58 protein-coding genes (1 of these 58 cut by a window edge) are annotated in these 55,537 nt (G+C 64.8%); 29 read left to right on the top strand and 29 right to left on the bottom strand.

Going from position 1 to position 55,537, the window contains the following annotated elements:
- The coding region (locus F813_RS0107320; protein ID WP_017926061.1) for a transposase at nt 1–333 on the top strand (333 nt) is incomplete at its 5' end.
- 186 nt (nt 334–519) lie between these two features.
- On the top strand, nt 520–1,194 hold the full coding sequence (locus F813_RS0107325; protein WP_017926062.1) for a nuclease-related domain-containing protein: 675 nt from the start codon (nt 520–522) through the stop codon (nt 1,192–1,194).
- Nucleotides 1,195–1,379: 185 nt separating this feature from the next.
- Here the strand turns inward: F813_RS0107325 and F813_RS0107330 are convergent, their stop codons facing one another.
- Complete coding sequence (locus F813_RS0107330) at nt 1,380–2,498, bottom strand: alpha/beta hydrolase (protein WP_017926063.1); 1,119 nt, start codon at nt 2,496–2,498, stop codon at nt 1,380–1,382.
- A complete protein-coding gene (locus F813_RS0107335; RefSeq protein ID WP_026148185.1) occupies nt 2,498–4,186 on the bottom strand; it encodes a diguanylate cyclase in 1,689 nt (562 codons plus the stop codon). The genes F813_RS0107330 and F813_RS0107335 overlap by 1 nt, the downstream gene beginning before the upstream one ends.
- A gap of 399 nt (nt 4,187–4,585) precedes the next feature.
- Here F813_RS0107335 and F813_RS0107340 point away from each other — a divergent pair, with 399 nt between their 5' ends.
- The 8 genes from F813_RS0107340 (at nt 4,586) to F813_RS0107375 (ending at nt 10,351) form a co-directional block, all read left to right on the top strand.
- The gene (locus F813_RS0107340) at nt 4,586–4,831 is read left to right on the top strand and encodes a DUF4160 domain-containing protein (protein ID WP_012982826.1); all 246 of its coding nucleotides are present in this window, start codon (nt 4,586–4,588) and stop codon (nt 4,829–4,831) included.
- Nucleotides 4,803–5,060 (top strand): DUF2442 domain-containing protein, encoded by a 258-nt coding sequence (locus F813_RS0107345; protein WP_012982825.1) that lies wholly within the window; start codon nt 4,803–4,805, stop codon nt 5,058–5,060. The genes F813_RS0107340 and F813_RS0107345 overlap by 29 nt, the downstream gene beginning before the upstream one ends.
- Before the next feature lie 177 nt (nt 5,061–5,237).
- The gene (locus F813_RS0107350) at nt 5,238–5,867 is read left to right on the top strand and encodes a hypothetical protein (RefSeq protein WP_017926066.1); all 630 of its coding nucleotides are present in this window, start codon (nt 5,238–5,240) and stop codon (nt 5,865–5,867) included.
- 441 nt (nt 5,868–6,308) lie between these two features.
- A complete protein-coding gene (locus F813_RS14435) occupies nt 6,309–7,592 on the top strand; it encodes a hypothetical protein (protein ID WP_231289542.1) in 1,284 nt (427 codons plus the stop codon).
- 161 nt (nt 7,593–7,753) lie between these two features.
- Nucleotides 7,754–8,074: a hypothetical protein gene (locus F813_RS0107360; protein ID WP_017926068.1), complete on the top strand. Its 321-nt coding sequence runs from the start codon at nt 7,754–7,756 to the stop codon at nt 8,072–8,074.
- A 58-nt stretch (nt 8,075–8,132) separates the two neighbouring features.
- Nucleotides 8,133–8,465, top strand: a complete 333-nt coding sequence (locus F813_RS0107365; protein ID WP_017926069.1) for an antibiotic biosynthesis monooxygenase — start codon at nt 8,133–8,135, stop codon at nt 8,463–8,465.
- 103 nt (nt 8,466–8,568) lie between these two features.
- Entirely contained in the window at nt 8,569–9,450 is an 882-nt protein-coding gene (locus F813_RS0107370; RefSeq protein WP_017926070.1) for a phosphatase PAP2 family protein, read from the top strand.
- Nucleotides 9,451–9,571: 121 nt separating this feature from the next.
- Nucleotides 9,572–10,351 carry a type II CAAX prenyl endopeptidase Rce1 family protein gene (locus tag F813_RS0107375; protein WP_017926071.1) on the top strand — a complete coding sequence of 260 codons (780 nt, stop codon included), beginning with the start codon at nt 9,572–9,574 and terminating at the stop codon, nt 10,349–10,351.
- A 127-nt stretch (nt 10,352–10,478) separates the two neighbouring features.
- Here the strand turns inward: F813_RS0107375 and F813_RS0107380 are convergent, their stop codons facing one another.
- The 4 genes from F813_RS0107380 to F813_RS0107395 form a co-directional block, all read right to left on the bottom strand.
- Entirely contained in the window at nt 10,479–11,771 is a 1,293-nt protein-coding gene (locus F813_RS0107380; RefSeq protein WP_017926072.1) for an MFS transporter, read from the bottom strand.
- A 157-nt stretch (nt 11,772–11,928) separates the two neighbouring features.
- Complete coding sequence (locus F813_RS0107385; RefSeq protein WP_012982817.1) at nt 11,929–13,086, bottom strand: GGDEF domain-containing protein; 1,158 nt, start codon at nt 13,084–13,086, stop codon at nt 11,929–11,931.
- 140 nt (nt 13,087–13,226) lie between these two features.
- Nucleotides 13,227–14,678 (bottom strand): diguanylate cyclase, encoded by a 1,452-nt coding sequence (locus F813_RS0107390; protein WP_017926073.1) that lies wholly within the window; start codon nt 14,676–14,678, stop codon nt 13,227–13,229.
- 565 nt (nt 14,679–15,243) lie between these two features.
- Entirely contained in the window at nt 15,244–16,527 is a 1,284-nt protein-coding gene (locus F813_RS0107395; RefSeq protein ID WP_017926074.1) for a hypothetical protein, read from the bottom strand.
- A 191-nt stretch (nt 16,528–16,718) separates the two neighbouring features.
- Between F813_RS0107395 and F813_RS0107400 the strand changes: the two genes are divergently transcribed.
- Nucleotides 16,719–17,489: a hypothetical protein gene (locus F813_RS0107400; RefSeq protein WP_026148189.1), complete on the top strand. Its 771-nt coding sequence runs from the start codon at nt 16,719–16,721 to the stop codon at nt 17,487–17,489.
- Nucleotides 17,490–17,525: 36 nt separating this feature from the next.
- Here F813_RS0107400 and F813_RS0107405 read toward each other — a convergent pair whose 3' ends face one another.
- From F813_RS0107405 to F813_RS0107415, 3 genes are all read right to left on the bottom strand, one after another.
- On the bottom strand, nt 17,526–18,194 hold the full coding sequence (locus F813_RS0107405) for a c-type cytochrome (RefSeq protein WP_012982813.1): 669 nt from the start codon (nt 18,192–18,194) through the stop codon (nt 17,526–17,528).
- Nucleotides 18,195–18,359: 165 nt separating this feature from the next.
- Nucleotides 18,360–19,358: a lyase gene (locus tag F813_RS0107410; protein WP_012982812.1), complete on the bottom strand. Its 999-nt coding sequence runs from the start codon at nt 19,356–19,358 to the stop codon at nt 18,360–18,362.
- A 205-nt stretch (nt 19,359–19,563) separates the two neighbouring features.
- A complete protein-coding gene (locus tag F813_RS0107415; RefSeq protein WP_012982811.1) occupies nt 19,564–20,103 on the bottom strand; it encodes an HIT family protein in 540 nt (179 codons plus the stop codon).
- A gap of 452 nt (nt 20,104–20,555) precedes the next feature.
- Here F813_RS0107415 and F813_RS0107420 point away from each other — a divergent pair, with 452 nt between their 5' ends.
- From F813_RS0107420 to F813_RS0107440, 5 genes are all read left to right on the top strand, one after another.
- Nucleotides 20,556–22,613: a sodium-translocating pyrophosphatase gene (locus F813_RS0107420; protein ID WP_017926076.1), complete on the top strand. Its 2,058-nt coding sequence runs from the start codon at nt 20,556–20,558 to the stop codon at nt 22,611–22,613.
- Between the two features lie 49 nt (nt 22,614–22,662).
- Nucleotides 22,663–22,851 carry a hypothetical protein gene (locus F813_RS0107425; protein WP_026148190.1) on the top strand — a complete coding sequence of 63 codons (189 nt, stop codon included), beginning with the start codon at nt 22,663–22,665 and terminating at the stop codon, nt 22,849–22,851.
- An 89-nt stretch (nt 22,852–22,940) separates the two neighbouring features.
- Nucleotides 22,941–23,318 (top strand): VOC family protein, encoded by a 378-nt coding sequence (locus F813_RS0107430; RefSeq protein ID WP_012982808.1) that lies wholly within the window; start codon nt 22,941–22,943, stop codon nt 23,316–23,318.
- Between the two features lie 40 nt (nt 23,319–23,358).
- Nucleotides 23,359–23,838, top strand: a complete 480-nt coding sequence (locus F813_RS0107435) for a VOC family protein (RefSeq protein ID WP_017926078.1) — start codon at nt 23,359–23,361, stop codon at nt 23,836–23,838.
- 1 nt (nt 23,839) lies between these two features.
- The gene (locus F813_RS0107440; RefSeq protein WP_017926079.1) at nt 23,840–24,292 is read left to right on the top strand and encodes an SRPBCC family protein; all 453 of its coding nucleotides are present in this window, start codon (nt 23,840–23,842) and stop codon (nt 24,290–24,292) included.
- On the opposite strand, the gene F813_RS0107445 is transcribed toward F813_RS0107440, so the two are convergent.
- From F813_RS0107445 to F813_RS14440, 4 genes are all read right to left on the bottom strand, one after another.
- Complete coding sequence (locus F813_RS0107445) at nt 24,267–24,914, bottom strand: dienelactone hydrolase family protein (protein WP_017926080.1); 648 nt, start codon at nt 24,912–24,914, stop codon at nt 24,267–24,269. The genes F813_RS0107440 and F813_RS0107445 overlap by 26 nt on opposite strands.
- Complete coding sequence (locus F813_RS0107450; RefSeq protein WP_017926081.1) at nt 24,901–25,554, bottom strand: phosphoribosyltransferase; 654 nt, start codon at nt 25,552–25,554, stop codon at nt 24,901–24,903. Before F813_RS0107450 ends, F813_RS0107445 begins: the two co-directional genes overlap by 14 nt.
- Before the next feature lie 119 nt (nt 25,555–25,673).
- Nucleotides 25,674–26,294, bottom strand: coding sequence for a phosphoribosyltransferase (locus F813_RS0107455; protein ID WP_017926082.1), 621 nt, complete (start codon nt 26,292–26,294; stop codon nt 25,674–25,676).
- Nucleotides 26,295–26,329: 35 nt separating this feature from the next.
- Nucleotides 26,330–26,473, bottom strand: coding sequence for a hypothetical protein (locus F813_RS14440; protein WP_012982802.1), 144 nt, complete (start codon nt 26,471–26,473; stop codon nt 26,330–26,332).
- A 102-nt stretch (nt 26,474–26,575) separates the two neighbouring features.
- On the opposite strand from F813_RS14440, the gene F813_RS0107465 reads away from it, so the two are divergent.
- Complete coding sequence (locus F813_RS0107465; RefSeq protein WP_012982801.1) at nt 26,576–27,124, top strand: cyclin-dependent kinase inhibitor 3 family protein; 549 nt, start codon at nt 26,576–26,578, stop codon at nt 27,122–27,124.
- Here the strand turns inward: F813_RS0107465 and F813_RS0107470 are convergent.
- Nucleotides 27,121–27,582, bottom strand: coding sequence for an SRPBCC family protein (locus F813_RS0107470; protein ID WP_012982800.1), 462 nt, complete (start codon nt 27,580–27,582; stop codon nt 27,121–27,123). The genes F813_RS0107465 and F813_RS0107470 overlap by 4 nt on opposite strands.
- 114 nt (nt 27,583–27,696) lie before the next feature.
- Between F813_RS0107470 and F813_RS0107475 the strand changes: the two genes are divergently transcribed.
- Both F813_RS0107475 and F813_RS0107480 read left to right on the top strand, forming a co-directional pair.
- The gene (locus F813_RS0107475; protein WP_017926083.1) at nt 27,697–29,220 is read left to right on the top strand and encodes an NAD(P)H-dependent oxidoreductase; all 1,524 of its coding nucleotides are present in this window, start codon (nt 27,697–27,699) and stop codon (nt 29,218–29,220) included.
- A gap of 103 nt (nt 29,221–29,323) precedes the next feature.
- Nucleotides 29,324–30,022 (top strand): ABC transporter substrate-binding protein, encoded by a 699-nt coding sequence (locus tag F813_RS0107480; RefSeq protein WP_026148191.1) that lies wholly within the window; start codon nt 29,324–29,326, stop codon nt 30,020–30,022.
- 19 nt (nt 30,023–30,041) lie between these two features.
- Here F813_RS0107480 and F813_RS0107485 read toward each other — a convergent pair whose 3' ends face one another.
- On the bottom strand, nt 30,042–31,130 hold the full coding sequence (locus F813_RS0107485; protein ID WP_017926085.1) for a lecithin--cholesterol acyltransferase: 1,089 nt from the start codon (nt 31,128–31,130) through the stop codon (nt 30,042–30,044).
- Between the two features lie 130 nt (nt 31,131–31,260).
- On the opposite strand from F813_RS0107485, the gene F813_RS0107490 reads away from it, so the two are divergent.
- Together F813_RS0107490 and F813_RS0107495 are read left to right on the top strand one after the other, a co-directional pair.
- Nucleotides 31,261–31,965 carry a DUF4197 domain-containing protein gene (locus tag F813_RS0107490; protein ID WP_017926086.1) on the top strand — a complete coding sequence of 235 codons (705 nt, stop codon included), beginning with the start codon at nt 31,261–31,263 and terminating at the stop codon, nt 31,963–31,965.
- 323 nt (nt 31,966–32,288) lie between these two features.
- Entirely contained in the window at nt 32,289–32,684 is a 396-nt protein-coding gene (locus F813_RS0107495) for a DUF4168 domain-containing protein (protein ID WP_012982795.1), read from the top strand.
- A gap of 67 nt (nt 32,685–32,751) precedes the next feature.
- Here the strand turns inward: F813_RS0107495 and F813_RS0107500 are convergent, their stop codons facing one another.
- Both F813_RS0107500 and F813_RS0107505 read right to left on the bottom strand, forming a co-directional pair.
- The gene (locus tag F813_RS0107500; protein WP_026148192.1) at nt 32,752–33,990 is read right to left on the bottom strand and encodes a bifunctional diguanylate cyclase/phosphodiesterase; all 1,239 of its coding nucleotides are present in this window, start codon (nt 33,988–33,990) and stop codon (nt 32,752–32,754) included.
- Between the two features lie 492 nt (nt 33,991–34,482).
- Nucleotides 34,483–35,790, bottom strand: coding sequence for a PAS domain-containing methyl-accepting chemotaxis protein (locus F813_RS0107505; protein ID WP_017926087.1), 1,308 nt, complete (start codon nt 35,788–35,790; stop codon nt 34,483–34,485).
- A gap of 241 nt (nt 35,791–36,031) precedes the next feature.
- Here F813_RS0107505 and F813_RS0107510 point away from each other — a divergent pair, with 241 nt between their 5' ends.
- Nucleotides 36,032–36,790, top strand: a complete 759-nt coding sequence (locus F813_RS0107510) for a hypothetical protein (protein ID WP_026148193.1) — start codon at nt 36,032–36,034, stop codon at nt 36,788–36,790.
- 17 nt (nt 36,791–36,807) lie between these two features.
- Here F813_RS0107510 and F813_RS0107515 read toward each other — a convergent pair whose 3' ends face one another.
- The gene (locus F813_RS0107515; protein WP_017926089.1) at nt 36,808–37,935 is read right to left on the bottom strand and encodes a flagellin; all 1,128 of its coding nucleotides are present in this window, start codon (nt 37,933–37,935) and stop codon (nt 36,808–36,810) included.
- 207 nt (nt 37,936–38,142) lie between these two features.
- Here F813_RS0107515 and F813_RS0107520 point away from each other — a divergent pair, with 207 nt between their 5' ends.
- Nucleotides 38,143–38,820: a hypothetical protein gene (locus F813_RS0107520; RefSeq protein WP_017926090.1), complete on the top strand. Its 678-nt coding sequence runs from the start codon at nt 38,143–38,145 to the stop codon at nt 38,818–38,820.
- Here F813_RS0107520 and F813_RS14035 read toward each other — a convergent pair.
- Nucleotides 38,762–39,139 carry an MliC family protein gene (locus F813_RS14035; protein WP_041444234.1) on the bottom strand — a complete coding sequence of 126 codons (378 nt, stop codon included), beginning with the start codon at nt 39,137–39,139 and terminating at the stop codon, nt 38,762–38,764. The two genes, F813_RS0107520 and F813_RS14035, sit on opposite strands and share 59 nt — an antisense overlap.
- A gap of 130 nt (nt 39,140–39,269) precedes the next feature.
- On the opposite strand from F813_RS14035, the gene F813_RS0107525 reads away from it, so the two are divergent.
- Nucleotides 39,270–39,893, top strand: a complete 624-nt coding sequence (locus F813_RS0107525) for a hypothetical protein (RefSeq protein ID WP_017926091.1) — start codon at nt 39,270–39,272, stop codon at nt 39,891–39,893.
- 72 nt (nt 39,894–39,965) lie between these two features.
- Nucleotides 39,966–41,501 (top strand): L-lactate permease, encoded by a 1,536-nt coding sequence (locus tag F813_RS0107530; RefSeq protein WP_012982787.1) that lies wholly within the window; start codon nt 39,966–39,968, stop codon nt 41,499–41,501.
- 21 nt (nt 41,502–41,522) lie between these two features.
- On the opposite strand, the gene F813_RS0107535 is transcribed toward F813_RS0107530, so the two are convergent.
- The gene (locus F813_RS0107535; RefSeq protein WP_017926093.1) at nt 41,523–42,074 is read right to left on the bottom strand and encodes a hypothetical protein; all 552 of its coding nucleotides are present in this window, start codon (nt 42,072–42,074) and stop codon (nt 41,523–41,525) included.
- Nucleotides 42,075–42,759: 685 nt separating this feature from the next.
- Between F813_RS0107535 and F813_RS0107540 the strand changes: the two genes are divergently transcribed.
- Nucleotides 42,760–42,972: a CsbD family protein gene (locus F813_RS0107540; protein WP_012982783.1), complete on the top strand. Its 213-nt coding sequence runs from the start codon at nt 42,760–42,762 to the stop codon at nt 42,970–42,972.
- Nucleotides 42,973–43,002: 30 nt separating this feature from the next.
- Here F813_RS0107540 and F813_RS0107545 read toward each other — a convergent pair whose 3' ends face one another.
- Complete coding sequence (locus F813_RS0107545; RefSeq protein WP_026148194.1) at nt 43,003–43,740, bottom strand: Crp/Fnr family transcriptional regulator; 738 nt, start codon at nt 43,738–43,740, stop codon at nt 43,003–43,005.
- Between the two features lie 246 nt (nt 43,741–43,986).
- On the bottom strand, nt 43,987–44,433 hold the full coding sequence (locus F813_RS0107550; protein ID WP_012982781.1) for a PRC-barrel domain-containing protein: 447 nt from the start codon (nt 44,431–44,433) through the stop codon (nt 43,987–43,989).
- A gap of 553 nt (nt 44,434–44,986) precedes the next feature.
- Between F813_RS0107550 and F813_RS0107555 the strand changes: the two genes are divergently transcribed.
- Nucleotides 44,987–45,745 (top strand): GGDEF domain-containing protein, encoded by a 759-nt coding sequence (locus F813_RS0107555; RefSeq protein ID WP_017926094.1) that lies wholly within the window; start codon nt 44,987–44,989, stop codon nt 45,743–45,745.
- 1 nt (nt 45,746) lies between these two features.
- Here F813_RS0107555 and F813_RS0107560 read toward each other — a convergent pair whose 3' ends face one another.
- The 5 genes from F813_RS0107560 to F813_RS0107580 form a co-directional block, all read right to left on the bottom strand.
- Complete coding sequence (locus F813_RS0107560) at nt 45,747–46,463, bottom strand: OmpA family protein (RefSeq protein WP_012982779.1); 717 nt, start codon at nt 46,461–46,463, stop codon at nt 45,747–45,749.
- Nucleotides 46,460–48,028, bottom strand: a complete 1,569-nt coding sequence (locus tag F813_RS0107565) for an EAL domain-containing protein (RefSeq protein WP_012982778.1) — start codon at nt 48,026–48,028, stop codon at nt 46,460–46,462. Before F813_RS0107565 ends, F813_RS0107560 begins: the two co-directional genes overlap by 4 nt.
- A gap of 312 nt (nt 48,029–48,340) precedes the next feature.
- Entirely contained in the window at nt 48,341–48,754 is a 414-nt protein-coding gene (locus F813_RS0107570) for a hypothetical protein (protein ID WP_017926095.1), read from the bottom strand.
- 202 nt (nt 48,755–48,956) lie between these two features.
- Nucleotides 48,957–49,940 (bottom strand): pentapeptide repeat-containing protein, encoded by a 984-nt coding sequence (locus tag F813_RS0107575; protein ID WP_012982776.1) that lies wholly within the window; start codon nt 49,938–49,940, stop codon nt 48,957–48,959.
- On the bottom strand, nt 49,937–50,929 hold the full coding sequence (locus F813_RS0107580) for a patatin-like phospholipase family protein (protein ID WP_012982775.1): 993 nt from the start codon (nt 50,927–50,929) through the stop codon (nt 49,937–49,939). Before F813_RS0107580 ends, F813_RS0107575 begins: the two co-directional genes overlap by 4 nt.
- Nucleotides 50,930–51,026: 97 nt before the next feature.
- Here F813_RS0107580 and F813_RS0107585 point away from each other — a divergent pair, with 97 nt between their 5' ends.
- Both F813_RS0107585 and thiI read left to right on the top strand, forming a co-directional pair.
- Nucleotides 51,027–51,965, top strand: coding sequence for a DUF523 and DUF1722 domain-containing protein (locus F813_RS0107585; protein ID WP_012982774.1), 939 nt, complete (start codon nt 51,027–51,029; stop codon nt 51,963–51,965).
- Nucleotides 51,958–53,439 (top strand): tRNA uracil 4-sulfurtransferase ThiI, encoded by a 1,482-nt coding sequence (thiI, locus tag F813_RS0107590; protein ID WP_017926096.1) that lies wholly within the window; start codon nt 51,958–51,960, stop codon nt 53,437–53,439. Before F813_RS0107585 ends, thiI begins: the two co-directional genes overlap by 8 nt.
- Nucleotides 53,440–53,448: 9 nt before the next feature.
- Here thiI and F813_RS0107595 read toward each other — a convergent pair whose 3' ends face one another.
- Both F813_RS0107595 and F813_RS0107600 read right to left on the bottom strand, forming a co-directional pair.
- Entirely contained in the window at nt 53,449–54,456 is a 1,008-nt protein-coding gene (locus F813_RS0107595; RefSeq protein ID WP_012982772.1) for an MDR family oxidoreductase, read from the bottom strand.
- 38 nt (nt 54,457–54,494) lie between these two features.
- Nucleotides 54,495–55,537, bottom strand: the 3' portion of a protein-coding gene (locus tag F813_RS0107600; protein WP_017926097.1) for a GspE/PulE family protein. 217 nt of this gene lie beyond the right edge of the window; the window shows 1,043 of its 1,260 coding nt (coding positions 218–1,260); the start codon falls outside the window, past its right edge; the stop codon is at nt 54,495–54,497.

Below are 55,537 nucleotides of genomic sequence, written 5' to 3' on the forward strand. Positions count from 1 at the left end.
AGCACGGTTCACTCCGATGGCCTGGCGTGCTTCCGCGCCGTCGCAAGGGCCGACTGCCGGCACCAGCCGACGGTCGTGGCCGGGCGCAAACCCCAGGATCTTCCCGAATTCCAATGGATCAACACCGTGCTCGGCAACCTCAAAACCAGCCTGAGCGGGAGCTACCATGCATTTGCGTTCGCCAAGTACGCAGCCCGTTACCTCGCGGCATTCGCCTACCGCTTCAACCGACGCTTTGATCTGGCGACGTTGCCGGCGCGACTGCTGGTCGCCGCCGTGCACTGCCGGCCCGTGCCCGAGCGGGTTCTGCGACTGGCTGACTCTCGTTGCTAATCAGGTGATTTCTTGTGAAACCATTCAGGTAGCGAGGTCCGAACCCGGGCTCGCAGCGCCTACAGTGAGATGACGCAGGGAGCGACCAACGTGTCGAAGAAACGATCGCCGCTAAGGGCGAAGCCACTCCGGAATCCGGGCGAGTCGCTAGAGAGGGAAATCGATCGCCTAATCAACGACCGTGCAATGGCCTACGTGGCAGTGGCCATGGTCATGGTGAGCATTGCGCTACTGGAATGGATACGTTGGTGGACGGGATTCAAATTTGCCCTGGGGACGTGGACCGTGGTCACTACTCTTGTGGTAGTGGGCGTTGCAATTCTTGTGTGGCGAACACGTGTTCGGGTGCGGAGCTTGAGGCAGGGGCTGGATGGCGAGAAGGCCGTCGGGCAATACCTCGAACGTTTGCGCGACCGAGGTGCACATGTGCTCCATGATCTGCCTGGTGACGGATTTAATGTGGATCACGTTGTGATTCATCCGAGCGGGGTGTATGCGGTTGAAACGAAGACATATTCCAAGCCAGTGAAAGGTGGTGCGCAGATAGTGTTCGATGGAGAGAAGGTAAGGGTGGCGGGATATGAGCCGGAGCGTGACCCGGTCCGCCAGGCACGGGCGTGCGCGGCATGGGTTCGGGAACAAGTTGCCGAGACGACTGGGAAGACGGTTACGGTACGGCCGGTGGTGGTGTTTCCGGGATGGTTTATCCAGCCCACAGCGGAATCAAGGGGCAGTGATGTGTGGGTGCTGAATCCGAAGGCCCTGCCGGCATTCATTGATCACAGTGACCGAGTGATGCCGGATACGGATGTACATCTGCTCGCGAGCTCGCTGAGCCGACACGTTCGCAGCGCGTCATAGAGGGAAACAGCGGGGTCAGACTACGTTAACTCGCGGAAAGAACAAAAAAGATCGGCCTCAAAAGAGCGAAGAAGAGGACAGCCGTGATTTCGTCTCGATATTAGCTTGCGAGGCCAATAACGGGGCGTCGTCACGAACGAAGAGGACACCCATGATATTCCCCCAGAAGATGCCTCTGTCGCAGGTCAGTTGTCCCGCCAAGCCAACAGGTTGGTTACGGCACGGATGAGCTGCCACTGGCCCACCAGGCCCACGCCTCGCGCATCGATGTGGGAGAAGCCATCGATCAGATGCAGGTCGGTCTCGCCGACTGCATGGGCGAGGCGCTCGCTTTCGGTGTGGGGAATCATGTTGTCGTCGCGGCCGTGGATCAGGAGCGCCCCGCTGGAAAGGTGCGAGAGGTCCCGGTGGGCCAGGGATAGCATCTCGATGGCCTCCTGCGCGCTTGCAGGTAGCTCTTCGAGGAGCCCCGGCACGCGTTCCTGGTCATCGTTCCGGATTAACGCCAATAGGCTTTGCCCCTCTTCGCCCAGACCGGCGGCCAGCTCGTCGATGGGGGCCTCGGGATCGTCCATGCGCCGCCAGGCAATTTCGTCGAGGATCTCGCGGTCTGCGGGGATATCGAGCATGTGCAGATTGCCGCGCAGGAATAGCCACTTCGCCAGTGGATCGGGAGTCCTGGTCATCCAGCGGTCTGACCCGGGCTCCTGGAAGGCCCCGGTAGTGGCGAAGGTGATGACGTTCTTCGTGTCGTAGTAGCCGCCGATCCCGACGAGGAAGTCGATGCTCGCTTCTCCGTGTGGCGTTAGCGTCGCGAGCGCGGCCAGGCCCACGGCGTAAGAGATTGCCGCGACCCCGACGTCCTGGTCATCCGGGCTGCGCTCTGCCTCCAGGCGGGACAACAGGGCAGCGGCATCGGCGATGGCGGCGGCATCCTGGGTGCGGATCCTCAGGGCTTTCGTGCCCTCCAGATCGGGGACCAGCACCAGGAAGCGTGCCCGGGCCAGTGTATTGGCGAGTTGTACCAGGCGAGGGTCGTCCTTGCCCTCTGGCGTAAAGCCCGGCACAAGGACAGTACGGGCGCCGACATCCTGCCGGGGATGGTAGAGGTCGGCTTCGATGTCCCCTTCGCTCGTCGTGACCGTAAGCGTTTCGCGCGCGGGTTCCGGGGTGCGGTCCTTCAGCGCGCTCGGTCCGTCACCGGCCTCGATGTCCTGGAGCACCCGCATGGCCTCCCAGTTTTGCACTCCGATGTAGCTGGCAAGCATCACAAGGCCCAGCAACACGGCAGCGATGCGAAGCACTAGTCCTGACCTTCTGGGGGTTCTGGTTCACTCATTTGGAAGACGACTCGGTTCCGCCCGGCGTTTTTGGCTTGATACAAAGCGGCATCGGCTTGACGGATGAGGGCGTCCGGATCAAACCGGCGACCGACTGAAGGGGCCATGCCGATGCCGGCTGTCAGAGTGTGCTCGATGTGGTTGCCCTCGTAATCCGTGGGCGTGTCGGAAAATTCTTTGCGGATCCGCTCGGCCATCAGGCGAACCTGTTCCGGGCCGGGTGCCTCAAGCAGGATGACGAATTCCTCGCCACCGTAGCGGATGCAGATGTCCTGAGGCCGGGATAACTGCAGCAGGAGGTTGCCGAGTCGGGTGAGGATGCGGTCGCCGGCATCATGGCCATAGTGGTCATTGATTGCCTTGAAGTTGTCCAGGTCGATCATGATCAGGAATACCGACCGTTCGCTGGATCGGGGGATTGCGTTTACGCGATCAAATGCCTCGTTGAGTGCGCGGCGGTTGCCCAGCCCGGTGAGCGGGTCCTGGTTGGCGATCTTCAGCGCCTGCAGGCGGTCCCGGTCCCAGTCGATCAACCTTTCTCCCAAAGCTACCAGCAGGAACACGGCTTCGAGCGCGCTAAAGGCCTGGGCGTACGCCAGTGGTGCCATGCCCCATGCAAACAATGAAGTGCCGGCGCTGAACACACTGATCAGCAGGCCCAGACCGTAGAGGCTCCAGGCCACTGTGTACCAGCGGGAATACCGCATGCCGTTCCGGTAGGCGATCGCGCCCAGGATGGGTAGCAATGCGAGTAGGGCCAGGGAGGCGAAGGAGAGGTACAGGACTGGCGTGTAGAAGCCTGCGAACCGCAAGACGATTCCGGCAACCATGATGCCCTGGGCCGCAAGGATGACCTTGTCGATGCGGGGACAGCAGTATCGAGTCTGGAGAAACAGGCGCGAGAACTGCAGGGCGGTGATGGCGACCGCCAGGAATATGATGTGAAAGCCCTCGTTATGCCAGAACACGGAATTGGGCCAGAGATACTGGAAGGCAAAACCGTTCAGCAGCGCCCACATCAGAATGCTGGCCAGCAGGAATGCGGCGTACCACAGGTAAACACCCTGGCGCATGATCAGCGAGAACGTCCCGGCGATGATGATCAGAGCCGCCAACAGGCCGTAGTAACCACCGTAGATGAGGTACTCGCCCCGTGACTGGCTGTGGAAGTGATCTGCACGGCTCAGGAAGACGTTCAGCGACATGGCGTCGGGCTTCGTGTACTGCAGCCGGAGAAGCAGGTCGGTGTAACCATCCGCCGGGGTGGTATGGGGAAACGCGAGTGTCCGGTAGTTGAGCAGGCGCTCCGCGAAGGGCTGCCGGTCACTGAGCAGCACTTTTTCCAGTGGGGCGCCGTTATCGGAGAAATAGACGGCCATTTCATCCAGGTAGCTGGTCTCGTGGTGCAGAACCCAGTGTTGCGCCTGTTCCGCGTCTGCATTGGACAGCCGGACCCGGACCCAGTGGGCATCTTGTGTGATGCCGCGGTTGATTTGATCACTGGTCAGAGGGCGGAACTGATTGAGCGGCAGTTCAGATGGCTCGTACGCGCGGTTGGTGACCCAGAAGGTCGCCGGTTCGCGCAGCGTCATGCTGCCGAGCTCGCCGAGCTCGCCGATCTCGATCGTCTGTTCGGTGGATGTGGAGGCCAAGACCGCCGGGGGAAAGAGAATCCACAGGAACAGGGAGACCAAGAGGGCCAGCCCAAGCCATTGGAAGGGGCTTGCACGTTGAGGCTCGAAACCGGTGGACAGCAGGGGAGGAGGGCGCTTCATTCTCACCGTGTTATGTCGAAGAGCATTGCAACGGACCCGAATCAGGCTTGGCTTACATGCAGTCTGCCATTAAAGGAACACCGAATGTCCCGTGAGACGCATGGGGTCAGACCTTGCCTTTTGCCCCTACGGCACATCGAGACGGGCAAAAGGCAAGGTCTGACCCCAAGGGCCTTGTGTGGCCGTCGCAGCATCAAGGGTGTGGGCATGTCGGCCCGGATCTTTCTGGCTCCAGCCGACTGTCGTTGAACCAGCGCGGTTTCAGGGGAGGCGCGGATGCCGACGGTGTTCAGGGGTGGGCCCTACCGCTTCTACTGGTTCAGCCATGAGCCGGACGAGCCGCCGCATGTGCATGTAGACCGTGGAAAGTGCTCGGCGAAGTTCTGGTTGCGCCGGGTGGCATTGGCGCGGAATATGGGGTTTCCGGCGCACGCGTTGCGGCGGATTCGGGACGTTGTCGAGGGTCGGCAGCCGGAGCGGTTGGAGGCTTGGCATGAGTTCTTTGGCCACGAACCCGGATGAGCGTGTTGCGTCGGTGGGTTTCACCGAGCATGACCTGGTGGTCGGCCTGATGGATGGCCGTCGAATCTCGGTTCCGCTGGAGTGGTACCCACGCCTCGCACACGCAACGCCCGCGCAACTGCGTATCTGGGAGATCTCCGCGGGAGGCTACGGGATTCACTGGCCAGAGCTCGACGAGAACCTGAGCACCGAAGGACTGCTGCGAGGCGCACCTGCTCCCGCTCGTTAAAGGTTTTTAAACCTGAGGACGACTTTCACGGCTTTTCGTCACTACGCGAGGACGCGCCCCCGGATCGATCACGGGCTGGTTGAGAGAAGGAATTGTGGGCTCGGGTTTTGTCCCTGGATTAGTAGGCCTGATCTGACTCGGGCCAAGAGTAGTGATAAGCGACGCATGGAGGCGCGCATGGTTTTACTGATTCTGTATATCCCCGCAGTGCTGGTCGCACTGGGAATCCTGTTTCTCGCCAGGCGGGCCGCACTGGGGCCTCGGGTGCGGTACGCCCTCGCAACGCTGATTCTCCCCGTTGTGGTGCTGTTTGCAGGCTGGGCTATCGCCGGTGGTGATCCGTCGATGGGGGTGGCGCTGACAATCTTGTTTCTGGCGTTTGTGGTCGTTCCCGCCGGTCTTGGTCGGATGTTCATGCGGCGATACCTGTCCGTATCGCCAACGCAGGAGATGAATGTGACTCCGGATCGCGACCCTCTCGTGACCGACGTTGCGGAGCGGGAGTCCGATTCGCGGCATGGAAACGATTTGACCCCGGGACAGGATGGCCGTTCGCGGACGATGCGGCTTGCTGTCCTGGTGCATACGCCCGGAGCGATGTTGGTGGGACTCGGTCTGGCGGAACGACTTGGAAATTCGGATCCGCTGCTGCCCTGGTTCGAGAACGGCTGGGTGGTCGATGGCATGCTGCTACTGGGAGTGGTGCTGATCGCGATCTCCACGCGGATGATTCTTGCCACGTTGTTCGGCCCGTCCTCCAAGGCACGTGATTCGGGGAGCCTGGGCCGGCGGAATCCACGCCTCTGATTCGCTGCGAAAGCACAAAGACGATCCCGGTCCGATTCAGGGTGTACCTCCTTGGAGATCCCAGACCGTAGGAATGTTGCGAAGAGTGATCACGCCGGCACGGTGAACGTGGAGAGTGGCAGGGAAGAGCGCATCCAGAATTACTAGGAACGTGTCTGACCGAAGGCAAGGCCCGTCAATGGTTCCGATGGCATATTCACACGGACTGGCCTAGGCTCGTTTGGCACGGGCGACGGGCCAGGGAGTGGCAGGATGATCAGGGGGCTGAGACGGGTAGCGGTTGCTACGGTTGGGCTATGGATGACTTGGGGTCTGTCGGGATGTGCCGGGCCCCAGCATGGGCCTACCCAGTATGTGCTGACGTCGGATCCGCCAGGAGCCGAGATCTATCGAGGGGATCGTCCGGATCGCCTTTTTCACTATACGACGACCCCATTCCGGTTGACGACCTCGCGGTCCGAGGGGTGGTCCGGGATGTACTTCCTGGCGCGAAAGGAGGGGTATCACGACTCGGAGCTTCATCAGCAGCCCACGTCGGCTATGGGGGGCGAGCCCATCGCGATCCATCTGGAGCTGGAACCCCGTGGCGATGAGGAAGATTTCGAGCCGTATCGTGAGCGGGACACGCTGGAGGCGTATCGGGAATTCCTCGAGGCCTATCCCGCCACGCCACTGCGGGAGGTGGTGTTCGAGCGAATGGTGGCGCGCATTGAAGACTCGGACGACCCGGAGGCGCGCTACGAGGAGCTGTTGGAGGCGTATCCGGAGGCCGAGGCGCCGGAGTTGGAGTCAAAATCAGAGCCGGAGGCGGATGGCGGGGAACAGCGGGTTGCGGACAACGGTCCGGAGGACGGCAATGAGGACCCCGCCGTCGCTCGGAACGATGCGGGGCTGGAAGGTGACGGCGAGCGGGTGCGGGTGGCCCTGGAGCAGCAGGATGAGGAGCTGGATCGCCGGCGCGCGCATTACGAAGCGCTGACGACTCAGCAGGAGGATCTCCGGGATGAACTGGAAAGGCGGTGGCAGGTGCACCCGGCCTTCGGTGCCCCGGATATGGACGACTCGATTGCCCGGGCGGCGATCCCGTATTGTTTTGAACAGTATGGGCGTCGCGCATGGGAGAACGATCAGGCGCGCATGGAGGATCGGTGCGAATCGGAACTGAACCGGGACGCGCGACCGACCCTGGAGGCCTACTGGCGTCTTGATGAAGAGGTCCAGCGCTCGGTGGAGCAGTACAGTGAACTGCACGAGGAACGCAGTCAGCTGGCCGAGGCCGCCGAGCAATGGCGGGAGACCGGCGAGACGACGGACGCGCTACTGGCCGCAGTCCTGGACGACGAGTATGACCCGACCCTGACGGGGGTAACGCCGGAGTCGGTGGCCGAGGGCGTCGCGGGCGCGCCCGGCGGGGGCGAGCAATGCGCCATCAAGCATCGGCAGTACGATGAGTTCACGCGGCAATTGATCCAGGTAGCGCGGGGTACGGAAGACGTTTGTGATCACCACAAGGTGAATTACCTCGGTCAGGCCTGGGCCTATGATCTGGCGCGAATCTGCCTGGAGGAGGGCGATCCGGAGATCCCTCCGGACGAAGTGGAAAAGCTGCGTCAGGCCATGCCGGAGCTGACACGCCATTTCGAGCAGGTGGACCGCCGGATCGGCTGCCAATTCGATCCGACACTGACGCGGTTGCGCCGGGAGTGGGGCCCCGTCCCCTACTGACTCGAGGACAACAGCGAAGAAGAGGCCAGCCGTGATTTCGTCTCGATATGAGCTTGCGAGGTCCGATAAAGGGGTGTCGTTGCTTGAGCATTGTCGGCAAGCGGTCTAGCGTCACAGGGAAGGCCGAAAGACTGCCCGGGATACCGGGAAGGAGTGACCTCATGGCCAGCGATAACATCCCGACCGTGGACTGGCAGGACGGACGGAACGCGGGACGAGTGAAATTCCAGGTGATGCACGAGGAGCCGGTGGTTTTGATGATGCCATCGGGTATGGACTGGTCGGTGGATGGCAGCGAATTTGGATGCAAGACGGACCCGGACAGCGGAATGCAGCGCGGCTGCGAGGGTGCAGGCCTGGTGCGGAAGCTGGCCGAGCTTAATGACATGCCCAAGCTGAACGACATTGCGGACGCCTGCGAGTACGCAAGTTGTCGCGTGGATATCGACCCCGTCGGCGCACGCATCATCTTCCACGACTGACCCGTCCGCTAACGCATCGCTGCGACCGCATGGCCTTGCTGACTGCGGAGAGGGGCGGATGATTTTTGTGTTCGAGATCCGTCTCCGGCCGGGCTGTTCAGCCGAGCAGTATGCGGATGCCTGGGTGCGGGCCAGCCGGATCATCCAGCAGGCCCCGGGTGCCCGTGGCACTCGCTTGCACCGGAAGATTGGCGACCCGCACGTACTGCTGGCCATCGCCTACTGGGAGTCGAAGGACCAGCGCGATGCGATGGAGGCGGACCAGCCGGAGAACGTGCGCCGTATCATTGCCGAGCAGGCGGCGTGTGTGGATGTGCGGGTGATTGGCGAGTTCGCGGACCCCGAATGGCGCGTCGATCCACCCGGAACGGACGACACGACTCATCGCTGACGCTTCGGTTGTAGGGATGCCTCAGGCTTGGGGCCCACGTAGATCGGCGGGGATACCCATGTTTTTTGGATGAAACGAGGCCGCACACCGCAGGGGAAGGTTGATGCTCTGGGACGGGTTGCTTCTGTTGGGTCTGCTGGCCGGGGTGCTGGGTGTGCGGTGGCTGGCCTTGTGGGTGGCCCGGCTTGGCTGGGGCTTGGGTATCCGGCTGTACGAGCAGGTGGGGCAGGCGGCGAAGGACGAACGCATCCGGTCGGTCGTGTCGGCCGCGCGGTCGCGGTTTCCGCGTTTGATGTACTGGACGGAGGCCCGGCTGACGCCGCGCCGGTTTGCCGGTCTGCCGTTGACGCTGATCGTGATCTCGGCGGTGTATCTGCTGGGACTGTTCGCGGGTCTGATCGAGGAGCTGGTCGAGGCCGATGAGCTGGTGCGGCTGGATACGGCCGTGAATGCGATGCTGGCGCCATTTCGTACGGACACTACCGTGGCGGCGTTGGCCTGGTTTACAGGGCTGGGTGGATCGGTCGCGCTTACGGCCGTTGTAGTGGTGACGACGGCACTCGTCTGGGGTCTTCGGCACGCCTATATGATCCCGGGGTTGTGGGCGACGCTGATCGGATCCCAGATCACCATTTATGTGACGAAACGAGTGCTGGACCGCGAACGCCCCGAGTTTCTGTTCGATATCGCCGCGACGTCACCGTCTTTTCCCAGCGGGCATGCGGCCGGGGCGATGGCGGTGTACGGATTTGTGGCGTATATCGTCGCGCGCCATCTTGTGACGGCTCGTCGGCGTTTCGAGCTGGTCTACTGGACGGCGGTACTGGTGGCAATGATCGGGTTCAGCCGCATGCTGCTGACGCTCCATTACCTCAGTGATGTCGTTGCGGGGTTTGTGGTGGGTGCATTCTGGTTGCTGGTCGGTTTTGTCATGGCCGAGCAGTTGCGCCTGCGGCAGCATACGGGCCACGGGCGTGCACATTGATCGGTGTTTACTGGACGAGCGAGGCGGCAAGGAGTGAGATGCCGCAAGCACGTGCTGTCGCCGCCTCAAGGGGTTCCGGGGACTTGAGGGTGCGCTGAGCTTTCCGACGCGGGACGGACCCATGAAAACGAGTGCACCCAGGCCCGATCCCAGGCTGTGGCTTGGGCTGCTGCTATTCATCACGGGGATGGTTGGCGTGGTGGCTCTCGTGGTCACGGTGCTGCCGCAGCTGGTCGACGGGAGTGCGGGCGTTCCCGCCTTGTGGGTCGTGTCCCTGGCCAGTCTTGTGCAGGGCGCGCTCGTGGTTGCGCTGGCGGTGTGGTGCGGCGTATTGCTCGGTCCGAAGGTGGGCCTTCGTGCTCCGGGGTTCGAGGCGGTGGCATTCAGTCGGCCGGTTCTGGCGGCTCTGGGGCCCCAGATCCTGCCCGGGCTCCTGGCCGGTGGGGTGGCGGGTATCGGACTCTTTGCGATCGGCGGTTATGCCTCGCCGGCAGCCGTTGCCGGGGTCGAGCCTCAGTTCACTGTGCCACTGTTCGCGCGCGTGCTCTACGGGGGCATTACGGAAGAGTTGCTCTTGCGATGGGGGGTCATGACCCTGCTGGTCTGGCTGGCGTGGCGATTACTGCAACGGCGGCAGGGTGTACCTCGCGCGGGGTATGTCTGGCTCGCCATCGTTGCGAGCGCAGTGCTGTTCGGCGCAGGGCATCTCCCCGCCGTTGCGGTGCATCTGGAGACCTGGACGCCTGAGGTCGTGCTGTTTGTGATAGGCGCCAACGGGGTGTTTGGCGTTCTGTTCGGTTATCTGTTCTGGCGCTACGGTCTGGAAGCGGCAATGATGGCGCACGCCCTTGCCCACGTGGTGGCCTGGTTCGCGGATCGGATCGTGACATCGCTGCAATGAGCGGGCGCCGGGAGCGCGCGGGTCTTTCGCCTTTGAGGCTGCGCAGGGCCAACGGCCGGCTCTGGCCACGGGTGTACGCAAGAACCGGAACAGGTCAATACACCTCGACATCACTTTGTGTTGAAGGTTAGTCGCCTTGTGGGCCCTTCGATGGTGGGTCGTTTGTGTCTTGCGGGGGCGTTCCCTCCTCGGCGGCGGCCTGGGGCAGTGCCCGCGGGTCGAGATGGTGGATCACCGCGGTGGTGCGGGTGAGGGTGCGGAAGGGCTCGCGAGCCTCGGCCGTGTCGCGCCTGAGCAGCCATGCGGTCAGTGCGACCAGGGCGCCGATGGTGGCCATGTAGGCCAGCAGCCCGACCCCGCCCAGCCAGGCGATGGCCCACCCGCCGACGATTGGGCCCGCGACGGCCCCCAGTCCCCAGAGGAAGAGCAGGGCCGCGGTCACCGCCACGAAGTCGTCGGGCTGGAGGACGTCGTTGGCGTGGGAGACGCTCAGCGGGTAAAGGGTGAACGCGAGCCCGCCGAACACCGCTGCGAGTGTGAGGATGGCCCAGAGCGGGGCAGGGCCGATGGCGGCGACGAGCGCGAGCGAGACCAGGGCCACGCCACCACCGACCACGATCATTAACGGCCGGCGGCCGTAGCGATCCGAGAAATAGCCGATCGGCCACTGGAGCGCCATGCCGCCTAGAATCAGGCTGGTCATGACCAGCGATACCCCGGCGATGTCGAGTCCCATGCGCAGGGCGAAGACTGGCGTCAACGTGAAGGCGGCGCCACTGACCAGTCCGGCGGCGACGCAGACGATTGCCGCCAGGGGCGAGACGGTCACGACTTGGCGCAGCTGCATGCGTTTGTGCGCAGGGGTGTCCGGGGGCATCCCGGTGCGTGTCAGAGCCACCGGCACCAGGCAGAGGGCAAACAGTACCGCGACGACCATGAAGAGTTCGGTGCTGACGGGTTCGTAAAGGTTGAGCAGAGGTTGGCCGGCCGCCAGCCCGAGGTAGGCGAGGAACTGGTAGATGGAGAACACCCGGCCGCGTGTTCGGTTCTCCGTTCGGGCGTTGAGCCAGCTCTCGACCACCAGGTAGGCGCCCGCGAGACAGAACCCGATCACCACGCGCAGGGCAAACCAGGCCCAGACGGCAACATGGAGTCCCAGAAGAAGCACTGCGACGGTGGCGATCGCCGCGAAGATTGCGAAGGCGCGGATATGGCCGGTGCGCCGCACGACCCAGTCGCCCTGCTGGGCTCCGATGACCAGCCCGATGTAGTAGGCGGACATGATAAGCCCCTTGAACTGGGGATCGATGGCCTCGAGGCTCAGGCGTGTGCTGACCAGCGTCCCCATCAGACCGCTGCCCATCACCAGGACGGTGATGGAGGCGAGAATGGCGGCGATGGGGATGAGCAGGCGAGCCAATGCGTCGGGTCTCGGTGGACGGGCGATACCGGCAGTTTGTGCCAGCCCCGGGCCGGCCGACAAGCCGAGTCAAGCCGGGGAACCGCCCAGGGTAGAGGGCAACTGGAACGTCTTGATGTTCCAAGCCGGGCGGGGGATGGTTGCACTCAATGGGCGGTCAGGATTGTTGAGACGATGCCAGGACGACCTTGTTGCGGCCCTGACGCTTGGCGGTGCTCATGGCGTCGTCGGCTCGGGTCAGCAGCGTGTCCAGCGCTTCCGGGCTCTCGGGGATGTGGCTCGCGATGCCGATCGAGACGGTCAGGGGGATAGGGGGATGCCCCGAGCCGCCCTCGGCGAGGGGCTCGCGATCGATGCGTGCGCGCAGCTGTTCGGCTACCTGTTCTGCATCACGGGGACCGGTGCCCTGCAGCCAGACGAGAAACTCCTCGCCGCCGTGCCGGGTGACGAGATCGCTCTCGCGGAAGGTTGCCTGCAGCAGCCGTGCGACATGGCACAGGGCGCGGTCGCCCATCGCATGGCCGTGGGTGTCATTCACCTGCTTGAAGTGGTCGATGTCGACGAAGAGGACGCTCACGGGCTGACCGGTACGGTTCGCTATCGCCAACTGGCGGGGGGCCACCCGGAAGAAATGGCGACGGTTGGGCAGGCCGGTGAGCGGGTCACGCTCGGCCTGTTGCGTCAGCTCGATGCGTGTCTCATACAGGCGCCAGTAGAGAAACTCGACCAGCGTGAGGATCAGGGCAAAGGGCAGGAAGGCCACCCAGACATAGGAGTGGTAGACGGCCAGGTTCAGGTGCTGCACGAATCCGGCGGCGTGCAGGAGGGTGGGGGTGATGGCGATGACCGCCAGGGCGAACAGGTTGAACCCAAGCCCCAGGGGCCGGCCCATGAACGGCATGAAGATGAAGAAGTAGAGGATGCCGCCGATGCCGTAGGCCGCGCCGCCTTCCAGGCGTGCGAGGATTTCGAGGAACGTGATCAGCACGAACATCGGGACCACGATGAACACGATCCGTGCCGCGAGAGACCCCGGCCAGGTCCAGAAGACCCACGCCAGCAGCATGACCGAAGCGGACTGAGCCAGGCGCAGCCCGATCGCGTCGGTGAAGTGGACCGGGTCGATCGCGTAGTCCATCAGGATCGTGAGCAACACGAATACGGCCGTGATCGCCGAGGCCACCGCGCCGAAGAGGGCATTGTCGCGGACGCGTGCCGCCTTGTATTCCGGGGCGCGCAGGGCGCGGAGGAACAGGCGGACGTAAACGGCTAGCGAGGCGAGTGATAAAGGCGGTTGGTGCGAATCGTTGGGCATCGCAGGTCCGGGTGTGAATCGAGGTGTTGCTCGTGATCCGGAACGTCGAGTCGCAGCATACCGCAGCTGGCGGGTCTTATGAGGCAGCGTTTCGTTGTCAGGGGGAGGAAGGGGCCGGGACGTAGACCGGCATACCCGGGCTACCAGGAGGCCTCGGGCAGCGTCAGTGCCTCGACCCGGTTGCGGCCGGCGCGTTTCGCGCGGTAGAGCGCTTCGTCTGCCTGGCGCAGCAGAGCCTTGGGCTCCACGGGCCACCGGGTGTGGACGCTGCACACGCCAATACTGATGGTGACGCGCCCTTCGTCGGTGTCGGGCTGTTTCAGGTCGAGCCCGTACACCGCCTCGCGGATGCGTTCGGCGACCCGCAGCCCTCCCTCGGGGTTGGTATCGGCCAGTACGCAGGCGAATTCCTCGCCACCGTAGCGGGCGCCGACATCGGCGGGGCGGTTCAGTATCGAGCGGATCACGTCGGCCACCGCCCGCAGGCAGTCATCCCCGGCCTGGTGGCCGAAGGCGTCGTTGTATGGCTTGAAGTGGTCGATATCGATCATCAGCAGCGAGAGGGAGCGCTCGCGCCGGGCGGCGCATTCCCGCTCGAGCTGGTGGTCGAACTCGCGTCGGTTGGCGAGGCCGGTCAGTCCGTCCACGCGCGCCTGGCGTGCCAGTTCCTGCTCCACCTGCTTGCGCGCCAGGGTGCCGGCGATCATGTCGGCGACCAGCCGCAGCGCGGTGATCTGATCGTCGGTCCAGCGATGCGGCGCCTCCACGGCATCGAATCCAAGCATGCCGAACGCATTCTGGTCGCTGACGAGGGGGATCAGCAGCAGGGACCGGATCTGTTCGCGACGGAATTCCTCCTGTTCCACCGCCGCTTCTGCCGGAAGTTCGTGGACGTCTGGCACGTGCACGACCTTCCTCGCGAGGATCTGTGAGGTGACCCAGTTGTGTTCGTGCAGTGGAATCGCCTGGAGGTGGTCGCGGTAAGCTTGTACGCCGCGCGCGCACCATTCATTCACCAGACTCATCTGCCCGGCGGGGAGATCGAAACGAAATACGTAGGCGCGCCCGAGGCCGAAGAAGTTTCCCAGCCGGGACAGGCTCTCTTCAACGACCCGGTCGATGTCTTCGGCCGTGATGTTGATCAGTGCGGCGGAGATCTCGGCGATCATGCCCTGCAGGCGATATTGCCGATCGTGGGCGGTCTCCAGACGGCGACGGTCGCTGATGTCGATGGCGACGGCGCTTGCCCCAAGCAATTGCCCGTCTGCTGCGAACAGTTGCTCGGAGTGCCACTCCAGCGTTCGGTCGTCGCCGGCGCGGGTGCGGATTGTGCTCTCGAAGCCCTGCAGGCCCTTGCCCAGCTGCATGATCTGGCGGGCGCGGGCAAAGACCGCCTCGCGGTAGTTGGGCTCGGGATACAGCCATTCCCAGACGCGGTCGTGCCCGAGCACCTCCTCGCGGGAGTAGCCGCTAATCTGCTCGGCCGCACGGTTCCAGAAGGTGATGCGGCCGTCTACATCCAGTGAATTGATCCAGACCGCTGCGTTCTCGACGATCAGCGCGTTGAACTGGTCCTGATCTTTAAACGCCATCCACGTCCCCTGACCAAACCATTGGTCACGCCTCTACCGTCAGAATGCCAGAATGCCGGGTCGGGGTAAGCATTGGAGGGGAGGCGCCCACAGGCAAAAGGAATGACAAAGGAACGGGGTATCCACGGTCAATGCGATCAGTAGGGAGAGTCAGCAGGAAGGGGCGCCCATGATGGTCTGCCGTTGATCGAGACCATCCTTGGGCGGCTCAGCGCGTGAAGCCGGGGTTTCGCTTTGGCGCCCGGGTCGAGCCGCAAGGGAAGCACCGATCAATGTACACACTCGCGTTGGCACCCCAGGTTTTCCGAGGCAAGGCGCGTCGCGCAGCGGGTGGTGGTCCTACCCACAAGCGGCGCAACGCAGGATCGGGGACCCTGGGGTGACAACCCCACAAGTTAATGAACGAAGGGGCTCGGCCGCTCGTTGTGGATCAAAAACGGGGGCGCGAACGGCGTTGCGGTTCCCTTGTGCAGAATGATTGCACGGCAGTGACCGCGCATTAAACGCACGCAAAAGCTTTGAGGCAGCGAGCGTGTACATTAATCAGTGTTTCCCAAGGCGTGAATTATTGCAGTGAGTGGACCTCGCTAATGTCCTTGAGTGCGATCGGCATGACTATGTAGCCGCTCCCGATGCGGCGGCGTACGCGGATATGCCCCTCATGGATTTCGAGCAGCTCGCCGTTGCGGGCGCGACCGTCCGCGAGGGTGATCTGCAGGTTGCGGCCAATGTGTTCGCCCAGTGTATTCAACGCGATCACCGAGTCCCGCGCCGTTTGCGGGGGGCGGGCGGAATCGGATGGCAGGGCCGGTGTGGCGTTCCATCCCGTGTTCGGGGTCGCGGCGAGCCTCCCGGGGCGCGGCGTGATCGGGCGCAGGTCGATGCGACCAAAGGGCCGGCCGGCCACGTTAAGGCTGGTTTCGACCTGCCGTAGCCATTGTGTCGGGGAGTCGAGGCCGGGCCAGAGCAGGGCGGGGTTGTCGATCGGGCCGATGCGGACGGAGTAGCCCCGAGGCTCCTGGATGAAGTGGCCATAGGCCTCGACCATCAGCGGCCCCGGCTGCAGACCGAGCGGTTCCCAGGCTTCGACCCAGGCCGCCTGATGGTGCTTGAGGTAATCCCGGTGCTCCATGTCCATCTCGGCCGCACAGAGCTCCATCAGGGCGGCATAGTACCCGCGGTCCTCGTAATCCACGGTCATGGACTGCAACGAGGTGGTCATCAGGGCGGGTGCGAGATCGCGAGCGCGATTCGAGGCGGCCTGGATGTTGAAATGCGCTGTGGATGTGCCCAGGCCCAAGGGGCCCATGCCAAAGGTGCTGTGCACGGTCAGACGGTTCTGGTCCTCCTCGAGACGGTAGCGAATGCTCATGTCCAGCGGGATGTCGCGATAGCCGAGGGCGGCCAGGAGGTCGTCCGCAGGGGCCGCCTGGTAGGCGCCGCAGCCGGCGGTGTCGAGCCACAGGGCCGGAATGCCGTCCTGTGCGCCGGTGGCCAGGCCGGGCGGCAGGGTCAGACCGTTGACCGCAAAGCCCAGTTGCCGGGGCAGGCGGCGGGCATCCAGCGTGTGGCGCAGCCGGAGGAGCTGCCACAGGTTCCCGGTTTCCAGCGTGATGCGTTCGGCCCGTGTGCGGCCGATAGCCGTACTGCGCGGTTCGAACAGGAGCCTGTCGACGTGGAGCTCGCCGCTCAGGCCGATCTTTACCGCTCCATAGTGCAGTGTACCGAGCGGCTCCAGCATCTGTGCCATATCGTCGAGCTTCTGCTCGACCTGGCGAATCTCGTAGTGGTAATAGCCGATACCCGCGGCGACCACGGCAAGGCCGCCCACGATCCATTTCCCTGGCATGTTTTCCCCCTGCGGTTGCTCGTTCGGGCCCGTGACAGTCGACCCGACAGCGGGACTACCCTGTCCCGCGATACGAAGATAGCCGCTGTCGGGACATTTCGCACCTGCGAGCAGGGCGTGCGGGCCTGTCGGGCATGCGAGCCAACGTGCTTCGGCATTGGGCATTGGCAGGAACGGGCGGTTTGACTCGCATGCGGGTCCGCGTCGATGGTGGCGTGATGCGAGGTCCGACGAACAGTCGAGAAGGAGTGGATGTGCTGGCGGAGCGATCGGCTGCGGGCGCATTGCGGCCTGGATATGGCCGCTCGGTTCGATCCCCCGCAGCCTTGCTCGCCCTGGGCGTCGTAATGGCGCTGATCGTGACCGGTGGTTGCATGCCGTCCGGCGAGGAGGAGCGATCCTCCGACGATGACGAGGCGTCGATGCTGGCGCCGCTCGACATGAGTGAGGAATCAATTCGCACAGTAGAGGGCACCACGCTGCTCCACATTGATGATCTGCCCGGCGACATTCAAGTGGACGAGCAGAACGCCTTCGGTGCGGCGACGCGATTCCGCGAGGCCAAGGCATCCCCGGACGATACCTGGGTAGCGGTGGTCACCAGCGGTGCCGCCCACAGCGCCGGCTGGCTGGTACGGGCGGACAGTGGCGAGGCGTTCCCGGCGGCGTTTCAGTACGGGGGCAGCGTCACGATTGGCCCCTGGAGCGGCGATGGGCACCACGTGGTGTTCGCGCAGGAAGGACCTGCAGGAAACCGTACGCTGACGGTCGTGGATCGCGAATCGCTGGGCGACTCGGTGGAAGCGAATGCGATCCCGGTGCGCGTCGATCAACACGGGGACCTTGATCCGGAGGACCAACACTACGAGGCGCTGGGCTGGGAAGAGGGAAGTCTTCGGTTCCGCCTCGGCGACGAACCATGGGTGTTTGATCCGGCCACGGGGGCGGTGGAAGCGGAGTAGTGCCAGACTGAATGGGCAGGTCTCCGCGAGCCCTGGTTACTCGTCGCTGGCCGGCAGGGAGGCGTAGTAGGCCGCCAGGGCGGCCATTTCTTCTTCTTCCAGTTCGCTCACGATTCCCTGCATCAGACCGGCGAGTGAGGTTTCGCGTGCGCCGTGGGCGTAGGCCTGGAGTTGGGCCATCAGGTATTGGGGGGGATGGCCAGCCAGCGGCGGCAGGCTGGGATTGCGTTCGCGTCCTTCTTCCCCATGGCAGGAGGCGCAGGACTGGATGTTGCGTTCCGAAAGCCCGTCGAGGGCGATTTCGCGCCCTTTGTCCACCAGGTCAGTCGGCACGTCGTGCGGGCCGCCCGCCGGTTCCATTTCGGCGTAATAGCGGCTGATGGCTTCGATTTCGTCGGCGTCCAGATTTTGTGCGATCTGCGCCATGGTGGCGTTCGGGCGCAGGCCTTCCCGGTAGGCTTCCATCTGCTCCACCAGGTACTGCTCGGGCAGCCCCGCCAGACGCGGGAATGGCGGCTGCGACTGACCCTGACCCTGTTCGCCATGGCATTGAATGCAGGCGGTCGCCCCGCGCTCGTTGCCATCCTGTGCGATGCGTGCCCCGAGGTCCTGGTCCGCGCTGGCGCTGGCCGCCAGAAGACCAAACAAGGCCGAGGCGAGGGCGAGCCCGGCAGCCGGGCCGAGAGGCGGGTAGACACGTGTCATACGCAAGCGAGGTCATCGGTGGAAGCGTGATGAATAATCGTAGCCCGTATACGGCCCTATTGCTGCGACTGGTGCCACGGGTTGGTGGACGCGGGCGGATGCTGCGCAGGCAGGATGGGCCGTGTGGCAAGGAAGGCCCGCCCTGCAGCGCCGCTCAGACATGGGTCAATCCAGCTGGATGCGACCAATGGTGCCCGTGTCGGCCCCGAACCAGATCGTGTTGCTGGGGCCGTGGTAGGTGATGTGGCGCACGATCCCGCCACCATCGGCGAGCTCCAGTGCCGGCAGAAAGGTCTCGGTACTGGGGTCGAACGCGATCAGCCGGTTGGGCGAGTGGGCCGTCTCCGAGAACCAGACCCGCCCCTCGCCGTCGGTGGTGATGGCGTAGGGGGCACCGGCCGCTCCGCCCGGCGTGATCCATTCCTCGATCTCGCCGCTGGCAGGGTCATAGGCGCCGAGGTAGCCATCCGCGAAATCGACATACCAGACGCGGCCGTCGTCGGTCACCGTGGGTCTGCGCGGGCGCGCGTCGTCGCGCGGCAGTTCGATCTCCTCGACGGCTTCGCCAACGCCCGCCACTGTGGCGAGCTTGTGGGTGCCGAACAAGGTGACCCAGGGCTGTTCGTTGCCATCCAGCATGAGTCCATACGGGCGGGAGCCGTCGGTGGGCACCTCGTGCAGCGTGATGTCCCCGCTGGTTACGTCGAGATATCCGATCTGGTTGCCGTGCTGGACCGTGAACCAGATGTTGCCGTCCTCGGTGAAATCCATGGTGTGCGGGTCGCGTCTTCCTTCACCTGGCAATTCGAAGCGTTCGATCTCGCCGGTTTCCGGGTCGATGCGCCCGATGTGGTCGGCGCGGTTTCCGGCATACCAGGCGCCGCTTTCGTTGGTGATGACCGTATGCGGACCCGCGCCGGATTCCAGGTCGAAGCGTTCGAATTCCCCGGTTTCGGGATCGAGGGTCGCGACGTAGTGGCCTGTTTGCCCCACGAACCAGACGCGCCCATCGGGGCCCATCCAGGGGTCGCGCGGGCGCGTATTCGGCCAGGGGACCTCCCATTCCTGAATCGAGCCAATGGGTTCGGCATCGTCCGCCGCCATCGCGGTATGGCCCATGGCCAGGGCCGGAACCGCCAGTGCTGCCGCCACGAATCTGAACATGTTTGCCACTCCTGAACGGCTCACTTGCCGAACGTTGGTTATAGCACCTGGAGGAATCGTCGTTGCCAGGAGCGAAGGGCAGGTCGGCCACGGGAGGCAGACGCCACCAAACCCGGTTACGCGGTAGACGGCCCGCGTGACGGAATGGTTCACCGGGCGATCGCCCGCCCCGTCGCAATGCCGGGGACGGGCAGGGTGGTTGGGGTCAGGCGCGGTCGGCGCGAACGCCCGGGTGGGCGTGTCGGTGGTAATTCGCTCGATCCGGGATCACGTTGCGGATGCCGCCACGGGGGTCTTCCACATCGCCTTCGTAGCGGGGCAGCACAATCACGTGCAGGTGATCGATGCTGCGCCCGGCCATGCGGCCGTCGTTGTTGCCGACGGTGTAGGCATCGGGCCGATTGCCCAGAAAGGGGAGTTCCAGCACGCCCTCGATATGGTCCTTGGGGCGCTCGCTCAGGTCCTCGCGGACCAGCATGCTGCGGTACAGGCTGGCCAGGTCGGTCGACTCGATCACCCGGCGTACGCCATGAACGGCGTCGAAGTAGTCCGACTGCTCGTCCTCGTTGAGTTCGAACAGGGAGACCACGTGCCGCCGCGGGATGACGAGGGCATGTCCGGGGTTGACCGGGTTGGTGTCGAACAGGGCGACGAACGAGCGGTTCTCGTAGATGAGGGGATCGGCCAGTCCGGCCGCGACGCGGCAGAAGTAACAATCCTTGTTGGCTGCTGTGGCACTGGTCATCGAAACGCCTGGTTGATCGGTTTGTTTTGTAAGTCAACGATCTTACTGGATTTTCACTTGTTCGTTCTCCTGCGGCCGATGAAGTTCACCTGGCGGTATGCCCCGGTCGAGGCTCTTTAAGGCGCCTTTCGCGCGCGGTTTGCATCCACCGCGCTTGACGCCCTGCAAGTCACCACGTAAGTTCCCTAGCATTGTAAGGGGTTTTTGCGGTCCTTCCTTCGAGCCCGTTTGCGGCCAGACCCATCATCCCCCGATACGTTTGTCGAGGCTGTACGCCCCGCGCCAGCGGAGGCCGCGCGCCTTGACCGTCGCGCGGATGCGCGGCGCCAGCACAAACCGGATGCCCGGATTCGCGCCGGGCGGCCGTGTCGTGTCGACAGCCTGCCTGTCGGCCGCCGCGGGTGCCCGACGTTCCGGATGTTTTGTGTCACGACGTATCGAAGGGGGAGTCCATGTCCATGCCATTTTTCGGCCTCGTGTTTGCGCTGCTGTGCGGCGTTGCCGCGCTGGCCTATGGTCTGTTTTCCATCCGCTGGGTGCTCTCGAAGTCGGAGGGGAGCCAGGAGATGCAGCGCATTGCCCGTGCCGTACAGGAAGGCGCATCGGCCTACATGAAGCGGCAGTACACGACCATTGCGGTGGTCGGGGTGGTTCTGTTCGTCGGGTTGTGGCTGGTGATCGGCGTGGGCTCCGCGATCGGGTTCCTGATCGGTGCGGTGCTTTCGGGTGCGGCGGGCTTTATTGGCATGCACGTGGCGGTGCGGGCCAACGTGCGAACCGCGGCGGCCGCGAAGTCGGGGCTGGAAGCGGCGATGGACGTGGCCTTCCGCGGGGGCGCGGTGACCGGCCTGCTGGTGGTCGGGCTCGGGCTGCTGGGAGTGGCAGGCTATTTCGCCGTGCTCTGGTGGCTTACACCCGAGGGCGGCGACGTCGGGCTCTCGCCGCTGGTGGGGCTGGCGCTGGGCGGCTCGCTGATCTCGATTTTCGCGCGTGTCGGCGGTGGCATCTTCACCAAGGGTGCGGATGTCGGCGCGGACCTGGTGGGCAAGGTCGAGGCGGGCATCCCCGAGGATGATCCCCGCAACCCGGCCGTGATCGCGGACAACGTGGGCGATAACGTCGGGGACTGCGCGGGCATGGCCGCGGATCTGTTCGAGACCTACGCGGTGACCATCATCGCGACGATGATCCTGGGGACCCTGCTGATCCCCGAGCTGGGGCTCATGGCCTCGGTGTATCCGCTGGTGCTGGGTGGCGGGGCGATCCTCGCGTCGATCGTGGGCACCTTTGCGGTCAAGGCGCGCGAGGGCTCGGAGATCATCAAGGGGCTGTACAAGGGCCTCATGGTGTCCGGCGGGCTTGCTGCGGTGGCCTTCCTGCCGATTACGCTGGTGCTGGTGCCGGACAACGCGCTGGCCACCAGCATGGGCATCGAGAGTGGCGCGGCGCTGCGACTGTATGGCGCGGCACTGGTGGGCCTGGTACTAACCGGGGTGATCATGGTCGCCACCGACTACTACACCTCCACGGTGTTCCGTCCGGTCCGCCATCTGGCCGAGGCCTCGACCACCGGGCACGCGACCAACATCATCGCCGGTCTGGCGCTGTCGATGAAGGCGACCACCGCGCCGGTGCTGGCGGTCTGCGCGGCGATTCTGGTGGCCTACGCCTTTGGCGGTCTGTACGGCATCGCCATTGCCGCGACCACCATGCTGTCGATGACCGGGATCATCGTGGCGATGGATGCGTACGGCCCGATCACCGACAACGCGGGCGGCATCGCGGAGATGGCCGATCTGCCCTCCGAGGTGCGCGAGACCACCGATGCGCTGGACGCGGTGGGTAACACGACCAAGGCGGTTACCAAGGGGTATGCGATCGGCTCGGCCGGGCTGGCGGCCCTGGTGCTGTTCGCCGACTACACCCACGAGCTGGCGCGCCACACGGGTGGTGTACACAACTTCGAGCTCAGCAATCCGAATGTCATCGTGGGCCTGTTCATTGGGGGGCTGGTCCCGTTCCTGTTCGCCGCGATGACCATGGAGTCCGTGGGCCGGGCGGCTTCGGGGATCGTGAACGAGGTGCGGCGGCAGTTCCGCGAGATCAGCGGGATCATGGAGGGCACCACCAAGCCGGACTACACCCGGGCAGTGGACATGCTGACCAGCGCCGCAATCCGCGAAATGATCCTGCCCTCGCTGCTGCCGGTGCTGGTGCCGGTACTGGTCGGCGTGTTCCTCGGTACCGAGGCGCTGGGCGGGCTGCTGATCGGGACGATCGTGACCGGTCTGTTCGTGGCCATCTCCCAGACCGCCGGGGGCGGGGCGTGGGACAACGCGAAGAAGTACATTGAGGATGGACACCACGGCGGCAAGGGCTCCGAGGCACACCATGCCGCCGTGACCGGCGACACGGTCGGCGACCCGTACAAGGACACCTCGGGCCCGGCAATCAACCCGCTGATCAAGGTCATCAACATCATGGCGCTGCTGCTCGTGCCTGTTCTGTAGGGCGTCACGAACCGGAAGGAGAACCGACATGCCGACAATCCGCGTGCAAATGGCCCCGGATCTGGAGTTCAACATGGAACTCGACGTCGAGGGCGTTGATTGCGACAGCCGCGACTGGGACGTTCAGCAGCACAAGGCCGAGATCTACGCCGAGTTCGAGCGGCGGCTCAAGGCCGCGTTCCCCGAGGGCTTCAAAATCCATACCTTCGAGTTCGGCCTGGCCTGCAAGCCGCGCTAGCGGAGGGGGAGAACACGCACATCGGCGTGTTCTCCCGAACCGCGGGGTGGACCTTGGGGCGAGCGCGCGGCGTGTTGCCCCCTGACACCATGCACAAGAGCCGACTCGGAAACCTCGTGATTGACTGCCGGACGCAGGATCTGGCCGCCCAGGCGCGTTTTTGGGCCAGTGCACTGGGCTTCCCGATGCCCGAGGACTTCGATGCGGCCAGTGGCTTCATCCAGCTCGTCACGCCGCCCGGGGAGGTGCAGGTCATCATCCAGCGCGTGGATCACGATCCGCGCGTGCACCTGGATATCGATTCCGACTCGATCGAGGCCGAAGTCGCGCGTTTGCAGAGTCTGGGCGCGACTGTTGTGTCCCGGCACGAGGCCTGGGTGGTGATGCAGGCACCCAGTGGGCATCGTTTTTGTGTGGGTAGCCCCTATCGGGGCGGCTTCGAGCAGGGAGCCAACACGTGGGAGTAAGGTCAGAGTAGTAGGGCCCGGGCCTTGCGGGAGATACGTGATGGCAACCATTCGGCAGAAACTCGTTCCGCACCTGTGGTTCGACCACCAGGCCAGAGAGGCGGCCGAGTTCTACGCCTCGGTCTTCGAGAACTCGTGGGTCGAGAGCTCGGTCACCCTGGAGGGGACCCCGTCTGGCTCGGTGGAGGTCGTCACCTTCTTCGTACTGGGGCAGGAGTTCCAGGCGATCAGCGCGGGCCCGCTGGTCCCGTTCAACGAATCGATCTCGTTCATGGTCAAGTGCGACACGCAGCAGGAGATCGACTACTACTGGGACAAGCTGACGGCCGATGGCGGGCAGGAGGTGGAATGCGGCTGGCTGAAGGACAAGTTCGGCCTGTCCTGGCAGATCGTCCCCGCAGTGATGGACGGGATGATGCAGTCTGGTGATCCGGTGGCGCTGGCGCGGATCACGCAGGCGTTCCTGAAGATGAAGAAGTTCGACATCGCGGCCCTGGTTCGAGCCTTTGAGGGCCGGTGAAATGGACGCCCGCGGGCCCAGGATGGCCGAGGTGCTGCACCTGACCGTATCCATCGCGCGCACTCCCGCGGATGTCTATGCCTTTGCCTCCGATCCGAGAAACCTCCCGTTATGGGCCGAAGGGCTCGCCCGCTCGGACGTTCGGCAGCAGGGGGATGCGTGGGTCGTGGAAGGACCCGCTGGGAGGGTGACGGTGCGGTTTGCACCGCCCAACGATCTCGGTGTGATGGACCACGATGTCGAGCTTCCCTCGGGCGTGATTGTTCACAACCCCATGCGCGTCCTGCCGAACGGCGAGGGCAGCGAGCTGGTGTTCAGCCTTTTCCGGCAGCCGGGGATGTCCGACGAACAGTTTGTTGCGGACCGGTCCGCGGTAGAGAAGGACCTGGACCAACTGAAAAGTCTCCTGGAAGAAAACCCGGCCCTTCCTAGTCGGGACGCAGCCAGCGGGTAAACCAGTCCGTTGCCAGATCGGCCGCCTGCTCCAGGGTGCCCGGTTCCTCGAACAGGTGAGTGGCGCCCGGGATGATCGCGAGCTTGCAAGGGGCGTGCATGCGGGCCTGGGCCTGGCGGTTGAGCTCGATCACCATGGTGTCGTCGCCCCCGACAATCAGCAGGGTGGGCGACGCCACCCGCGGCAGGGCCTCGCCCGCCAGATCCGGGCGCCCGCCGCGGGAGACGACGGCGCGGATGGTATCGGGGGCCGCCCCTGCCGCTTGTAATGCGGCCGCCGCCCCGGTGCTGGCGCCAAACAGGCCCATCGGGAGCCCTGCGAGTCGGGGTTGCGAAGCGGCCCATTCGCAGGCCTGTACGAGCCGTCGGGCCAGTAGCGGGATGTCGAACCGGTTCTCGTAGGTGCGATCCTCGATCTCGGTCAGGAGGTCGAACATCAGCGTGGCAAGATTGGCTGCCTGCAGCACGTGGGCCACCTGATGGTTGCGCCGGCTGAGGCGGCTGCTGCCGCTTCCATGGGCGAACACGACCAGCCCGGCGGGCGCCTCGGGCAGGCCGAGGATCCCCTGATGGGGATGCCCGTCCAGGGCGAAGGTTACATCCTGTTGCTCAGCGCGAGACATCGGGTTTGCGGGTGCGGTGGGCGGTGGCGAGGAGGTCGATCACCTCGTCGTCCGAGGTCTGTTCGAAGGATTCGTAGTAGGAGCCGACCGAGCCCCGGTAGTACACCGGGCGGTCCAGGGTCACCACGTGGTCGACCTCGGCCTCGAGCAGCTCCGCCGTATCGGCCGGGGCCACGGGGATTGCCACGACGATCTGGCTGGGGCGGCGTAGCCGGGCGTCGCGGATGGCTGCGCGCATGGTCAGGCCGGTGGCAATGCCATCATCGACGATGATCGCCAGTCTGCCGGCGACGTCCGGGGCGGGCGTGGTGCAGTACAGTTCGCGCCGTCGCCGGGCCTCGGCACGTGCGCGGGCTTCGGCGTGTTCCAGCCATTCGGGGTCGATGCGTTCCTCCTCGCGGCGGTTGCAGACGCGCTCGCCCTGTTCCGGAACCGCGCAGATCGCGTATTCGGGGTGGAACGGGTGGCCGATCTTGCGCGGGATCAGCAGATCCAGCGGCATGTCCAGGTGACGCGCGACCTCGGCCCCAAGCGGGACACCGCCGCGCGGCAGGGCATACACCACGCCGGGCTGGCCACGGAAGCGGTCCAGCGCCTGCGCGAGCCGCCGGCCGGCGTCGGTACGGTCCCGAAAACGCATGGGCCCTCCGATCAGTACGCAATTGAACTGACCTGAAGTGTAGGCCCGAGAGGGCAGGAATACGGGGAGGTCTGAGCAAAATAGGAGACCTCGGCGCGGCCCCTCTTGCGCTGTTCGGCCTAGCGGATCTCGAGATTGTGGTAGCGGATCACGCGGTCGAGTTCGGCGGGGTGCAGTTCCAGGCTGTAATTCAGGCGCAGGCGTTCGATCAGGCCCGCTCGGTGGCTGGGCGGTGGGTCCATCTGCTGGATGAACTGGCCGACGTCCTCGACGACCGCCCAGGGATAGAGCAGCCAGCGCCACTCGCGGACGGTGTGGCTGCGGAAGTCGGCCGGACAGGTGGTCGTGGTCTTTTCGTGCAGGACGGCGGTACGCACCGCCTCGGGCTTGAAGGTCTCCAGGTAGGGGCGTGCCGCGGTCAGGGTATCGCCGCTGTCGTTGACGTCGTCCACTAGCAGGACGCGTTCACCGCGGACCTCGCCACTTAGCGGCACCGTCACGGCCGCAGCCTGCTTCTTGCGGGCGCCGGAAGTGTAGTGCTCCACCTTGAGGCTCAGCAGTTTGTGGACCTGCAGGAAGTCGCACAGAAATCGCGCTGGCATGAAGCCGCCACGGGCAATGGCGACGATCGAGTCCGGCCGGAAGCCGCTGTCCAGGACCTGGCGGGCGAGGGTGTCCGAGGCGTCGACCACCGCGTCCACACTGATCAGTTCTACCGGCATCTTGCGGGCTTCAGACATCGCGGGCGCTCTCCATCGCGGCTTCAGCAAGGATGTTATCGGCCGACCAGAAAGAGCAAGCGTGCGATGAAGGCGATGGTCAGGATGATCCATCCGATGGGATAGGGCAGTACGCCGGTAAAGAATGCGGCCAGGCTGGCGACCAGCAGGAGGCCAAGGATAAGTAACGGGGTGTCCATACCGGTAGGATTGGGGGATGCGGCGTTGGTTCGCAGACGAGGCCTTCGAGGGCAAGCGAACGGAACGACGGGCCCTGGCGCCGGACGATTGAGAGAGGCTTGATGACTCAGACTAGTAACAATCCCGTCCACTCCCTGGAGATCGGCACGGTTCGCCTGCCCGGGGGCGGAACGATCGGGATGACGCTTTGTCCCGGCAAGTGCGAGCCGGGTGCGCCCGGTGGCCAGCGGGACCTGGAGGCGGATCTGGCAGCGATCCGGGACTGGGGAGCGACCGCCGTGGTCACGCTGAACCAGGGGCATGAACTGGACGCGCTGGGGGTACCCGAGCTTGGCGAGGCCGTGGATGCGGCGGGGATGGCGTGGCTGCACCTGCCGATCGGTGACATGGCGGCCCCGGATCGCCCATGGGAGTTGCGATGGGGCGAGGTCGGCCCCGAGGTGCACCGGCGGCTGGATGCGGGTGAGGGGGTGATTTTTCACTGCGGTGGCGGGTTTGGCCGCGCGGGGACGATTGCGGCCTTGACGCTGATTGAGCAGGGCCTCGCTCCCGAGGAGGCCATCGCAACCGTGCGCGGGGCGCGCCCCGGCGCGATCGAGAGCCCGGACCAGCAGCGCTATTTGTTGAGCCTGTCCGCTACCGGGGTCTAATGATCCGGGCGTGGACGCTGCCGGTCTGCGGTTTTTCGCGGTGACTTCTGCAGCTTCGCCTCCACGTTGTCGATGATTTCCCGGCTCAGGGTCTGGATCAGCGGTTTGGCCGCCTGGCGGACCGTCTCTTCGAGCAGCGGATTGTCCAGCTCGTACTCCAGACGCAAGTGAATCGTCGTCCCGTCTCTCGCGGGTGTCAGGTAATAGGTGCCGCGATTCTGCACGCCGGTCAGCGATTGCCAGGAAAAGCGCTCCGGTGGTTCCGATTCTGTGATCTCGACATCGAAATTCAGAGGGATGCCGGCGATGCGGACGACCCATCGGTAGCGGCCCTCCCCGACGCGCGCTATCGTTTCGATGGCCTCGCTGTAATGGACGAACTCCTCGACCCGCGTGATCAGGGCGAATACATCGGGTCGGTCCGCGCGGATGTGGGCCTGGTGCTCGATCGTGGGCATGGTCAGAGACGGGGTTCGGAGGAATTCGAGTATGCAGGGAGGCAACCCGGTATGCACCACGTGCCCCGTCCCGGGTGGTAGTGGTTGCGAGGCGCTTTCCGGGAGCTACTGCGCATGAAGGTGCTCGTGATCCTGGGCCACCCGCGTACCGACAGCCTGTGCGGCGCGCTGGCCGCGGCCTACCGTGATGGCGCCCGGTCCTCCGGGGCGGAAGTCCGCTCCCTGGAGCTGGCAAATCTCGAGTTCGATCCGCACGTTCACACGCCTTCGCCGAATGAGCAGGCGCTGGAAGACGACCTGGACGCAGCGCGCGAACTGGTCGCCTGGGCCGATCACCTCGTATTCGTCTTCCCCACCTGGTGGGGCACCATGCCGGCGCTGCTCAAGGGTTTCCTCGATCGGGTGATGACGCCCGAGTTCGCCTTTCGCAGTTGCGAGGGCGGTACCGGATACGAGGGACTGCTGCAGGGCCGATCCGCACAGCTGATCACCACGATGGATACCCCGGTACTGATCCATCGGTTGCTGTATCGCCAGCCGGGGATCAACGCGATGGCGCGGGCTACCCTGGGCTTTTGCGGCATCCGCCCGGTGCGCTCGCTGATGCTGGGCTCGGTGCGCGAGGCTGACGCCCGTCAGCGCGAGGTGTGGCTCGAGCGTGCACGACAGGAAGGGCTGCGCCTGCAGCACGGGCGCGAGAGCCTGCGCGAGCAGGCCGCCTTCAAGCTGGGGGGCTGGCTGCAGGCCCTGCGCCTGCAGTTCTACCCGATGACCTTTGTGGCCTACACCGCAGGGGCCCTGGCAGCGGCCCCGGACGGTGGTGTGCTGCGCAATCCGGCTTTCTGGCTGGGCTATCTGTGCCTGTTCCTGCTCGAGGTGGCGACGGTCCTGGTCAATGAACGGGTGGATTTCGGCTCCGATCGCCAGAACCGTTTCTACAGCCCGTTTACCGGCGGGTCGCGGGTGCTGGTGGAGGGGCGGCTGTCCCTGCGCGAGCTCAACGCCGGTACGGCGGTGGCGCTGGGGGGCTTCGCGGCGGCTTTTGCCGCACTGGTCGCCGTTGCGCCCGGCGATGCCGGTCCCATGCTGTGGGTGACGGGTGTGCTGGCGTTGCTCGCGATCGGGTATACGGCGCCGCCCCTGAAGCTCAGCTATCGCGGGCTGGGGGAGGTGGATGTCGCGCTGACTCACAGCCTGGGCGTGTTGCTGTGCGGGTATGTGTTTCTCGCGGGGGACTGGACGGACCCCTTGCCCTGGTGGCTGAGCCTGCCGCTGTTCCTGGCCATCATCCCGTCGATTACGCTTTCCGGTATACCCGATCGTGAGGCGGACGCCGCCGTGGCCAAACGTACCCTGGCGGTGCGACTGGGGAATGGTGGTGCCCTCGTTGTGGCGCTGGTGTTCACCGTTCTGGCGGCGGTTGCCGGAGCGGCATTCCACCTGACCGGTTGGGCTCAGGGGGCCTATGCAGGGATTGCCTATTTCGTCGTGCCGCATGCGGCGTGGCTGACGTGGCTCCTGTGGCGCGAGCGGCAGCGCGGGGCCCCCGGCGGACGTATCGACGGGCTGATGGCGGTATCGCTAGCCTATGTCCTGTGGTTTGGCCTGGTGCCGCTGGTGAATCTCGCCGCGGCTTGAGTGACTGGATGCCGGCCTCCGGCTGATTCAGAGGCCGGGCGGTGCGGTATGGAGGATGTGAGCGATGTTGGGACGGCTGTTAGCGGGCATTGCGGTTTTGGGCATGTTGTCGCTGCCGGCGGTGGCGGATCAGCGCGAGGCGTTTCATATCGCGGGTGATCAAGACGAGGCGCCGTATGGGTACATCAACCGCGACGGGCGCTTTGTCGGTCACTACGTACAGTTGATGCAGGAGGCCTTTGCCCACTTGTGGGTGCCACTGCGCCACGAGCCCTACGAATGGGAAGAGGCGCAGCGCCTGGTGAAGGAGGGCAAGGCCGACGCGATCATTACCACCATGACGCCGGAGCGCGAGGAGTATCTGATCGCGAACGAGGTCGCCCTGGCAGAGCCGGAATGGGTGGCCTTCGTGCGCGAGGATCACCCCGAGCGTGATGAATTGCTGGCCAAGGAGCGGCTGGAGGACTTTCCCGGATACCGCGTGCTGGACTACGCCGGCAACGGCTGGGGCAAGGCCAACCTGGAGGGTCTGGACGTGCAGCGCGAGGGCACGCTGTCGGAGAACCTGCGCCGCCTGGCGGCCGGCGAGGGAGACGTGCTGATCAACATGAGCGAGGTGACGGAACACACGATCCGGGAGCTGAAGCGGGCCTATCCCGACGAGGCGGATGCCCTGGATCGGATCGTAGCTTCCTCCAACGTGCTGGACGTGACCTCGATGCGCCTGCTGGTGCGCAAGGACTCGCCGCATGCGCACCTGGTGCCGCGCATCGACAAAGTCCTGCGGGAGCTGGGGATCTGACTCCTGCGCTGGAGAGACGTTAGTCTTGCGGGGTAATCGCGGGTACAGGCCGGTCTTCGCCCCGCCAGTCGAACAGGATATGCAGGACCGGTTCGACCGCGGGGGGATATTCCGTCAGGGGGCCGGGCACCAGAAGACCGCGGTGCGAGGCCTCCAGGATCTGGGGCTCGGGGTGTCCTTCCAGTGACAGGGACTCGACTGGCACGACCCCGTCACCGACACCTTCGCTGGCGTCTTGCCACCATTCGCCAATGCGCTCGGGCAGGTTCTCGATACCGAACTGCTCGCTCAGGGACTGCAGGCTGGCCTCCATCGCCGGGGTGGGCTCGGGTACCACGCCGCCGATGATGCGCACGGGAATGCCCTCTGGCCAGGGACGCTGATTCAGGTCCGCGAGAAACTCGCTGTCGGGCCGCAGATCGATCTTGGCCGCGCCCGTGCCGTCGCGCAGGCCGGCGAAAAGCGAAAAGCGCTGTTCGCGAATGTCGGTGAGCCATTCGCGCACCTCGAGCCAGACACGCAGGCGTGCCCAGTCGGAGCCCTGGTTGGGGGTAGCGACCAGGATCACGCCGGCAATTGGTGGCCCTTCGACCCCTGGGTCTTCGCCTGTCGGGTGTCGCCAGCGGGTAACAAAATCGCGGATCACGAGCCCACCCATGCTGTGCCCCACCAGGATCACGGGCTGGTCGGTCTCCAGCGTTTCCCAGTACTCGGCCAGGAGATCGGCGCTGTGATCAATCGCCTGGTCGTTCGGATAGCGAAACTCCCAGCCGTTGATCCCTGCGGTATCGAGGGCGGACGCCAGCGTGTCCCAGATATCGCCGGGCTCGTCGAGCCCGTGCAGCATCACGACTTCGGGGGGGGCGCTGTCATCGAATACCGTGGATCGCGGGACAAAGCCGCGAAGCTCGTCGGGCAGTTCCATGACCTCCGGAAACCATTCGTGCAGGCGGTCCTGGACCTCCACACGCAGCTCGCGCTCCTGTTCCGGGTGCTGTTCCGTCCAGGTCACCCAGGCGATGAACGCGAGAAGCGGCAAGCCGAGCAGGACGGCGGCGGCGTACAGCCGCTTGCGGGAGAGTCTTTTGCGGCGCGGGTCGCGGTTCATATTCCCTAACGATTGAGCATGCGGGGGTGGATCGCAAGCCTGGCGCGGTGTCGGATGTGGCGAACGGGGCACGGGGTATGCGAGGCGTGATGTGTATCATGCCCCGTACGATTGTTGTCGGAGTGTCCGCATGCGTCATTCGCCGCTTTTGTTGTTGCTGTTTCTGCCGTTCTTTCTCTCCGCCTGTGCGGGCCTGGATGTCCGCGACTTTGGCCTGAATGGGGAGGGGAGTGGTGGTGACCGGGCGGAAGACGCGATCCGCGAGGCCCTGCGAGTCGGCACCGAACGGACCGTGGAGCGTACGGGGCAGGAAGACGGCTACTGGGGCAACCAGGCCATCCGGATCGGTCTGCCACAGGAGTTGCGGCAGGCCGGGGATATGCTGCGCAGTGCCGGGCTGGGCAGCCAGGTCGACGATCTCGAGCGGCGCATGAACCGGGCCGCCGAGGCGGCCGCACGAGAGGCGGCCCCGGTGTTCGTGAGCGCGATACGGGGCATGCAGCCGTCCGACGTTCACGCGGTACTGCGCGGTGATGACGATGCCGCGACTCAGTACCTGCGCGGTGCGTCCGAGTCGGATCTGCGCGAGCGCTATGCGCCCGTGGTGCGCGAGCACATGGAGGGCGCCGGGGTGTACCGGGTGTACCAGCCGCTGCGCGACGCGGCCAGCCGTATCCCCGGCCTGGCCGATCTGGATGTGGACCTGGATCGCTATGTGACCGACCACGCACTGGACGGTCTGTTTACCATCCTGGCGGACGAGGAACGTCGCATTCGCGAGGACCCGGCCGCGCGCACGACGCAACTTCTGCGGGAGTACTTCGGCCCAAGCTAAACCTGACGCCGAGCAGAACGGTGGGCCCCGTGGCATTGCGCCTGGGGCTTTTTTGCAGGTGAAGGACCTTGTCGGTGTTGACCGAGGCGGGGAGTGGGTCGGAGCGACACGGGTCGGGGCGATGCATGTGTCTGAATGACCCACTTCTGGATGTGATGGAGTTCCATTCGGTCAAGGCATCCAAGTGCGGGAACCGCATGAGGGCGCGATATGCAGCATTCAGGACAAATTGGCACGGAGGCTGCAGCGTTTCAGACCAGACGGCCCGTGCATGGCGACGGGCTATCGCAATCCAACCGATCTGATGAAGCAGGAGGCGCAGCATGGGACACAAGACCGCTACCGCATATTCGATCGCCCTGGCTTTCGGGCTCGCATTGGGTGGCACGGGCATCGTGGCGGCGGATGATCCGAATGTGTTCGAGCAGGAATGGACCGATGATCCCCAGATGTCTGCCGAGGACGTCAGTGAGAGCGACCTGGAAAGCTTTCTGGCCGCCGCGGAAGCCGCCCAGGACATCCGCGCGGAATACGCAGATGACATCGCGGAAGCAGAAGGCGAGGAAGCCCAGGAGCTGCGCGACGAGGCCAATGACGAGATGGTCGCCGCGATTGAGGATGAAGGGCTGACCGTCGAGGAATACCAGGAGATTGCCTACCTGATCGATAACGACAGCGACCTCGGTGAGCAATTCGCCGAGATCGCGGAGGGTTCGTAACCTCCGGGAGTACTACGCCCGATATCTCCCAGGACCCCGGCGGCGGCGCTGTGCCCGCCGGGTTTTTTTACGCGCGTGTTGCCTCCGGCGTTGGGGGATGGTCCGGATCGACGTTGTCGATCATCAGGAGCGAGGGGATCTGGTCTGCGGTCAGCGGCCGCGCAAAATAGAACCCCTGAATCAGATCGAAGCCGAGTTCCTGGCCGCGCTCGACCTGTTCGAGGGTTTCGATGCCCTCGGCGACCATCTTCAGCCCGAGGGAACTGGCCAGCAGTACGATGCCTCGTGCGAGATCTTCGGCCGAAGGGTCATGGCCGAGACGGGACACCAGCTGCCGGTCGAGTTTAAGCGTGTCGATCGGGAAGCGGTTGAGGTAGGCGAGGGACGAATACCCAGTGCCGAAATCATCGATGGCAAGATGCACCCCCAGATGTTTCAGGGCCTCGAGGGCGGGCTCGGCATCCTCCAGGGCGAGAACGCTCTCGGTGAGTTCGATGGTTAGCAGTTCAGGCGGCAGGTGGTGGCGATTGAGTGCCGACGCGACGTCATATGCGAGCTCGGGGCGAACCAGGTCCCGGGCGGAGAGATTGATCGCGGTGTACCAGGGTCCGCGGCCCTGCTCCCGCGCGAGGGTCGCCCATTCCTCGGTCTGCCGGCAGCCTTCGGCGATTACCAGTTCGCCGATGTCATGGATCAGGGAGGAGTCCTCCGCCACGTCGAGAAAGTCCGCTGGAGCGAGTTCGCCGTGTGCGGGGTGCTGCCAGCGAATCAGCGCCTCGACCCCGACAAAACGGCGCTGGCGGAGCGAATAGATCGGCTGGTAGCGCAGAAAGAATTCGTTGTGTTTCAGCCCTCGGCGGATGTCGAACTCCTGGCGCATGCGCCGGAGCTCTTCGGTGACCGGGTGCAGCGCGGGAATGACCAGCCAGGCCATCAATTGCCCGATGCCGACGAAGAAGGCAGTGCGCGTCAGCCAGCGTTCCGTCTCCTGTGCGGTAGCGGCCGCGACATCGACATAGGTCAGCGGACCGGCGAGTACGCCGGCCACCAGTGCCACGATGAGGGCGGCGCCGGGACCGAAGCGCGCGGCGGCAAACAGGATGGGCACGTAGTAGAAGTGCGGCACGATGCTGTCGGCGCCACCCGCCAGGTACGGCATTAACCAGGAGATCAACAGGCCGGCGACGATGATCAGCGTCGCGGATAAAAAGGACATCCCGACCCAGGCGCGAAGCGTGGTTCGAGCCAGATAGTCGGAATACCGGATATTCGCGGCCAACGGTTGTACCGACTCGAACCTGGACATCGCGAGGCATCCTTTGGCCTTCCTGGCCGGCGTTGCGCCCTGTCGGGGCAGAGCAAGTATGGCGGCGCGGTCGCGGATCCTCAGCGATAACCGCCCTGGCCGTTATAGGCAGTTGTAAGTCGTTGTTCTGGAGTGTAGTTCATAGGAACAGGAAAGGGAAGCCCTGGCCGCTCAGCGATCGGTCCGGGTGTCCTGGTTTGAGACCTCGGGGACGCGGCGCGGAGTGGGAGGCCCCGCGCCAAGGCCGCCAGGGAGACGCTGATTGAATCGCGCGTCCGCGCTCGAGTCGCTTTTGCGTGCGTTTAATGCGCGGTGACGGCCGTGCAGTCATTCTGCACAAAGGTGCCGCAACGCCGTTCCCACGCCCGTTTCTGATAACAACGGGCGGCCGAGCCCCTGCTTTCAATGGCGCGCGGGGCTTCGGCCGTCAGGAGTAACCCGCGGTCCGGATGGTTCTGCATGGCGGATGTGCGTGGCCTCGTGCAGGCCGGGTCAGATGCGCGGGATCGAGGAAACCGATTGAACAACATGGCTGGCGCCTTCGCGAATTTCGGCCATGATCTGCTGTACCGACAGGACCTGTTGGCGCCCTTGTTCCGCCACCTTGTTCACAGTGTCGATACGCTCGGCGATCGCCTGGGTGCCTTGCAGGTTGCCATGAATGACCTCGGCAATCTGACTGGTGGCGTCGCGTGTATCGGACGCGAGCTTGCGGACCTCCTGTGCCACCACGGCAAAGCCGCGCCCTTGCTCGCCGGCACGCGCGGCCTCGATAGCGGCATTGAGGGACAGCATCTTGGTGGTCTCCGCCACGCTGCGGATGGTCTCGATGATTGATTCGATGCTGCGCGCCTCGGCATTGAGTCGATCGATCGCCGATTTGGTTTCGGCCACATGCTGGCGGATCTGTTCGGAGTTGGTCGCGTTGGCCTCCAGCGAGGCCTCCCCACGTTGCGCGCCATCCGCTGTTTTCTGGGCCATTTCGCAGGCGATGGCGGAGGCCTCCCGGGTGCGCTCGGCCATGTGCACGCTGGCGGTGATGTCTGTGGCGAACTTGATGACCTTCACGGTGCGGCCCTGGTCATCGAGGATCGGGTTGTAGGTGGCCTCCAGCCAGATCTCCTCGCCGGAGGACTTGAAACGGCGGAATTTGCCGCTCATGAAGCGCCCGCCGGCGAGGTCTCGCCAGAAATTCGGGTTCTCGCGGTAGAAGGCGTCGTCGCAGAACATCCGGTGGTGCTGGCCCTGAATGTGTTCGAGCGGGTAACCGACGGCCTGCAGGAAGTTGTCGTTGGCCTTGAGGATGGTGCCGTCCGGCGTGAACTCAATGACCGCCTGGGAGCGATCCAGCGCCTCGAATACGGCTGCCTGGTCGTGGAGCGTCTCCATCTTGCCGGTCACATTCGATGCGATTATGACGACCTTGTACACCTCGCCCCGGGCATCGCGTACCGGAAAGTAGGTGGCCTCCAGCCAGATGGTTTCGCCAGCTCGCGTGACCCTGGGGAAGGTGCCGGCGTGGGACTCGCCCGCAGCCAGCTGCTGCCAGAACTGCCGGTATTCCATGGAGCGAACATAGGCCGGGTCGCAGAACATCCGATGGTGCTGGCCGATCACATCCTCGCGGGGGTGACCGACGGTCTCGAGGAAGTGCGAGTTGGCGTCGAGCACCGTACCGTTCGGCGCAAATTCGATATAGGCGACGGCATCGCGGACGGCCGCGAGTATCGCCGTGGCGTCGTCGCGGGAAACCGCAAGGGGTGCGCCCTGGGTGGGGAGCCGGGTGGCATTTGCACACATGGGCACATCCTGAGCGGTTGGTTGATGACGCCCTATTGAACTCCATGTACATACATTGTACAAGAGCTGTACATAAAGAAAGTTCGAGGGTGCAGAAATGGAGAAAAAGAACAAGACCACATGGCCGGTGTACCGTGCGAGCGCATGGGTAGCGCCGCTGCTGGTTTTTTCTGTACTGCTGCTGGCGGGTTGCGCCACTACCTTCCCGGATCCTGATGACGACCGGGCTTTCGCGGACGGGATGACGGCCCAGGAACTGTTCGACCGGACCATGGCCGCTCACGGCGGGGACCTTCGCGAGTACGACGGCGACCTGAACCAGGCTACGGACGGGGAGTGGGGGCGAATGGTGCAGCGCGTGCAGCCGCTGGTGGCGGATGGTGGGTACCGTGGCCAGGGCGAGGAGCGCTACCGCCCGGCGGACGAGCTGTATGCGGTGCATTACACGGGGCCGGAGGGCACCAAGACGGTCATCCGCCAGCGTGACGAGATTCGCGTGTACTACAACGGCGAACGCAGCGAAGACGAGGACCGGATTCATGCTACCGCGATGACGACCGATGCCGGCAAGCTGTTCCACTATGGGCCGACCTTCGTGAAACACCGGGCGACATCGATGACGCGGCTGGAAGATCGCCGTGAGGGTGGCGTGGACTACCGTCGCGTGCTGGCCACGATCCAGCCCGGTTTCGGCAAGGCCGACGAAGACCAGGTGGTGATGTGGATCCACCCCGAAACGGATCGCCTCTACCGGGTGCACATCACCCTGACCGGCTTCGAGCCGACCCGGAATGCCCATGTCGATACCACCTTCCTGGAGTACGAGAAGGTCGGACCGTATACGCTGCCATCGCGCTTCGAGGAGCGCGTGCTCGGGCCGATTCGGCTGTTTGTGCACGAATGGTGGGTGACGGGTCGTGACCAGGACCGTGGCTGGACCGACGATGATGTCCGGGGGGCGGAGTTCTCCGGCGCGGCTGCGCGGCCGGCAGGAGAGTAGGGACGCCTCGCCCCTGGTTACTGGAGCAGGCGCAGGAAGGTCTGCGGTAGCGCGTTGGCCTGAATGAGCACGGCGACTCCGGCCTGTTGCAGGATCTGGGCGCGCACGAGGCGGGTGACCTCGGCCGCGTAATCGGCATCCAGGATACGGCTGCGGGCGGCCGCCAGGTTGTCACTGGTAATGCCCAGGTTGGTAATCGTCGACTCGAAGCGGTTCTGGATGGCCCCGAACTGGCTGCGCCGCGCGTTGACCGCGTCCAGTGCGGCATCCAGACGTGAGAGGGCATCGCTGGCCCCTTGGCGCGTGGTCAGGTCGACATCGTTCAGGCTTCCCCCGGGTTCGGTGGTGGCCGGCAGCCCGAGCGTGTCGATGGCGGTCTCACCCGAGATCGTCAGGGTCTCGCGGGCGATTAGGTTCAGCCGGCCGTCGTCGGTCAGGACCGCGCGTCCGGTGGATCCGAGGGCACGGTCGATCGCGGTCGCCAGTTCCTGGGGCGTGCGATAGTGGCCCGCAGGGATCTCCACCGGGTCGCGCTCGCCCACACGGATGAAGAAATCCTGATCCACCTCCAGCGGATCGCTGGCGAAGGCGGCCTCCAGTTCGCCGGAATAGGCGCTCGCAATGTCGCCCACGAAGCGGTTGCGCATGCTGTCGCCGAGGTCGATGGCGAGCGTCTGTCCGGCATTGGCGCCGATCTGGAAGAACGCGGTGCCCATGGACCCATCCAGCAGCGAACGGCCGTTAAAGGTTGTCTGGGTCGCGATGCGGTCGTTCTCGGCCAGGAGCTGGCGAACCTCGCGGTCGATGGCGCCACGATCCGAGGTCGACAGGGTGGCATTGGCCGCCTGTATAGCCAGCTCGCGGACACGTTGCAGGTTGCCGGTCATGGAGCCCAGGGCGCCCTCGGCGGTCTGGGCCAGCGAGATGCCATCCTGCGCGTTGCGCATGGCCTGGTTCAGGCCGCGGATCTGGGTTGTGAAGCGTTCGGAGATGGCCAGCCCGGCGGCGTCGTCGCGCGCCGAATTGATACGCTGGCCCGAAGCGAGGCGCTGAAAGGCCGTCTGCAGGGCGGCCTGCGACTGGCGCAGGTGGCGCTGGGCATTGAGCGACAGGAGGTTGGTGGCAACACTCAACACCTGGGCCATTTTGTCGGGTCTCGCACGCCACAAGGGCGATCCGGCGAAGGGCCGGATTCCGCAGCCGGAATTTCCCGTCCACAGCGGCTTAACGGCCGCGTTTGAGGAAACTTGAGGGCAGGGGTTCCGGTTAGATACGCCAGGTGGTGGGCCCTGGCGTGCACATCGGCGCGTGTTTGCTTAGGCTGCGCCGATTGGACTGGATTGGAGAGGGGCATGGCCGATACGCAACCCGAGCGCAGGCAGTCGCTGTTCTGGCGCACGCTGATCGCGATCCTGCTCGGGGTCGGGCTGGGGGTCGTCTGGCTGTATGTGACCGCCCTGCTGGGGCTCGGCGGCGGGATCGACTTCATGCCCGTACCGCTGGCCCGGACCTTCGAGTGGGGTACGCCGCTGTTGCTGCTGGGCGGTGTCGTCGGGTTTGCGCTGGGCTGGCGGCGGGTGGCGGCTACGCTGTTCGGCCTGGCGGGGGTACTGCTGCTGGCGGCCCTGGCCTTCGAGGGGGCACGCGTGATCCTGCAGGACCCCGAGGCGCGCAGCTACGAGCACCAAATGGCGCAAACGGCGCGGGAAGGGGCGCTGCAGATCGCCGAGTGCGACAACGGCGAGACGCTACTGGTGCGCGAGGACCGAGTGACGTCGGAGGGGGTCGCCGTACTGCAGATCCAGCGCATCCATGTGGATGGGCGTCTGGACCCGGAGTTGCTGGCGAGCACGGGAGTAGGGTTTACGCCGACTATTAGCGAGGGCATGCGACCGTATCTCGATGGCTCGGTCGAATGTGGCCTGGAAGGCTTTTCCAGTGCTGGCGAGGCGCTTGGCCGGTTGGAGGCGTTTATTCAGGAACATCTGCCGCGGCACTCCAGTGCCGTGGCGCCGGTGGAGCCGGAGTAGCTGCATCGGCATTGGGCTGGCGAACGCGGCAAGTCCAGTAGATACCGTGGAATTCGAGCATGGCGGCTTCGCCCTTGGTCCAGAACACGATCTGCTCGCCGGGGTTGGCGTAGCGCGCCCCGGAGGCCACCTCGGTCGCCTGTAATACGGCCCTGGAGCGGCCAAAACGCAACTCGGCCTCGTTGCCACTGAAGCTCGCCATCAGGTTCGGGCCACGGTCACAGCTGTAGGGCACATCGCGTGCCTGTTCAGCGGTCGGGGGCAGGGTGCCGCAGGCCGCCAGTGCCAGCGTGGCGCTGATGACAATCCAGGTTCTCACGCGCCGGTGCTCCCGTGGGAAGAATGGACTTTTCATCATACGCGTAACAGGCTGGCGCACGTGAAGGAACACTGTGACTCCGGGTTCGAACCGTTATAGTGAGGGCCCGGCCCCGTCAGGCGATTACGCTTTGTTTCCTCGCTGGTTTCTGGTTGTCTACCTGCTGTTTGTCTGCGTCCTGGTGCCGGTCTACGCGGTCCAGTATGGCTGGCTCAATTTCCTCTGGCTGTCCAATCTCGCGCTGATCGCCGGGTGCGCGGCGGCGTGGCTGGAGAGCCGGCGTCTGGCGAGCATGCTGGCGGTAGGCGTGGTGCTGCTGGAGATGGGGTGGGTGATCGACTTCCTGCTGGGGCTTGTGTTGCTGGGCAACCCGCCCTTCGGCTTTGTCGCCTACATGTTCGATCCGGAGATTCCGCTCTACCTGCGGCTGTTTTCCCTTTACCACCTGCCGCTGCCCTTTGTCCTGCTGTGGATGGTCTGGCGCCTGGGGTACGACCCGCTGGCGGGGCGTTTGTGGATACTGGTGGGCTGGGCCGTCTTGCTGGTGTCGTACCTTCTCTCGACCCCTGAGGCGAACGTGAACTGGGTGCTTGGACCGTGGGCGCGCCCTCAGGAGCTGGTGCATCCGTACGTGTGGCTCGCAGCCCTGATGGCCGGCTGCGCCCTGGTCTGGTGGCTGAGCCATCGCATGCTGTGGTGGGGCATGGGTCGTTTCGGGCATGTTCATCCGCGCCGGGAAGATGAGCGCGGTTGATCTGACGCAGTGGGCCCCGGCCCGGGACAGGCGATACTCTCCCGGGAACGCTTTTTCGAGGATCGCGCGCGCATGACGCTTTTCTGGGTGGCCCTGGTGCCGTTCGTGGTGCTGTTTGTCTGGCTGGTGCCGCTGCGTCGGCCGGCCTACGAGGCCGCGCCACTGGCGTATCTGGCGACACTGATCATTGCCCTGTGGGTCTGGCAGATGCCGGGGGCCGTGCTGGGTGCCAGCCTGCTGGATGCGGGGGTGGTGTTTGTCGAGGTCATGCTGATCGTGGCCGTCGCGCTGTTGGTGCTGAACGTGATGATCGCGACGGGCCACATGGATGCGATCCAGTCGGTGATCGCCAGTGTGTCGCGCGACCCGCGCGTGCTGGCGATGTTGCTGGGGTGGGGCCTGGTCGGATTCGTGGAGGGTATCGCCGGGTTCGGGACCCCGGCCGTGCTGGCCGCACCGCTGCTCGTCTATTTCGGGATGAAGCCACTGAAGGCCGTGGCGATCGCGCTGATCGGCAACAGCACGGCCGTGCCGTTTGGCGCGGCGGGCACTCCCGTGGTGATCGGCTTCGCGGGGCTGGGGCTGGACGATGCGGTGGTGCAGGAGGCGGTGGTTCGCACGGCATTCATTCTGGCGCTGCTGGCCGTTTTTATCACCACCTTCATGATCTGGGTCACCACGCTGGGCGAAGAGAAGGGGCGTTTTCGCGAGTTTGTGCCGTTCGCGGTGCTCTCCGCACTCGCGTTCGGTATTCCGTATGCCCTGGTGGCGTGGCTGATTGGCCCGGAACTGCCCTCGATCGTGGGGGGCATCGTCGCGATGGGGGTCATCGCGCTGGCAGCGCACAAGGGCTTTCTGCTTCCCGCTGGGCAGCGCAGCGCCGAGGCCGATCCTGCCCCGATCGGGCGCGTGCTGCTCGCCTTCGTGCCGTTTGCCGTGATGTCGGTGTCACTGATCGCTTCGCGCACGGTGATGCCGCTGCGCGAGGCCCTGCAATCGGTGCGCTGGTCGCTGGGCGAGTTTCAGGGGGTGGAGCTGGGGCAGAGCCTGGCCCCGCTGTACACGCCTTATTTCTACTTTGCCCTGGCGCTGGTCACCGCGCTGATCTTGTTTCGCGTGGGGCGCGCCGCGCTGGGCGAGGCCGTGGTGGCCACCGGGCGCAAGCTGCGGGTGGCCGCGATTGTGCTGATCTTCATCATCGCGCTCACCCAGGTCCTGCTGATGTCCGAGCTTAACGCGGCGGGGCTGCCCTCGATGCCTCAGGTACTGGGGCAGGGCCTGGCGGAGTGGCTGGGGGGTACGTTCGTGCTGTTCAGCGGATTCCTGGGGGCGCTGGGGTCGTTCATGACCGGAAGCGCGACGGTCTCCAATCTGCTCTTTGCTCGTCTGCAGGCGGATACCGCGGAGGCGTTGGCGTTGTCGTTACCGTCGATTCTCGCCCTGCAGTTGATCGGCTCAGGTGTGGGCAACATGATCTCTTTGCACAACATCGCGATGGCGGCCGCCGCCTGCGGCCTCCAGGCGCGCGAAGGGCAGGTGGTGCGGGAGACGATTGTGCCCGTGGTCGTGGTCTGTCTCGGGGCCGGGTTGCTGGCTTTTGTCTGGTAAGCCTCCGGCCCCGAGTACGGTTCAAAAGTTGTAGCCAAGCCCCAGGGTGTACGCGAATGCGCCGTCGCGGAAGGCATCTTCGGCATCGCTCGAGCGGCGGAAGAACCACTGGTATTCCACGCGGCCCAGCACGTAGGTGTTTTCCAGGACGTAGTACTTGAGTCCGCCCTCCAGACCGGCAAAGCCGCTGTCGCGGACGCCATCACCGTAGATCACGCCGAGACTGCCACCCCCGAATGGGCGCAGGCGGCCGTCGCGGGTCTGCAAATTGGCATAGCCGCGGGTCGATCCGTTCCAGAAATCATCACGCAGCGATTCGCCCTCGATACTGGCGTAATTGACGCTTTGGCGGACCCCGAGGATGAAGTGGTCGCGCAGGTACCATCCCATCTCGCCGGACACGCCGAAATTGGTGTTGTCGAACTTGCGGTCGCTGCTGCCGGTACCGGACAGCGAGAACTCGCGATCGCCCTGAGAAGGACCGAAGTTCGCTGCCGATCCCTGCTGGGCCTGCGCGGCCGCCAAGGGAAGGGCACCGGCCAGGCAGAGCGTGAGCGCCAGTAGTTTTTTCATGATGCAGGCCTCCGTGTTGCACCCCGTCCAGGCTGGATCGCGGGCGTCTCCGGGGACAGGCGCCAGCGAGGCCGACGCCTGTCCCTGCGGACAGATTGCATGCGGATACCGGTATGGTTCTGTACGGCGGCGCACACAGAAGCCGCTCATTGCTAAAGGAAACACTGATCCATGTGCACACTCGCGTTGGCACCCCAGGTTGTCCGAGACAAGGCGCGCTGTGCAGCGGGTAGTGGTTCTACCCGCAAGCGGTGCAGCACAGGATCGGGGCCCCCGGGGTACCAACCCCACAGTCCAATAAACGATGGGGCGCGGCCGCCCGTTGTTATCAAAAACGGGCGCGGGAACGGCGTTGCGGTTCCTTTGTGCAGAATGACTGCGCGGCGGTCACCGCGCCTTGCTCGCACGCAAAAGCGACGAAGCAGCGAGCGTGTACATGGATCAGTTTTTCTTAACGGAAACCGAGAAAGCTCAGGATTACCAGCACAATGACGACAAAGCCGACGATCCAAATGATGTTGTTCATCATGGGTAGATGACCTGACTGGGTGGGTGGAGGCTCCAGTGGGTCACACGAGGGAGTGGGAAGTCTGTGCGTCGTCGCACAGACGCCCCCCGGGCCGTCTGTCTACGCTCGGGAGTGGATCAGCACTGTCGCTGGTCAGCGACTAGACGAGGATTGCAAATGAACTGGGATATCGTTAAAGGGAACTGGAAGCAGTTCAAGGGGAAGGTCAAGGCTCGCTGGGGGAAGTTGACGGACGACGAACTCGACACCGTGGCCGGCAAGCGGGAAGAGCTGGCCGGCCGCATTCAGGAACGCTATGGCGTGACGAAGGACGAAGCGGAGAAGCAGCTGGCGGAATTCGAGAAGAAGATCGACCGGGATGAACACTGATCGAAGTAGCCCTTTGGCGGCGTCGCGGGACTAGTACTGGGACGCCGCCGGTTCGCCAAGGAGTCGCGCATATTCGCTTGCGATCACCCCATAGCACTCGCAGCTGCGATTCTCGAGCCCTGGGCGGTCCAGAATGACCAGGCGGCCCCGGTGGTAGGTGATCAAACCCGATTTTTGCAACCTCCCGGCGGCCTCGGTGACTCCTTCTCGCCGCACCCCCAGCATGCTCGCAATGAGTTCGTGCGTCATTTTAAGTTCCCGGTGTGGCGAGCGGTCGTCGCTTAACAACAGCCAGCGACAAAGCTGCTGCTCCACCGAATGGTGTCGATTGCAGGCGGAGGTCTGTGCGATTTGCGTGAACAAGGCCTGCGTGTAGCGCAGCATGAGTCGTTGCAGTTCGCCCGCTTGGGAAAAGGCCTCGTTGATGATGGTGCTGCGGATTCGATAGGCGTGCCCAGCCATGCGTACCGTGGCTCGGGTCGGTGTTGTGTAGCCGCCCATTAACAGGGAGATTCCAACCAGTCCCTCCCGGCCGGCCACCGCGATCTCGCCCGATTTCCCATCCTCCATCACACACATCAAGGCGATGATGGCTTCGGTGGGAAAGTAGACGTAGTGGGTCTCCGACGGACCCTCATAAAGGCTGGTGCCCAGTGGCAGCAGGACCGAATTCAGATGTGGGTGCAGCGATTCGTATTCACTGTCCGGCAGGGCCGCGAGCAGTCCATTGTCGAGGGGCATTCGCCCGATCGGTCGGGTTAAGGGCACCGGTGGGTCCGTTTGTTGATCGAGAGAGTTCGAAGGTCCGAAAGATTCGGATTATGAATAGCTTAAGGATAGCCCTTCGAGGTGGGTCAAGCCCCGTATCTCCGACTGAAATCTTCCAGACCGGCGGACCATTTTCGCGTTAAGGCACTTGGCGTAGCGACGCCCAACGTTTGGCAACGGTCAGGTCGCGGTGGAGAGGAGCCGACCCGAGGGAGGCGATGTCCCTCGGGTCGGGTATAGCCAGCCCTAGTCGCGTTCGTACTCGGGCGCTTCTTTCAGGGTGTCCTCGTCCATGTCGATGTACAGCTTGACCTCGTCGCCTTCGGTGGAGCGGTCAATCCGGTCCCAGGCGATTGCGATGTCCTTCTCGCCCATACCCAGAACACCGCCGGTGCCGATTACGACGGCGATGATCCGACCATCCTGGTCGATGACGAGGTCGTTGATCTCGCCGATCTCATCATCGTCGGTCCGGCTATGGATTTTCTTGTCCATCAGATCGGAGGCATGCAGTCCCTGCGCCGGCATACGGTCAATATGAGGGGCATCATGACGTTCTTCGGCATCGCGCTCCTCCATTGCGTTGCGGTCATTGCCGTTCATCTCGTGTTCGCCCGCCATGGCGGCGCTCATGCCAAAGGCGAGGACGGGGATCATCGCGGCTGCGAGTTTGAGTGAGGTGCGTTTCTTCATGGTTATGCTCCTTGAAGGGGCCGGCGTTGACGCCGGAGGTCAGTGTCACGCTCATCGCCAGGGTTTCGCCCCGCACGATGCATACGCGTCCCCGATCATGTGGTCGGTTGCAATGTCGGTCTGTACGCCGGACCACAAATGGCCGCAATAGGGACCAGGAGTGCGATGAACGTTGGGTTATTGGCAGGACGATTCGAGCTGTGCAGGCAACTGGATGTTATCCGCCGGTCGTTTGCCCGACGGGGTGCTAGGCTCAGCAGGAGGGCCGGCACGCAAGCGCCCGTCGATCCGAGAGACGCCGATGACGCTCGTCCAGAACCGTGGCTTTCGTAGCCAATGCTTTTGGCTTGGCTTCGGGGGACTGTTGTGGCTGTTCCTCTCCATCCCCGTTTGCGCCAGCTCGCAGACTTTGTCTCATGCCGGAGTCTTTCTGCAGGGCAGCGATGCCCAGGGTCACCTGGTCCCTTGGCGGCTGCCGGGGTCCGGTGGGCCGGAGCCGCCGTGGGGCAGGGAATCGATTCCGCCCCAGGGGACCCGGAATGCGTTTGACCGGTTGGATGATCAGGATGCCGGCCGGCGTGTGCTCTACCAGGACAGGCCAAACCTGCCGAGCGAGCACGCGGCACGCGTGGAACTCGATCAGGCATGGTGGTACCGGATTGCACTGATCGCAGGCGCTACCTTGCTTCTGGTGACTCTGCTTCTGCTGCATTACGTGCGCGTAAGCCGCCGTCTGCGGCAGGAGGCCGCCCTGCGCCAGGAGGTTGAGGCAACACTGCGTCAGCAGCAGGAGGAACTGGTGCGTCTGGCCAGTACGGACGCCTTGACGGGGGTGTGGAACCGCCAGAAGTTCAAGACCGAGGCGGAACACGAGGTGGCTCGGGCGGAGCGTTACAATCTGCCACTTTCGTTGATTTTCCTCGATCTGGACTATTTCAAGGAGGTTAACGACCGCTACGGTCATGCGACGGGGGATGCCATCCTGCGGGAGATGTGTCAGCGGCTGCAGGCGTGCCTGCGCGAATCGGACCGTCTCGGCCGGTGGGGCGGCGAGGAGTTCCTGATTCTCGTGCCGCACGCCGACTCGGACCGTGCAGCGTTGCTGGCGGAAAAACTCCGCCAGGCCATTGCGGACACACCGGCGGCCCATGGCCAGCCGATGTCGATCAGCCTGGGGGTGGTGTCACGCGAGCCCGGAGATGCCCTGGAAGATCTTGTGCGCAAGGCGGATGCGGCGCTCTACCGCGCCAAGGCGCGTGGTCGAAATCGTGTTGAGGTCCACCGCGCGGATGGAACGCCAGACGCTTTGTGAATCAGGTGGCCGTGAGTGGTTCCACGCGTAGCTCCACGCGGCGGTTCAGGGCGCGCCCATGTGGCGTGTCGTTATCGGCAATGGGGCGGTCCGGTCCGTAGCCGATCGCAATGATGCGCGCCTCTCCGACACCATTGTCGTGCAGGTGACGCCCGACCGACAGTGCCCGTTGTTCCGACAGGTGCTGGTTGTAACCGCGTGCACCGGCGGAATCGGTATGCCCGGCGATCGTCACCAGGCTGGCGTCGTACTCTTCGAGCACCTGCCCCAGGGCATCGAGGGTGGATACCATGTCCGGGTGAATCTCCGCGCTGTTGGTCTCGAAGGCCTTGGCGCCCGGAAATATCAGGGTGATGATTCGCCCTTCGCGTTCCATTTCCACGTCGTGACCCGCCAGCTTCTGGCGCAAGCGTGCGGTCAATACGTCCATATAGAAGCCCACCCGATCCAGGGCGACGGATTCATGCCCCTCGTCCAGCAGGTGCTGGCGACGTGCACTGACGGCGTCGTCATCGCGCGCCAGATAGACCGCGTTCCGGGGCGCCGCGTGAGAATCGTCCCGGTGGGCGGTATCGCGAGCGTCGCGCGCCGGCTCGCCGTTGGCGTTGGCGGCTTCGTCAGGCGCGCGTTCTCCCTGGGTGGGAATGACGTTACACCCGGTCAACAACAGTGTCGCGACGATGGCGGCAAGCATGTTGTGGCGAATAATCGCGTTCACTTCGAGTCCCCGGCTTGTTGGCACCAATCACGGAATGCGCGCGCTGAGAGGGGGCGGCTGAAGCGATAACCTTGCCCGAATCCAACCCCTTGCTGGCGCAGCCACTCGACCTGATGCCTGGACTCGATGCCTTCGGCGACGATGTTCAGCTTCAGCGAGCGGGCCATCACGATGATATGGCTAATGATGTTGCTGGTCACCGCTTCGTGGCCAATGGCGTCGGCAAATGTTTTGTCAATCTTGAGGGTGTCCAGTTCGAAGCTCTCGAGGTAGGCCAGGCTGGAGTAGCCAGTGCCAAAATCGTCAATGGCGATGCGATGGCCGCGGGCGCGCAAATCCTGGATTCTCTTGCGAACGTCATCCGTGTTAAGCAGCGAGCGCTCTGTAATCTCGAGTTTGATCGCGCGGGCCGGCACCTTGGCACGCTCCAACTCGCGCTGGAGGGCTTCGCTAAAGCGAGTCGAGGCCAGATCCTGCCCGGTGATGTTCAGGTTGACCGGGCAATCGGGCCGCTCGCGCAGTTGTGGCCCCAGCTCGCGGAGAACACAGCGCAGGATCGCGAGGGTCAAGTCGGTTCCCTGTTCGGTATCTTCGGCCAGGGGCACGAAGACATCCGGGCCAATGGTTTCCCGGTTATCGCGCCGCCAGCGCGCCAGGGCCTCGGCACCCTGGCAGGCGCCTGACTCCAAATGAACGATGGGCTGAAATACCACCTGCAGCTGGTCCTGCGCGATGGCCTGGCGTAGCTCCTGAGCCAGACTGAGCTGGTGGCGGAAATAGCGCAGGATCAGAAACAGCCACAGCCCAACCAGTAATAGGCCAAAGGCCCCGGCCCCGGCCAGCGTGGGCAGATAGCGCTGCCAGAACTGCGCCATCGGCTGCACGGCGATGATGTCGATGGGCAGGATCGTGTCCAGCGACGACCGGCTGACCAGCCGCTGTTCGGCGCGATCCACCGTGAGTCCGGGTGCGAATGACTGGGGATCCGGGACTTCGGCACCCGGGGGATGGGTGATCATCGGCATGGACTCGACCCAGAGCCCGACTTCCTGATCCTCCAGCATGCCCGGGTTCACCAGCAGGCGCGGATCGATGGCCACGTCGTGCTGGCCATAGCGCATCAGGAAGAGTTCTACGCCGCCGATTGCCGTCGTGGGGCCGGGCCACCAGGCCACCAGGCCGCTGTCGTAGATACGGCTCGCCTGGGGGGGGGTGAGCGCATCGCCCTGGACAAAGCCGGCGCCGCATTCGCGTTCTACCGCTCGCCAGTAACCCACAGCCCGAATATGGGGCCGCGAAATCGCGGCTTCCTGCAACTGGTTGAGGTGCTGCGGCGAGCAGGGAGTCACATCGAGGGCGTTGAGTTCGTCGAGCAGGTCGCGCGCGTCGAGGATCGCCTGCTCGGTTTGCTGGCCGAGCTTCTGCGCGAGTTCATCCAGACGCTGTTCCTCCGCGACCACGGAGCCCTGCCAGAGATACCAGCCCAGGAGGAACAGCGGTAGCAGGAGCCCCAGGACGGTTACGCCAAAGACGGCAAACAGCAGCTTGTCGCGCCGTGTAGCCATGGCGTTCCATCCTCCGCGAGCCCCGAATAGACGGGATTTCAAGAGTGTAGCATGGGGTTATTGGGATCCTGCCGCATCCGGGAGGATGGTGAGAAGGATGGCCACACCGTGAGGAATCACGATGAACAAAAAGGTCGCTGCGAGGGAAAAATCGGGGTTGTCACTCAGCCAGCACGAAGGCGTGTCGGTGGCCTGCGACTGTTGCTCGTGCGAGGCGGAGCCCTATTGGTGGGAGGTTGCCGCGGAAATGGGGATCGATCCGCAGTCGGACAAGCCGGACCGGGCGGCAAGTGCCGCCCGGCCGGGAGGTGATTACTCGACCTCGACGGAGCCTTCGGCACCGCCTTCAGCGCCGGCTTCGGCACCACCGTCGTCGCCTTCGGCTTCACCGCCCGCACCGGCTCCGGCACCTGCATCGGCGCCCACGCCACCACGGGCATCGTCGTCCTGACGAACATCACCGCTGGCGCCGGCACCGCCGCTCGCGCCAGCACCCCCCTCGGCACCCGGGGCCTGGCCTTCGGCCGCCGCACCGCGGGCGCTCCCGCCACTGGCTTCGCTGCCCATTTCGGAGCCGCCGGCGGCTCCACCGCTGGCTTCGGCGCCGGTCTCGGCGGCGCCTTCGGCAGCCGCACCCAGGTTTTGCGCCTGTGCGGTGGCGAGACCACCCAGCGCGAACATCGAGGCGAGGGCAAAGGCAATTGCAGTCTTGCGATAGCTATACATCAGTACAACCTCCTGTTTCGGATTTAGGAACGGTACTTCCGTGCCTCGCGACCGACCGATCGGCCATCGGCTCGTGTCGGTCTGCGTGTACAGGTCTAGCTCCCCGGGCAGGGGAACGAAAGGGGATGGGCGGGAAGGTGCGAACGCCTTCACTGCACAGACGGGAGGAATCGTACGTCGGTCAAATTATTGTCCGGTACGGTCAGTCGGTCGCGCTGGATGCGCAATGGCCAACGGAGCCTGCCGCGCAGATGCGCCCATCAATCCAGATGGCGCGGTCCAGTCGAGCCCCTTCCAGCCGGGCGTCGGTCAGATCCGCGCCGGAAAGGTCGGCATGGCGCAGGTCCGCATCTTCCAGACGGGTGCCCCGGAGTCGAGCGTTCCGCAGGTCGGCACCAGTTAATTGGCCGCGTGAAAGATCGGCCCCGTCCAGGCGGGCTCGGTCGAGGCTTGCGTAGCGCAAATCGGCATCCGCGAGTTGCGCGCGTTCCAGCCGCGCGGCGCTCAGGTGGGCGTCATACAGGCTGGCACCGGCCAGGTCAGCTCCGCGCAGCGCAGCGCCGGCCTTGTTGCAGTAGTTCCAGTTCACCGAGGGCCCGGGTGGCGCATTGCAATCCGGTGCCGGCGTGATTTCCTGTTGCAGCGCAAACCAGACCAGCAGGCCCGTGGCAAGCAAAAGCGCAATGCCAGACAGGATCCAGGGGCGTGGACCCTGTACCCATTGCCGCCAGGGAAATGGCGTACGGTCGAGCAGGGCGGCCCATAGCTGGCGATGGCTCAACGTCTCCAGGTTCTCGGGACAGCGGCGGTCGCCCTTGCGCTGCTCGCGGTAGAACGGTTCCGATGCCCGCGAACGGCGTTCCCGCAGGCGTTCGTCCTCGCGCAGCCGGGCGCGCTCCAGGCGTTCCTTGCCACCCGGGGTGTTGGCCAGACGCACTTCCTCGGGAATCAGGTGGGGGCGTTCGGCGATCCGTACCCAGAACTCCCGGTCCTGGCTGATCTCGTCCTGTTCGGTCAGGCGTCCCAGGATCAGGAAACGGCCGATCTGGCGCGCCGGGTAGGGCCCGCAGACGCCATCCGGGCGGCGCAGGAACCAGCGTTCGTGGCGCACGGCCTCGGGCGAGGAGGCGGGCGGGTCCGTGGACCCGGTGGCCGCGTCCGATGGATCGGAAGGCTGCGTGGTCATTGTCGGGCGCCCTGATCACGCGTGACAGAGTCGCTGGGTAGCCAGTCCTTCAGGTGCTGGCGCAGCTCGGCGGCGCTCGGCTGGGCGGCCTCCAGGATCAGGTGAATGCGGTTGAAGTGGAGCAGCTGCGCGCCGCCGGTATCGGGGGCCAGGTAAAGGTCCGGTTGTTCACGCCGCATCATCTCGCGGATCAGCGATTTCTGCATGATGCTGAAGGTCTTGAACAGGAGGTCGGTCAGCCCGGGGGGTGGCCGGTCGGTGGCATTCCATGCGCCGGATACGTCGACCGCGATCACGATGTCGACCTTGTCGCGGAGTCGGTCGTACGGCAGTGGATTGGAGGCCCCGCCGTCGATCAGCAACCGGCCGTCGTCCGACGGTACGGGCTCGAACAGACCGGGCACCGCCATGCTCGCTGCAATGGCCGGAAAGAGCTCGCCCTCCTGGAGCGTGACCGTCTGGCTGGTCCAGTAGTCGGTCGCCACCACGGTCAGCGGGATGCGCAGTTCGTCGAAGCGGCGGGTCGGGGTGTGCGTGGCGAGAAAACGCAGGAAGGTGTCGGCGTCCAGCAGGGCGTTGCGGCCCAGGCGCAGGGGGATGAGTTCGAACAGCTCGAGATCCGAGCGCGCCAGGCGCGAGAGGGCGTCCATCTCCGATCCGGCGAAGTCGTCAAAGATGTCGAGGATCTCTTCCGCACTGAGACCGGCGGCATACAGGCCGCCGATGATCGCGCCAATGCTGGTCCCCGCGATATGGTCCGGTTGCAGACCCAGGTCATCGAAGGCCTGCAGTATTGCGATGTGGGCCAGACCGCCCGCACCGCCGGAGCCCAGGGCCAGACCAATAGTCGGACGGGTATCGCTGGCTGATTCCGTGTCGTCGGCGTTCGCCGGCATGGCCACCCACGCCAGCAGCATCAGGGCCAGCAGCAGAACCAGGCCAGGGCGGGTCTTCGAGATGCGGCGCTGGAGGGATTTGATCGCGAACACGCGGATGCTCCGGCAGATACTGTTGGCAGTATAGCGGTCGGTGTCGCATGGCGTGGCTTGCTACCCTGAATGTCCTGCATATCCATCCGCATGGCAGATGAATCCGCACCCAACCCCCAATCTCGGCGTGTCGCAGTGTTTGCTCGGCGAACCCGTGCGCTACGACGGCGGCCATCGGCGGGAGGCCTTTCTGGTCGAACGGCTGGCACGCCATGTCACCTGGGTACCTGTCTGCCCGGAGGCGGTGCTGGGCACGCCGCGCGAGCCGATGCACCTGGTTCGTGAAGGGGGACGCCTGGCGCTGCGCGGGAACGAAACGGGTGGTGACTGCACAGGACCCGTGCAGGACTTTGTTCAAGGGCGTGTGCCGGCCCTCGCGGACGCCGGACTGGATGGCTACATATTCAAGGCACGATCGCCCAGTTGCGGGCTGGAGGTTCGGGTGGCGAACGAGGCCGAGCCTGCTGCGGGCCTGTTCGCCGCCGCACTGACCGATGCGCTACCTGACCTGCCCGTCGTCGAGGAGGCCGGGATGGCCATCTCCAATACCCGCGAGGCCTTTGTCGAGCGCATTTTCGCGCATGCGCGGGTGCGCGAGTTGTTTGCCGCGCCGTGGACTCCGGCGGATCTGGTGCGTTTCCATACGCGCGAAAAGATGCTCCTGCTCAGCCACGACCGTGTCGGCTACGACCAGCTGGGGCGCTTTGTCGCGAAAGCCGCCGGGCAACCGCGAAACGAGGTCGCGCACGGATACCTGCAGCGGTTTATGCGGGTGCTGGCCACACCGGTGTCGGTTGGCCAACATGTGAACGTGTTGCAGCATATGGCCGGGCATTTTCGCGAGCATCTCGATCCGTCCCGTCAGGCGAGCCTGCACGGCGCGATCGACGCCTGTCGGCGCGGCGAGTGCCCGCCACGCGACATTTACGCACGGATTCGCGCGATCGCCCGGGAACTGGACATCCAGTGGGTGCGCGAGCAAAGCATCCTGAACCCGTTTCCCCAGGAACTCCTGAACGAAGAGATCCATGACTGACGTCGCCGCCACCCCGATCATCGTACGCCTGGCCCCCGAGATTCACCTGAAGTCGCCCAGCACCCGGCGCCACTTCACGCGGGTCCTGCGGCGGAACCTCAAGCGTGCGCTGACCGGCATCCCGCATGACTTGCGGACCCACCAGGGCCGGCTGGTGCTCTATACGCCCAAGCCGGAGGCGGCGCAGTCGATCCTGCACAAGACCTTCGGGGTCAGCACCTTCTCGCCGGTCGAGGTGGTGCTCAAGGAGGTCTCGGTGGAACGCCTTTGCGAGGTCGTGGGCGCTCATTTCACGGAGGCCGTGCGCGGGCGCCGGTATGCCGTTCGCTGCAAGCGCCATGGCCGCAAGGATCTCTCGGCAACGGAGGTCGAGCGGCGGGTGGGTGCGGTCCTGGACGGGCCCGGCCGGGTCGATCTCGACCGCCCCGAGGTCGTCGTCCGCATCGATCTGGACCGCGAACAGGCCTGGGTCTATTCCAGGCGCGAGCAGGGGGGCGGGGGATTGCCGCTGGGGGTGCAGGGGCGCGCCATGGTGCTGATCTCGGGCGGGTTCGATTCGGCGGTCGCGGCCTGGTACATCATGCGCCGCGGGACCGCCGTGGACTTTGTATTCTGCAACCTCGGCGGGACCGTGCACGAGGAGATGGTGCTCGCGGTCTGTCGCCGCCTGGTCAGCGACTGGGGCGCGGGCATTCGCCCCAGGATGTTCAGTGTCGACTTTTCCGGCGTGGTCGATGACCTGCGCGCGAAGGTGCCGGGCGATGCCTGGCAGATCGTGCTGAAACGGCTGATGTATCGGGCCGCCGAGCCGATCGCGCGCGAGCGCGGCGCAGAGGCGCTGGTGACCGGCGAAGCACTCAGCCAGGTCTCTTCGCAGACGTTGTCGAATCTGGAAACAATCAATGCCGCGGCGGATCTCCCGGTGTTGCGGCCACTGATCGGTTTCGACAAGACGGAAATCATGAATCGTGCGCGCGCGATCGGCACATTCGAGCTGTGCGAGAAGGTCCCCGAGTTCTGCGCGATTGCGAACCAGCGGCCGATGGTGACCAGCACGCGCGCTCACATCGAAAAGCTGGAAGCCGTGCTCAGTGACGACTGTCTCGACCGCGCCGTCGCCAAGGCGCGGATGCATGACCTGGGGACGCCGGCGCCATCCGCGGATCGCGCGAGCCCGGTACTGGTCGAGCGCATCCCCGCGGCGGCGGAGATCATCGATTGTCAGCCGCCCGATCTGTATCGGGACTGGCACCTGCCGGGCGCGGTGAACCACCCGGCCGATGAACTCGCGGCGAGCTTCGAGCAGCTCCCGCGCGACCGCGCGTACGTGCTCTACTGCTTTCGCGGTACGCAGTCCGCGGTACTGGCCGAACGCATGCGTGCGGCGGGCTATGACGCGCGCGCCTTTGCGGGCGACGTGAGCAGGCTGCGCCGGCATTGGGACAGGCAGCCCGCGACCGAGGTGGATGTCTGAGCGCTCTCGTCAGTGGTCGGTTGGACGGACGAGGACCCGTCCGCGGACCTGACCGGCCAGCAGCGCCTCCGCGCGTTCCGGGAGCTGAGACAGGCCGATCTCTTCTGCCAGGCACCGCTCGAGCGTCTCGGTTGAGAGGAGGCGGCCGATGCGTTGCCAGACCCGTTCGCGGTCGTTCGCGGGATACTGCACCGAGTCGATGCCCTGCAGCCGAATGCCGCGCAGCAGGAACGGGATGACCGTGGTCGTCAGCCCCGCACCGCCCGCGAGTCCGCAGGCTGCGACGACGCCGCGGGCCCGCGTTTCGGCGAGTGCGTGGGCCAGGGTGTCGCCCCCCACGCTGTCGATCACGCCCGCCCAGCGTTCGGACAGCAGCGGGCGGTCGGGCCGCTCGGCGAGCTCGCCTCGGGGCACGATCGAACGGGCGCCCAGGGCCTGCAGGTGCTGGGCGTTTTCCGGCCGGCCGGTGGCGGCCGCGACGCGATAGCCCAGCGCGGCAAGGAGTGCGATCGCCAGGTTTCCCACGCCGCCGGAGGCGCCTGTGACCAGGATCTCTCCGCTCTCGGGGGTGATGCCACCGTGCTCCAGCGCCTCGATCGCCAGCATGGCGGTAAACCCGGCCGTGCCCACGATCATCGCGCCACGCGCATCCTGGGTGTCCGGCATCGGGGTCAGCCAGTCGCCCTGGACCCGAGCGTATTCCGCGAAGCCGCCCCAGTGGCGTTCCCCGACATGCCAGCCGGTCAGCAGGACGCGATCCCCCGAACGATAACGTTCGTCGGTCGATTCGCTCACGGTGCCCGCCAGGTCGATCCCCGGCACATGGGGGTACTCCCGTACCAGGCGACCCAGTCCGTTGAGGATCATCGCATCCTTGTAGTTCAGCCCCGAGTACTCAACGGCGACCAGTACTTCCCCTGCCGGGAGATCGGTCGGGTTCAGGGTGGATACCTCGGCGATCGGTCGTGGATCGCCCGCTTGCAACAGCAATGCGTTGAAGGTGTCGTTCGGGGTCATTGGGGGGTGTAATCAGGGTTTGACGATGTGTGGTTCCGCTACGGGGAAAGCAGGCCGGCGCGGAACAACTCGTCATAGGTCGTCAGGCCGGGTTCGGCCTTGTCCATCCCGTTATCAAGGAGCATGCGCTGGCCCTTGTCGGCCAGGCGCTGGCGCAGGCCTCTGTCGTCGTGGTGGTCGAGGATGGCCGCGCTGTCGGACTCGTCCAGGTGCCAGACCTCGAAGATACCGATGCGGCCGTGGTAGCCCAGATTGTTGCAGGCGGAGCAGCCGCGCGCGGCCCAGACCGCCTCGGGCGCCTTGCGCCCGCTGATGCCGAGCCACTGTTGTTCTCGGTCGTTCGGCGCCCGGCGCTCATGGCAATGCGGGCACAGACGCCGCACAAGCCGTTGTGCGATCACCAGCTCGAGTGTCGGCGCGATCTCGAAGTCTTCAAGGCCCATGTTGCGCAGGGAGGCGACGGTACCGACTGCATCACGACTGTGCAGGGTGGCCATCAGGGAACGCCCGCTGGTGGCGATGTTGATCGCGCCGCGGGCGGATGGCCCGTCGCGGACCTCCCCGACCAGTACATAATCCGGATCGAGTCGCAGCAGGGTCTGGGTGCCTTGTTCGAAGTCGAGCCCCTGGTCGGTATTGATCTGGATCTGGTTCACGCCCGGGATGGCGTACTCGACTGGGTCCTCGAGCGTGATGATCTGCTGGGGTGTCTGCCCGATTTCGTGCAGAAGGGCGTACAGGGTCGTGGTCTTTCCGCTGCCGGTGGGGCCGGTCACCAGCAGTACGCCACCGGCTGTCTGTGTCCACTGGCGAATGGCCTCGACTTCCTGTTCCGGCAGCCCCAGGTCGCTGATGTCCTGGAAGGCATCGGGCTCTGCCAGGATGCGCACGGACAGCTTGTCGCCGTTGACGCAGGGTACGGCCGTCACACGCAGATCCATGTGCCCCGTGTCTTCGTCGCGCCAGGCGAAGCTGCCTTCCGCGGAGTTCAGGGTGGGCATTGGATCGAGACTGGCCAGGGTCTTGAACTGATTGGACAGCAGTTCCCCCAGGCCGGTCTCGAGTGTTGTGGCGTCCACCA

It is taken from the genome of Thioalkalivibrio sp. HL-Eb18 (assembly GCF_000364985.1).
Lineage (GTDB): Bacteria > Pseudomonadota > Gammaproteobacteria > Ectothiorhodospirales > Ectothiorhodospiraceae > Thioalkalivibrio.

Coding starts and splice junctions, on each gene's coding strand:
- F813_RS0107325 (WP_017926062.1), top strand. CDS start 520: ATGGCCTACGTGGCAGTGGCCATGGTCATGGTGAGCATTGCGCTACTG.
- F813_RS0107340 (WP_012982826.1), top strand. CDS start 4,586: ATGCCGACGGTGTTCAGGGGTGGGCCCTACCGCTTCTACTGGTTCAGC.
- F813_RS0107345 (WP_012982825.1), top strand. CDS start 4,803: ATGAGTTCTTTGGCCACGAACCCGGATGAGCGTGTTGCGTCGGTGGGT.
- F813_RS0107350 (WP_017926066.1), top strand. CDS start 5,238: ATGGTTTTACTGATTCTGTATATCCCCGCAGTGCTGGTCGCACTGGGA.
- F813_RS0107360 (WP_017926068.1), top strand. CDS start 7,754: ATGGCCAGCGATAACATCCCGACCGTGGACTGGCAGGACGGACGGAAC.
- F813_RS0107365 (WP_017926069.1), top strand. CDS start 8,133: ATGATTTTTGTGTTCGAGATCCGTCTCCGGCCGGGCTGTTCAGCCGAG.
- F813_RS0107370 (WP_017926070.1), top strand. CDS start 8,569: ATGCTCTGGGACGGGTTGCTTCTGTTGGGTCTGCTGGCCGGGGTGCTG.
- F813_RS0107375 (WP_017926071.1), top strand. CDS start 9,572: ATGAAAACGAGTGCACCCAGGCCCGATCCCAGGCTGTGGCTTGGGCTG.
- F813_RS0107385 (WP_012982817.1), bottom strand. CDS start 13,086: ATGCCCAACGATTCGCACCAACCGCCTTTATCACTCGCCTCGCTAGCC.
- F813_RS0107390 (WP_017926073.1), bottom strand. CDS start 14,678: ATGGCGTTTAAAGATCAGGACCAGTTCAACGCGCTGATCGTCGAGAAC.
- F813_RS0107395 (WP_017926074.1), bottom strand. CDS start 16,527: ATGCCAGGGAAATGGATCGTGGGCGGCCTTGCCGTGGTCGCCGCGGGT.
- F813_RS0107400 (WP_026148189.1), top strand. CDS start 16,719: ATGCGGGTCCGCGTCGATGGTGGCGTGATGCGAGGTCCGACGAACAGT.
- F813_RS0107405 (WP_012982813.1), bottom strand. CDS start 18,194: ATGACACGTGTCTACCCGCCTCTCGGCCCGGCTGCCGGGCTCGCCCTC.
- F813_RS0107410 (WP_012982812.1), bottom strand. CDS start 19,358: ATGTTCAGATTCGTGGCGGCAGCACTGGCGGTTCCGGCCCTGGCCATG.
- F813_RS0107415 (WP_012982811.1), bottom strand. CDS start 20,103: ATGACCAGTGCCACAGCAGCCAACAAGGATTGTTACTTCTGCCGCGTC.
- F813_RS0107420 (WP_017926076.1), top strand. CDS start 20,556: ATGTCCATGCCATTTTTCGGCCTCGTGTTTGCGCTGCTGTGCGGCGTT.
- F813_RS0107425 (WP_026148190.1), top strand. CDS start 22,663: ATGGCCCCGGATCTGGAGTTCAACATGGAACTCGACGTCGAGGGCGTT.
- F813_RS0107430 (WP_012982808.1), top strand. CDS start 22,941: ATGCACAAGAGCCGACTCGGAAACCTCGTGATTGACTGCCGGACGCAG.
- F813_RS0107435 (WP_017926078.1), top strand. CDS start 23,359: ATGGCAACCATTCGGCAGAAACTCGTTCCGCACCTGTGGTTCGACCAC.
- F813_RS0107440 (WP_017926079.1), top strand. CDS start 23,840: ATGGACGCCCGCGGGCCCAGGATGGCCGAGGTGCTGCACCTGACCGTA.
- F813_RS0107445 (WP_017926080.1), bottom strand. CDS start 24,914: ATGTCTCGCGCTGAGCAACAGGATGTAACCTTCGCCCTGGACGGGCAT.
- F813_RS0107450 (WP_017926081.1), bottom strand. CDS start 25,554: ATGCGTTTTCGGGACCGTACCGACGCCGGCCGGCGGCTCGCGCAGGCG.
- F813_RS0107455 (WP_017926082.1), bottom strand. CDS start 26,294: ATGTCTGAAGCCCGCAAGATGCCGGTAGAACTGATCAGTGTGGACGCG.
- F813_RS14440 (WP_012982802.1), bottom strand. CDS start 26,473: ATGGACACCCCGTTACTTATCCTTGGCCTCCTGCTGGTCGCCAGCCTG.
- F813_RS0107465 (WP_012982801.1), top strand. CDS start 26,576: ATGACTCAGACTAGTAACAATCCCGTCCACTCCCTGGAGATCGGCACG.
- F813_RS0107470 (WP_012982800.1), bottom strand. CDS start 27,582: ATGCCCACGATCGAGCACCAGGCCCACATCCGCGCGGACCGACCCGAT.
- F813_RS0107475 (WP_017926083.1), top strand. CDS start 27,697: ATGAAGGTGCTCGTGATCCTGGGCCACCCGCGTACCGACAGCCTGTGC.
- F813_RS0107480 (WP_026148191.1), top strand. CDS start 29,324: ATGTTGTCGCTGCCGGCGGTGGCGGATCAGCGCGAGGCGTTTCATATC.
- F813_RS0107485 (WP_017926085.1), bottom strand. CDS start 31,130: ATGAACCGCGACCCGCGCCGCAAAAGACTCTCCCGCAAGCGGCTGTAC.
- F813_RS0107490 (WP_017926086.1), top strand. CDS start 31,261: ATGCGTCATTCGCCGCTTTTGTTGTTGCTGTTTCTGCCGTTCTTTCTC.
- F813_RS0107495 (WP_012982795.1), top strand. CDS start 32,289: ATGGGACACAAGACCGCTACCGCATATTCGATCGCCCTGGCTTTCGGG.
- F813_RS0107500 (WP_026148192.1), bottom strand. CDS start 33,990: ATGTCCAGGTTCGAGTCGGTACAACCGTTGGCCGCGAATATCCGGTAT.
- F813_RS0107505 (WP_017926087.1), bottom strand. CDS start 35,790: ATGTGTGCAAATGCCACCCGGCTCCCCACCCAGGGCGCACCCCTTGCG.
- F813_RS0107510 (WP_026148193.1), top strand. CDS start 36,032: ATGACGGCCCAGGAACTGTTCGACCGGACCATGGCCGCTCACGGCGGG.
- F813_RS0107515 (WP_017926089.1), bottom strand. CDS start 37,935: ATGGCCCAGGTGTTGAGTGTTGCCACCAACCTCCTGTCGCTCAATGCC.
- F813_RS0107520 (WP_017926090.1), top strand. CDS start 38,143: ATGGCCGATACGCAACCCGAGCGCAGGCAGTCGCTGTTCTGGCGCACG.
- F813_RS0107530 (WP_012982787.1), top strand. CDS start 39,966: ATGACGCTTTTCTGGGTGGCCCTGGTGCCGTTCGTGGTGCTGTTTGTC.
- F813_RS0107535 (WP_017926093.1), bottom strand. CDS start 42,074: ATGAAAAAACTACTGGCGCTCACGCTCTGCCTGGCCGGTGCCCTTCCC.
- F813_RS0107540 (WP_012982783.1), top strand. CDS start 42,760: ATGAACTGGGATATCGTTAAAGGGAACTGGAAGCAGTTCAAGGGGAAG.
- F813_RS0107550 (WP_012982781.1), bottom strand. CDS start 44,433: ATGAAGAAACGCACCTCACTCAAACTCGCAGCCGCGATGATCCCCGTC.
- F813_RS0107565 (WP_012982778.1), bottom strand. CDS start 48,028: ATGGCTACACGGCGCGACAAGCTGCTGTTTGCCGTCTTTGGCGTAACC.
- F813_RS0107570 (WP_017926095.1), bottom strand. CDS start 48,754: ATGTATAGCTATCGCAAGACTGCAATTGCCTTTGCCCTCGCCTCGATG.
- F813_RS0107575 (WP_012982776.1), bottom strand. CDS start 49,940: ATGACCACGCAGCCTTCCGATCCATCGGACGCGGCCACCGGGTCCACG.
- F813_RS0107585 (WP_012982774.1), top strand. CDS start 51,027: ATGAATCCGCACCCAACCCCCAATCTCGGCGTGTCGCAGTGTTTGCTC.
- thiI (WP_017926096.1), top strand. CDS start 51,958: ATGACTGACGTCGCCGCCACCCCGATCATCGTACGCCTGGCCCCCGAG.
- F813_RS0107595 (WP_012982772.1), bottom strand. CDS start 54,456: ATGACCCCGAACGACACCTTCAACGCATTGCTGTTGCAAGCGGGCGAT.